General features: G+C 48.6%; 36 protein-coding genes and 1 tRNA gene (1 of these 37 running past the window's edge). 8 read left to right on the top strand and 29 right to left on the bottom strand.

The annotated features are described in order from the left end of the window. Window positions 1-812: 812 nt before the first annotated feature. The 4 genes from ACL9RG_RS19785 to trmB form a co-directional block, all read right to left on the bottom strand. Window positions 813-1,544, bottom strand: a complete 732-nt coding sequence (locus ACL9RG_RS19785; protein ID WP_422794357.1) for a DUF2884 domain-containing protein — start codon at window positions 1,542-1,544, stop codon at window positions 813-815. 95 nt (window positions 1,545-1,639) lie between these two features. Next, window positions 1,640-2,566, bottom strand: a complete 927-nt coding sequence (glsB, locus tag ACL9RG_RS19780; RefSeq protein ID WP_422794356.1) for a glutaminase B — start codon at window positions 2,564-2,566, stop codon at window positions 1,640-1,642. Between the two features lie 206 nt (window positions 2,567-2,772). Next, complete coding sequence (locus ACL9RG_RS19775; RefSeq protein ID WP_422794355.1) at window positions 2,773-3,099, bottom strand: YggL family protein; 327 nt, start codon at window positions 3,097-3,099, stop codon at window positions 2,773-2,775. Beyond that, entirely contained in the window at window positions 3,099-3,818 is a 720-nt protein-coding gene (trmB, locus tag ACL9RG_RS19770) for a tRNA (guanosine(46)-N7)-methyltransferase TrmB (RefSeq protein ID WP_422794354.1), read from the bottom strand. The genes ACL9RG_RS19775 and trmB overlap by 1 nt, the downstream gene beginning before the upstream one ends. A gap of 346 nt (window positions 3,819-4,164) precedes the next feature. Between trmB and mutY the strand changes: the two genes are divergently transcribed. The 3 genes from mutY to mltC all read left to right on the top strand — a co-directional run bounded on the left by mutY (window position 4,165) and on the right by mltC (window position 6,689). Then, entirely contained in the window at window positions 4,165-5,268 is a 1,104-nt protein-coding gene (gene mutY, locus ACL9RG_RS19765; protein ID WP_422794353.1) for an A/G-specific adenine glycosylase, read from the top strand. Beyond that, window positions 5,265-5,537 (top strand): oxidative damage protection protein, encoded by a 273-nt coding sequence (locus ACL9RG_RS19760; RefSeq protein WP_422794352.1) that lies wholly within the window; start codon window positions 5,265-5,267, stop codon window positions 5,535-5,537. The genes mutY and ACL9RG_RS19760 overlap by 4 nt, the downstream gene beginning before the upstream one ends. Window positions 5,538-5,609: 72 nt before the next feature. Continuing rightward, complete coding sequence (mltC, locus tag ACL9RG_RS19755) at window positions 5,610-6,689, top strand: membrane-bound lytic murein transglycosylase MltC (protein ID WP_422794351.1); 1,080 nt, start codon at window positions 5,610-5,612, stop codon at window positions 6,687-6,689. A gap of 161 nt (window positions 6,690-6,850) precedes the next feature. On the opposite strand, the gene speF is transcribed toward mltC, so the two are convergent. Next, on the bottom strand, window positions 6,851-9,013 hold the full coding sequence (gene speF / locus ACL9RG_RS19750; protein ID WP_422794350.1) for an ornithine decarboxylase SpeF: 2,163 nt from the start codon (window positions 9,011-9,013) through the stop codon (window positions 6,851-6,853). Window positions 9,014-9,832: 819 nt separating this feature from the next. On the opposite strand from speF, the gene ACL9RG_RS19745 reads away from it, so the two are divergent. Further along, window positions 9,833-9,908 (top strand) — tRNA-Phe (locus ACL9RG_RS19745). Between the two features lie 259 nt (window positions 9,909-10,167). Here ACL9RG_RS19745 and ACL9RG_RS19740 read toward each other — a convergent pair. Beyond that, on the bottom strand, window positions 10,168-11,178 hold the full coding sequence (locus ACL9RG_RS19740; protein ID WP_422794349.1) for an MBL fold metallo-hydrolase: 1,011 nt from the start codon (window positions 11,176-11,178) through the stop codon (window positions 10,168-10,170). Between the two features lie 437 nt (window positions 11,179-11,615). On the opposite strand from ACL9RG_RS19740, the gene ACL9RG_RS19735 reads away from it, so the two are divergent. After that, complete coding sequence (locus ACL9RG_RS19735) at window positions 11,616-12,287, top strand: HAD family hydrolase (RefSeq protein WP_422794348.1); 672 nt, start codon at window positions 11,616-11,618, stop codon at window positions 12,285-12,287. An 86-nt stretch (window positions 12,288-12,373) separates the two neighbouring features. Here ACL9RG_RS19735 and ACL9RG_RS19730 read toward each other — a convergent pair whose 3' ends face one another. The 22 genes from ACL9RG_RS19730 to tssB form a co-directional block, all read right to left on the bottom strand. After that, complete coding sequence (locus ACL9RG_RS19730) at window positions 12,374-13,642, bottom strand: VasL domain-containing protein (RefSeq protein WP_422794347.1); 1,269 nt, start codon at window positions 13,640-13,642, stop codon at window positions 12,374-12,376. Window positions 13,643-13,666: 24 nt separating this feature from the next. Continuing rightward, window positions 13,667-14,110, bottom strand: a complete 444-nt coding sequence (gene tssE, locus ACL9RG_RS19725; RefSeq protein ID WP_422794346.1) for a type VI secretion system baseplate subunit TssE — start codon at window positions 14,108-14,110, stop codon at window positions 13,667-13,669. Between the two features lies 1 nt (window position 14,111). Continuing rightward, complete coding sequence (gene tssJ, locus ACL9RG_RS19720; RefSeq protein WP_422794345.1) at window positions 14,112-14,648, bottom strand: type VI secretion system lipoprotein TssJ; 537 nt, start codon at window positions 14,646-14,648, stop codon at window positions 14,112-14,114. After that, on the bottom strand, window positions 14,629-15,723 hold the full coding sequence (gene tssG, locus ACL9RG_RS19715) for a type VI secretion system baseplate subunit TssG (RefSeq protein ID WP_422794344.1): 1,095 nt from the start codon (window positions 15,721-15,723) through the stop codon (window positions 14,629-14,631). Before tssG ends, tssJ begins: the two co-directional genes overlap by 20 nt. Beyond that, complete coding sequence (gene tssF / locus ACL9RG_RS19710) at window positions 15,687-17,450, bottom strand: type VI secretion system baseplate subunit TssF (protein ID WP_422794343.1); 1,764 nt, start codon at window positions 17,448-17,450, stop codon at window positions 15,687-15,689. Before tssF ends, tssG begins: the two co-directional genes overlap by 37 nt. 32 nt (window positions 17,451-17,482) lie before the next feature. Further along, window positions 17,483-19,078: a type VI secretion system protein TssA gene (gene tssA / locus ACL9RG_RS19705; protein ID WP_422794342.1), complete on the bottom strand. Its 1,596-nt coding sequence runs from the start codon at window positions 19,076-19,078 to the stop codon at window positions 17,483-17,485. Continuing rightward, on the bottom strand, window positions 19,078-22,299 hold the full coding sequence (locus ACL9RG_RS19700) for an ImcF-related family protein (RefSeq protein ID WP_422794341.1): 3,222 nt from the start codon (window positions 22,297-22,299) through the stop codon (window positions 19,078-19,080). Before ACL9RG_RS19700 ends, tssA begins: the two co-directional genes overlap by 1 nt. Before the next feature lie 194 nt (window positions 22,300-22,493). Next, complete coding sequence (locus ACL9RG_RS19695) at window positions 22,494-23,624, bottom strand: hypothetical protein (protein WP_422794340.1); 1,131 nt, start codon at window positions 23,622-23,624, stop codon at window positions 22,494-22,496. Window positions 23,625-23,626: 2 nt separating this feature from the next. Next, window positions 23,627-23,893, bottom strand: coding sequence for a PAAR domain-containing protein (locus ACL9RG_RS19690; RefSeq protein ID WP_422794339.1), 267 nt, complete (start codon window positions 23,891-23,893; stop codon window positions 23,627-23,629). A gap of 229 nt (window positions 23,894-24,122) precedes the next feature. Then, window positions 24,123-25,211, bottom strand: coding sequence for a T6SS immunity protein Tli4 family protein (locus tag ACL9RG_RS19685; RefSeq protein ID WP_422794338.1), 1,089 nt, complete (start codon window positions 25,209-25,211; stop codon window positions 24,123-24,125). 28 nt (window positions 25,212-25,239) lie between these two features. Continuing rightward, complete coding sequence (locus ACL9RG_RS19680; RefSeq protein WP_422794337.1) at window positions 25,240-26,328, bottom strand: T6SS immunity protein Tli4 family protein; 1,089 nt, start codon at window positions 26,326-26,328, stop codon at window positions 25,240-25,242. Beyond that, entirely contained in the window at window positions 26,325-27,914 is a 1,590-nt protein-coding gene (locus ACL9RG_RS19675) for a lipase/acyltransferase domain-containing protein (protein ID WP_422794336.1), read from the bottom strand. Before ACL9RG_RS19675 ends, ACL9RG_RS19680 begins: the two co-directional genes overlap by 4 nt. After that, complete coding sequence (locus ACL9RG_RS19670) at window positions 27,914-30,448, bottom strand: type VI secretion system Vgr family protein (RefSeq protein WP_422794335.1); 2,535 nt, start codon at window positions 30,446-30,448, stop codon at window positions 27,914-27,916. Before ACL9RG_RS19670 ends, ACL9RG_RS19675 begins: the two co-directional genes overlap by 1 nt. Before the next feature lie 232 nt (window positions 30,449-30,680). Continuing rightward, window positions 30,681-31,037, bottom strand: coding sequence for a putative T6SS immunity periplasmic lipoprotein (locus ACL9RG_RS19665; protein ID WP_422794334.1), 357 nt, complete (start codon window positions 31,035-31,037; stop codon window positions 30,681-30,683). Further along, window positions 31,034-31,579 (bottom strand): type IV secretion protein Rhs, encoded by a 546-nt coding sequence (locus tag ACL9RG_RS19660; protein WP_422794333.1) that lies wholly within the window; start codon window positions 31,577-31,579, stop codon window positions 31,034-31,036. Before ACL9RG_RS19660 ends, ACL9RG_RS19665 begins: the two co-directional genes overlap by 4 nt. A gap of 94 nt (window positions 31,580-31,673) precedes the next feature. Then, the gene (gene tssH, locus ACL9RG_RS19655) at window positions 31,674-34,322 is read right to left on the bottom strand and encodes a type VI secretion system ATPase TssH (protein ID WP_422794332.1); all 2,649 of its coding nucleotides are present in this window, start codon (window positions 34,320-34,322) and stop codon (window positions 31,674-31,676) included. Between the two features lie 185 nt (window positions 34,323-34,507). Beyond that, window positions 34,508-34,999, bottom strand: coding sequence for an Hcp family type VI secretion system effector (locus tag ACL9RG_RS19650; protein ID WP_422794331.1), 492 nt, complete (start codon window positions 34,997-34,999; stop codon window positions 34,508-34,510). Between the two features lie 3 nt (window positions 35,000-35,002). Beyond that, entirely contained in the window at window positions 35,003-36,736 is a 1,734-nt protein-coding gene (locus ACL9RG_RS19645; protein WP_422794330.1) for an OmpA family protein, read from the bottom strand. A gap of 3 nt (window positions 36,737-36,739) precedes the next feature. Next, window positions 36,740-37,393 (bottom strand): type VI secretion system protein TssL, short form, encoded by a 654-nt coding sequence (tssL, locus tag ACL9RG_RS19640; RefSeq protein WP_422794329.1) that lies wholly within the window; start codon window positions 37,391-37,393, stop codon window positions 36,740-36,742. Then, entirely contained in the window at window positions 37,390-38,727 is a 1,338-nt protein-coding gene (tssK, locus tag ACL9RG_RS19635) for a type VI secretion system baseplate subunit TssK (RefSeq protein ID WP_422794328.1), read from the bottom strand. Before tssK ends, tssL begins: the two co-directional genes overlap by 4 nt. A gap of 23 nt (window positions 38,728-38,750) precedes the next feature. Next, window positions 38,751-40,301, bottom strand: a complete 1,551-nt coding sequence (tssC, locus tag ACL9RG_RS19630) for a type VI secretion system contractile sheath large subunit (RefSeq protein ID WP_422794327.1) — start codon at window positions 40,299-40,301, stop codon at window positions 38,751-38,753. A gap of 31 nt (window positions 40,302-40,332) precedes the next feature. Then, complete coding sequence (gene tssB, locus ACL9RG_RS19625; RefSeq protein WP_422794326.1) at window positions 40,333-40,830, bottom strand: type VI secretion system contractile sheath small subunit; 498 nt, start codon at window positions 40,828-40,830, stop codon at window positions 40,333-40,335. Between the two features lie 551 nt (window positions 40,831-41,381). On the opposite strand from tssB, the gene ACL9RG_RS19620 reads away from it, so the two are divergent. Further along, window positions 41,382-42,155 (top strand): lysostaphin resistance A-like protein, encoded by a 774-nt coding sequence (locus ACL9RG_RS19620; RefSeq protein WP_422794325.1) that lies wholly within the window; start codon window positions 41,382-41,384, stop codon window positions 42,153-42,155. A gap of 178 nt (window positions 42,156-42,333) precedes the next feature. Here ACL9RG_RS19620 and ACL9RG_RS19615 read toward each other — a convergent pair whose 3' ends face one another. Beyond that, on the bottom strand, window positions 42,334-43,299 hold the full coding sequence (locus tag ACL9RG_RS19615) for a GlxA family transcriptional regulator (RefSeq protein WP_422794324.1): 966 nt from the start codon (window positions 43,297-43,299) through the stop codon (window positions 42,334-42,336). A gap of 111 nt (window positions 43,300-43,410) precedes the next feature. Between ACL9RG_RS19615 and ACL9RG_RS19610 the strand changes: the two genes are divergently transcribed. Together ACL9RG_RS19610 and ACL9RG_RS19605 are read left to right on the top strand one after the other, a co-directional pair. Then, on the top strand, window positions 43,411-43,704 hold the full coding sequence (locus tag ACL9RG_RS19610) for a hypothetical protein (protein WP_422794323.1): 294 nt from the start codon (window positions 43,411-43,413) through the stop codon (window positions 43,702-43,704). Window positions 43,705-44,166: 462 nt separating this feature from the next. Further along, window positions 44,167-45,708, top strand: the 5' portion of a protein-coding gene (locus tag ACL9RG_RS19605) for a hypothetical protein (RefSeq protein ID WP_422794322.1). The gene runs 651 nt beyond the window's last position; only the first 1,542 of its 2,193 coding nucleotides appear in the window; it begins with the start codon at window positions 44,167-44,169; the stop codon falls past the right edge of the window.

Genomic DNA, 45,708 nt, shown 5'->3' with positions numbered 1-45,708 from the left:
AATATCCAGCCCAGTGGAGGCCATGTTTCAGAAGCTTCCGTGATAGCGCAAATTTCATCCCTTCGGGATGCCCGGCTACGGATACGAGCCAACGATAAAGCCGTTGTCTCTTAATCACTTGCCGGTGAAATTTTGAGTGCGCTAGGTGGCGTTTGAATCAACGCTGGGATTTTTTAAAAATGGATTAGTGAATTTTTCGGCTTTTCAAATGCAGTGTTCAATGAGGCGTTGCAGCCTAAGCCGCCATAAGGGTAGCGCGCTACCCTTAAGAATCCCGCGCTTTTTTTGATACTTCAATATCCAGCCCAGTGGAGGCCATGTTTCAGAAGCTTCCGTGATAGCGCAAATTTCATCCCTTCGGGATGCCCGGCTGCGGATACGAGCCAACGATAAAGCCGTTGTCTCTTAATCACTTGCCGGTGAAATTTTGAGTGCGCTAGGTGGCATTTGAATCAAGTTCAAAGGCAATGGCTGTTTAGTTTTTGACGTAAAAAGCTTGATGGCGCACTCAAAATTTCACTGACGAGTTGATGGAGAGACGGCGAAGTCTTTTTGAGCTGGCTCGAATCCGAGGAAGGAATGGCGGAGCCATGAAATTTGCGCCTATCACTGTGGCACCTGAAACATGGCCTCCACTAGATCAAGGTTCTAATGAATCGAAAGGGCTGGAGATTCCAAAGAGGAAAGCCCAATTTCCTCTTTGGTCGGTTCGGTCAACAGAACCACATTAAACACCGGATTTGAAGAACCGAAATTTGCACTATTCTGCTATTCACAACATTCCGGCGGTTCTAAACCGCCCAAATCTCGCTCTAGTTTTTAATCTCTGCCAGTAATGATTTCCGCTGCGTTTCCAGCGACGTCACTCGCTTACAAACATCATTGCCGAAGCTTTGGAATTCGGTTTCATTCTTACGCCATTCGGCCTGTACGGCTTGCTGTAATCCACCTAGGTTGCTCATCATGGCTTGTAACGGGTTGCCGCCGGAGGTGGCTTGTTTGAGGCCCATTTCGTTCATGCTGTCTTGCATCACGCCACCCATGCTTTGCTCGACCAAACGGCGGCCGTCTTGTTCAACTTGCGCAATGGCCTGATGGTGGAAGGTTAATCCGTCGCTGCGATGTTCGATGATGCGGTTCATCTGCTGCTTGAGCAGTTCGTCGAGTTTGGTAAGACGGTTACGCACGTTGCTGTCAGCACCGAGCTGTTTAACAATCACACCGTCAATTGCCACTTTGGCTTTGTCCAGATGGGCTGATGCACCTTGGTCAATCCAAGGCAAGTCACGACGCAATGCGGCTTGGTAATCAATTGCCTGTTGGCGCGCTTTAGCGCTCAGATTTACCGCGCTGCCATTTTGCGATACATCACCATTCGGGCTAATCAGTAAGTTGCCGCTGGCACCGACGACCTGCACGCTTTGTGGTTTGATAACGATGTCGTCTTTAGGATTAGCGCTGCACTGATAATCAGCCTGCGCTTGCCAGGCCGTCAACGCTAATAACCCAAATAATCCGTACTTCAATCCAGCTTTTACTCGCATATTTTCTCCGTTAAACCAAAAGAGCCAAGAGTGATAACAGGCTCTTATTCAGGTTTTGACTCAGATCCTATCTCAACATTCGCTTCAGATAGGTCTTAAAAAATGGAACGGCCAATACGTTGCGCCAATAGCTCTAAGGCAGCGGTTCCGGCTAAAGAGTTCCCTGCCGGGTCTAATTCAGGTGACCAGACGGCGATACACATTTCGTTGGGTACAATTGCAATAATGCCGCCGCCTACGCCAGATTTACCCGGCATACCTACGCGATAGGCGAATTCACCCGCGCCGTCGTACATGCCGCTGGTGACCATTAATGAATTAATATGCCTTGTCTGGCGCGGGTCGATAAGGTATTCATCACTGCCCAACGGCCGGCCTTTGTTAGCTAAATACACAAAGGTACGCGCCAGTTCGACGCAGCTCATACGCAGCGCACAATAATGGAAATAGGTCTGTAAAACGGTAAGTACGTCGTTCTCAAAGTTGCCGAATGACTTCATCAGATAAGCGATAGCCGCATTGCGGTCTGAATGCTCAAACTCGGAACGAGCGACGTCGCGATCATATTGGATATCCGGTTCACCGGAAAGCTGGCGTACCACTTCTAACATGCGCTGTTTCGGCGCGCTCAGGCGTGTTTGTAGCAAGTCACAAACCACCAGCGCCCCAGCATTGATAAACGGGTTACGCGGTTTGCCCTTTTCCAACTCAAGCTGAACCAGCGAGTTAAAAGGCTGCCCAGAAGGTTCTTTGCCAACTCGCTGCCAGATGTCTGCCTCTTCATAGCGAGTCATCGCCAGGCTCAGGCTCAATACTTTGGAAATAGATTGAATTGAAAAGCGTTGCTCGGCATCGCCGGAAGAAAACTGCTGTCCATCAACAGTACATACCGCAATGCCGAGTCCCAACGGGCTGACATCCGCCAGCGCAGGAATATAGTCTGCAACTTTGCCCTTGCCGATTAATGGCCGCACTTGATGAAGGATCTCTTCCAACAAGCCGTTATCTAAATCAGTTGTCACTCTTGCTCCCTCAGAGAAGATATATACCCAAAACAATTGGCGTTGCATCAAGGCGGCAAGGGAGTTCATCCCGATGAGCTTACACGAGTAAGTGATCCGGGTGAGCTCGTGTAGTCAACACAGATGCGGCTTCAAGTATGACGGGTATAACTAAGGCGCCAAAAGGCGCCTTGTTCAGCAAAACACAGCGTGACGCGTGGTAGAGATCAATCCCACCAGATGTCGAACAGATCGCTGACTTCAACGTCTTGCATTTTATGGTCTTCCAACCATTTTTTAACTTGAGCACGGTGCTCATCAGTGCAATGACCGATTTCCTGCAGGCAAACCAAACCTTCCCATTGCAGGTAGCCGCTGCCATCAAAGGCCAGCTTGTTCGGCTCAATAACACCATCAATAAAGGCATCAAGTGCTGCATCGATAGCCTCAACTTCAGTGCCTTCAGCAAAACGCCATTTTACTGAGAAACCCAGTTCCTGAAACTCTTCAATGTGTAACTTCTTACGTAAACGACGACTGCGATTCGTAGCCATTATTGCTTCCTCTCAAACATCAGATCCCATACGCCGTGGCCTAAACGCTGGCCACGCATTTCGAACTTGGTTACCGGACGCGATTCCGGGCGCGGAACATAGTTGCCGTCCGCCGACAGGTTGCCATAAGCAGCAACGCCGGTCATGACTTCTAACATATGCTCGGCATAAGGCTCCCAGTCGGTCGCCATGTGGAATACACCACCCACTTTCAGTTTACGACGCACCAGCTCGACAAAAGTCGTTTGCACGATACGGCGTTTATTATGGCGTGCTTTGTGCCACGGGTCTGGGAAGAATAGCTGTACCATGTCCAATGAGCCATCTGGGATCATGGTTTCCAACACTTCTACCGCATCGTGACACATCACACGCAGGTTCTCGACGCCCTCTTCGTGCGCGGTCGCCAGACAAGCGCCTACGCCCGGTGAATGGACTTCGATACCAATAAAGTTTTGCTCGGGATGCTGCTTAGCCATCGTCACTAACGAGGTGCCCATCCCAAAACCAATCTCCAGCACGGTATGCGCCTGGCGACCAAACAAGGCTGAAATATCCAGCGGCTGAGCCTGATATTCAACGCCCATAATCGGCCAGTAATGATCTAATGCATGCTGCTGGCCTTTTGTCAGTCGGCCCTGACGACGGACGAAGCTGCGAATTCGACGCAGTGCGCGACCGTTTTCATCAAACTCTGGTGAAATAACGTCATTTTTCATAGTGCATTCTATCTTTTGGCTGGAGTTAAGTGTCTATTCGAAATCGCTATACCCAATAGCTATCCACAATCAATCTATACACAATCGTTAGCCAACGGCTGGCAACTGCATACGAACAATGACTCTAAAATGTGAAGTATCGCGGGTATATTTCGAATAGAGGCTAAAGAAAGCCGCATTATCCAAAGATAGCAAGCATAAGCAAGTACTCGTTTCGCCTTCCCCCCTTTATAATAGCGCCCACTAAGAGCGGAAAGTTCCGGTTTACACTCTAATAACTCTGTGCTGGAATCCCCAGCTGAGTTTTGAGTCTTCAATTTCTTCAATCGGGAATAAAAATACCCCTATGATGGACGCGCACAGCTTCGCGCCGCTGGTACTCGATTGGTATCAGCGCTTTGGCCGAAAAACCCTGCCGTGGCAACTGGAAAAGACACCTTATAAAGTTTGGTTGTCTGAGGTGATGCTGCAACAAACGCAGGTGACGACCGTTATTCCCTATTTTGAACGATTTATGCAGCGGTTCCCGACGGTGGCCGACCTGGCTGGCGCACCGCAAGATGAAGTTCTGCATTTATGGACCGGACTAGGCTATTACGCCCGTGCCCGCAATTTGCACAAAGCGGCGCAGCAAGTGGTGGACAAACACCAAGGCGTTTTCCCTACTTCATTTGAGGATGTAGCAGATTTGCCTGGGGTTGGGCGCTCAACCGCGGGTGCCGTACTCTCGCTATCACTAGGCCTGCACTTCCCCATTCTTGATGGCAACGTCAAGCGCGTGCTGGCACGTTGCTATGCTATCGACGGTTGGCCGGGTGAGAAAAAAGTCGAAAATCGCCTGTGGAAAATCAGTGAAGAGGTGACGCCAGCCAAAGGCGTTGAGCAGTTTAATCAGGCGATGATGGATTTAGGTGCGATGGTGTGTACTCGTTCTAAGCCTAAATGTGAGCTTTGCCCTCTTAATACCCGCTGCCTGGCTTATGCGCACCATAGCTGGCAGAAATATCCTGGTAAAAAGCCAAAAAAAACGCTGCCAGAGAAAACCGCCTTTATGTTGATGATCCAACATGGCGACCGCGTGTGGCTGGAACAGCGTCCTTCGGTAGGTTTGTGGGGAGGATTGTTTTGTTTTCCACAGTTTAGTAGTGAACAAGAACTGGAAAATGGCGTCGCCAAATACGGTGTCAGCGTAGAGAAGCTAGAGCAGATGGTGGCGTTTCGTCATACATTTAGCCATTTCCACCTCGATATCGTCCCAATGTGGCTAAATATCGCCTCTGTATCCCGCGGTTGCATGGATGAAGGTGCCGGTCTCTGGTATAACTTAGCGCAACCGCAGTCGGTTGGATTGGCCGCGCCGGTCGCTAGCCTGTTGGCTCAACTGGCAAAATCATCCCCCCGCCAACAACGATTATTTGGCAACAGCGCCATAGACGAGGAATTAGCATGAGCAGAACCATTTTTTGTACCTTACTGCAAAAAGAAGCGGAAGGTCAGGATTTCCAGCTGTATCCAGGTGATGTGGGCAAGCGTATCTATAATGAGATCTCTAAAGAAGCTTGGGCGCAATGGCTGACTAAACAAACCATGATCATCAATGAAAAAAAACTCAGCATGATGAATCTCGATGACCGCAAACTGCTGGAACAAGAGATGATCAAGTTCCTGTTTGAAGGTCATGATGTGCAGGTTGACGGTTATACGCCGCCAGAAAAGTAAGATTATTAACCTTTTAAGGGCCATTCAAAACTTACATGGCCCGGCTTCTTTCATCAGGATATGGTTTGTAAGATGAAGAAAATTTTAGCGTTGTTGGTTATCGCGCCTTTGCTGATTTCCTGTTCGAGCAATAAAGGCGAACAGTTTAATGAAGCTTATGTCAAAGACACCAACGGCTTCGATATTTTGATGGGGCAGTTTGCCAATAACATCGAAAACATTTGGGGCATCAATGAAGTCCTGATTGCCGGCCCGAAAGACTACGTAAAATATAGCGATCAATACGAAACACGTAGCCACATCAACTTTGATGCCGGTACCATTACCATTGAAACGATTTCTGGCGTTGACCCGATGGCAAAATTACGCCAAGCGATTGTCAGCACCTTATTAGTCGGTGACGATGCGACTTCCGTCGATCTTTACTCCGACGCCAACGATATTCAAATCAGCAAAGAGCCTATGCTTTACGGCCAGGTGCTGGATAATACCGGTCAGCCGATCCGCTGGCAGGGTCGCGCCACTAACTTTGCCAACTATTTGATTCAAAACAAACTGCAAAGCCGCCAGTCCGGCATGCATTTGATTTACTCGATTACGATTCAGATGGTGCCAAACCACCTGGATAAGCGTGCGCACAAATATCTGCCGTTGGTACGTGCTGCCGCTGCGCGTTATGGCGTGGATTCCTCATTGATTCTGGCGATTATGCAGACCGAATCAGCATTCAACCCGTATGCGGTGAGTAATGCCGATGCGCTCGGCCTGATGCAGGTTGTTCAGCACTCCGCTGGCGTAGATGTATTTAAATCCGAAGGGCGTTGGGGTAAACCAAGCCGCAGCTATCTGTTTGATCCTGCTAATAACATCAATACCGGTACCGCCTATCTGGCGATACTGCAAGATTCTTATCTTGCCGGGATCAGTAACCCGACGTCGCGGCGTTATGCCGTCATCACCGCCTATAACGGTGGGGCAGGCAGCGTATTACGCGTGTTCAGCAGTGATAAAAACAGAGCCTTTAACATCATCAACAGCATGTCGCCAGATGATGTTTACCAGACACTGACCACCAAACACCCATCGGGTGAATCACGTCGCTATCTGTACAAAGTCACCAAAACGCAGAAAAGCTATCGACGTGCCGGCTAAGTAAGCCGACAACAGGTTGAAAGGTGTTCTTGCGGCAAAACAACTCGCGGGGCTTAATAGCCCCGCAAGTTGTTAGTACAGATGAAAAAACAGCCCTTCAGTTTTTTACCTTCAATCCCTTGGCCTTCCATCTGTTGACCTTCAATAGCGCATCTTGTCGGCTAAGCGGCAATAACGTAGCCAAGAATACGTTTCCACCCGACAGGTTTCTTCTCCACATAAACCCCCTGCAACTCCGGCGAGAATCCCGGTAATTTGTTGATCCCCTCTTCCAGCGCCAGAAAATACTGCTGCACCGCCCCGCCCCACACTTCGCCCGGCACCACGCAAAGCACGCCCGGAGGATACGGCAGCGCGCCTTCGGCGGCGATGCGCCCTTGTGCATCAGCAATAGCGACCAGCTCAACGTTATCGCGGATAAACTCGCTGTGCGCATCTTGTGGATTCATCACCACCTGCGGGAAGCTGGCTTCGCGGAACATCTCTTTTTGCAGTTCCTTCACATCAAAGCTGACGTAAAGGTTGTGCATCTCTTGGCATAGCTGGCGAATGGTGTAATCACGGTAACGATCTTCATTTTTGCGATATACCGTTGGCAGCACTTCGCTTAATGGCGCATCGTCGGCGATATACTGCTCAAAGCGCGCGATTTCATCGACCAAATGCTGCATTTTTCCGGCGGTTTCCGCAGGCGTCAGCAGGAACAGAATCGAGTTAAGGTCACACTTCTCCGGCACGATGCCGTTTTCACGCAAGTAGTTAGCCAAAATAGTCGCCGGGATACCAAACTCGGTATATTTCCCGCTGCTGGCATCAATACCCGGCGTGGTCAGCAGCAGTTTGCATGGGTCAACAAAGTATTGTTTCTCGGCATAGCCAGAGAAGGCGTGCCAGCGCTCACCCGGGACAAAGTCGAAGAAGCGCACATCGTTTGCCATCAGTTCAGTATCGTGTTCCTGCCAGGCTTTGCCATCGACTACCGGCGGCACAAATGGCTGGATCATCGAGCAACGCTCAAGTAGCAGTTTTCGGGTGTCGATCCCCAGCTTCACGCACTCCATCCACATATTTTTACCGCTGCCACCGGCGTGCATACGGGCATTAACATCAAGTGCTGCAAACAGCGGATAGAACGGGCTGGTTGAGGCGTGCATCATAAAAGCGTTATTAAGTTTTTTATGGCTGCAATGGCGCTTTTGCCCTTTGATGTGGTTATCTTTTTTATGAATTTGCGAAGTCTGTGAGAAGCCAGCCTGCTGTTTATGTACCGATTGAGTCACGATAATGCCCGGATCGTTTTCGTGCAGATCCAGCAACAGCGGCGAGCACTCTTTCATCATCGGGATAAACTGCTCATAACCAACCCATGCTGAGTCAAACAGTATGTAGTCGCACAGATGGCCGATTTTATCCACCACCTGACGAGCGTTGTATACGGTGCCGTCGTAAGTCCCGAGCTGGATAATCGCCAAACGGAACGGGCGCGCGTCTTTGGCTCGCTGTGGCGCAACCTGCTGGATTTGTTGGCGCAGGTAGTCTTCCTCAAAGCACGCAGCATCAATGCCGCCGATAAAACCAAAAGGATTACGTGCCGTCTCCAAATAAACCGGCGTGGCTCCGGCCTGCAATAATGCACCGTGATGGTTGGATTTATGGTTGTTGCGGTCAAACAGCACCAGATCGCCGCGAGTCAGTAGCGCGTTGGTGACCACTTTGTTGGCCGCCGACGTGCCGTTGAGCACGAAGTAGGTTTTATCAGCGCTAAAGACTTTCGCCGCATGTTTCTGCGCATCTTTGGCCGACCCTTCGTGGATCAATAAATCACCGAGTTTGACGTCTGCATTACACATGTCTGAGCGGAAAATATTCTCGCCAAAGAACTCGAAGAACTGACGACCTGCCGGATGGCGACGGAAGAACTCCCCGCCCTGATGCCCCGGACAAGCAAAGGTAGAGTTTTCCATTTCGACATATTTTTTCAGCGTGTCAAAAAATGGCGGGAATAACCCTTGCTCGTATTCTGCGGCGGCCGCTTCTAACTGCGCCGCATAGGACGCCTGATTAGCATCTGCCAGACCAAATACGCCTTTTAATGCCGACAGGTAATCTGGAGATACCTGCTCCTCTCCTTGAACAGCAACAAACGCCGGAATACCAAACCCCAGGGCGGCGATAGCGGATAACACGCCGTTATTAAGATCATCGACACTTATCACGATAGCCGCAGTATCGGTGTAATCCGCGTTTTCAAGACTCACCACATCACGAGAAGTGTGAAGATGAGGGGCCACAGAGGCGCTTGCTACTATTTTTAACTGTTTCATGTTACGGCTCTCAAACGGTTAAGTAAGAGGGTGTGCCACTGGCACATCAATGAGCAAGATTGTTCTACGAGGAAATCCAACGCGACGCACCTGCCCGGCAGAGTAACGTTGAGTCAGCAGAAAGTCGGACGTGGTAATAACGATAAGGTTATGGTTTGGCACGACGGTTCGACTTTCAGGCTTTACAACGTCTGATAGACATCAGTAAAAGCAGAGTGGCGCTCTGTTTTTAATAATGCCTAACAGCGAGCAAAAGCTAGCCTTACCGCATGTTCACGAGAACAAAAGAAGAAAAACTGGAAGTGTCGCGATCGCCGCACCCAGGAGTCATCAGCATAGGCTTGCAATATGAGTAACTGGTCATAATTATGGAGCAACCTTCTTAAACGGTGCCGCAGCAATCGGAAGAAAATGGTGGTTTTAATCGCATATACCTAAAATAATTGGCGTTGCGTCAAGGCGGTGAGCGTGGCCTATCAACAGCGAAAATAGCCAGCCAGCACGGAGACAACGTCAAACATTAAAGGTTAGGATTTTGCCTAATAAAGCGGCGCAATCATTACACTTTTCATGCCCTGCTTCAAGCCTGTCACGCCGACAAATTGCAACGCAAATAGGCAAAAATCCAAGCATTTGATTTGCCATTACTTGTCGCGCAATTTATTGGCCAAGAGTAGCCAGGTGGGTATAAAAATAGTGCAAAAATCACGATGAAATGCGGGTAATTGCTGTAAAAAACGCCACTCACACCGTTCCACACCACAATCGATGAAAAAGCCGTTGACGAGTACCGGCCAATACGGTTTAATGCGCCCCGTTGCCCGGATAGCTCAGTCGGTAGAGCAGGGGATTGAAAATCCCCGTGTCCTTGGTTCGATTCCGAGTCCGGGCACCATATTTAAAGAAACCAGCTTAACAGCTGGTTTTTTGCTTTCTGAGATCTGGACTCTCCATCGAACTCCGTTCGATTATTCGTTTCATCCTGAAACTCACCCTTTCAGGGCCAGCGCAAGCGCTGTTCAAAGGTGCTAGCGCACCTTTGTCCGAGTCCGGGCACCATATTTAGAGAAACCAGCTTAACCGCTGGTTTTTTGCTTTCTGATATACGGACTCTCCACAGCAGAGCCAACGCGTAAAACCTACGTCAACTCGCTTTACTCAACGTCCTGAAACCACATATTCGTTTCAGTTCCGGCATCAAAAACTTGTCCCTGATAGGGGGTCAGTGGCTTCAGCCCCCTTGCCCGCATTTCAGGAACGCTTTTGAGAACAGGTTCATTCCAGGAATGAAATGCCATGCTGTATGCTCCCCAGTGAACGGGAACAATATGCTGTGCTTTCACGTCCATAGCAGCCTGAACGGTAAGATCAGGGGTCATATGATCATCAGGCCAACGCCGGTCATACTGACCATTTTCAATAAATGCTACGCTGATATTTGGAAAACGTCGGCCTATTTCAGCAAAATGCGGCCCGTAAGCGGTATCGCCGCTGTAATAAACCGTCTCGTCAGCATGCTGAACAATATATCCGCCCCAAAAACTTTTATTGCTGTCACGCAGGCTTCTTCCTGAATTATGCCAGGCAGGCACCAAGGTATAGCGCACACCTTCATGTTCGACAGTTTGCCACCAATCCAGCTCCTTGATATGCATGCTATCCACGCCCAGCGGTCTGAGGTACTCCGACATTCCTAACGGTACAATAAAGAGCGCTTTGGCCGCGGCGAGTTGCTTGAGAGTCTCTTTTTCAAAATGGTCGTAATGGTTGTGTGACAGCAGTACCACATTCACTTGCGGCCATGCGCTAACTGGCGCGGCAGGTTCTTGATAGCGGCGCATATTGATAAGCAAAGGTGAAACCGATGGACCAAGCACCGGATCGACGGCCACCGTCTGTTTAGCGATGCGCATTAATAAAGCAGAGTGACCAAACCAGATAAAACGGCTGGTATCATCATCTTTCAGAAACAAAGGCCACTCAGGTTGCATCATCGGGTATTTATTCTTTGGCGCATACTGGCTTTCGCCCTGCAGCATCTTCAATACCCCTGATGCCCCGTCACTAAAGGTTACGCTGCGCAACGCTTGCGGATTAGTAAACTTCCTTTTCTCAGTATCGTAATTTGGACTATCCGGGTAAGCCTGAAATGAACGAGGAAACATCTCACAACCTGCGATGATCCCAGTAAGAATCGCTGGAATAGCAATTATAAATTTTCTATTAAATTTCATTTTTATCATGGCTGAATGGAATGAGTATCTCTGCTAACGTCCATATTGAATGCGTCAGGATAACAAGCGAACAGAATAAATGAGTATGCACTCATTTATTATCGCGTCAAGTTTTGATACTTTTTTAATCAAGTACAGGGCAAATCAACTCATGCGTATTTACGGCAGGTCTCAACCTAAATGCTAAATCACGCTGCTAAAACGACAGGCCAAATACTGTCTTGTCAGAACAGCAAACTTTTCGCCAACACAAAACGACAGCGCCACCTTTCTAAATGAGGTTACAATAGAGAATTAAATTATAGAGATGCATGCTCTGGCGCCGTTTTAAGTGAGGTGCCAATACGAGGTAAGGAGTAAGGGACACGATGGTTATTAATGCTGTAAATACTGGCAATGCGCTGTCAGTTTTTGATTTCGATGGGACGCTCACTAAACATGATAGCTTCGTGCCCTTCCTGCGCTTTGCCTTCGGTAAGCGCGTGTTTATGCGCCGGTTGCTCAAATTAGCCATCCCCACGCTTAAATGTATCGGCCGTCGTGTCACTCGTGATGAGTTAAAAGAAATTCTGATCCGTACATTTCTTACTAATGTGAAAGCGCAGTGGGTAGATGAAAAAGCCGCAGAGTTTTGTGATAAATACTGGCAGCAGTTGATGCGCCCTGCCGGGCTGATTGCGGTTGCCGCACAGGTTAATTCTGGTGCCACGGTAACAATCTGTTCAGCCTCTCCTGCAATGGTACTCAAGCCCTTCGCTGACAAATTGGGCATCCGGCTGATAGGCACTAATCTGGAAGTGAAAGACGGCGTGTTGACCGGGCGAATTAGCGGCCACAATTGCCGCTGTGCTCAGAAGGTCGCAAGATTGGAAGCCGAATACGGCTCGCTATCTTCATACCATCTGCGGGCGTTCGGTGATACCCGCGGAGATTATGAGATGCTGGCCGCGGCTCAGGAACCCTATTGGCGTCCCTTCCACAGCGCCTGGGGGAAACGCAATCCTCCTATCGCTAAAATTAAGCAGCTACAAAACAAATAGCCAGCGACGACGGCATAAATAAGCCACAAAAAAGCCCCGATGTTTAAACAACGGGGCTATCAGATTCACTTCATCGAACCACAGGTTCACTTCCTGGGTTGTCCTGCCTGCTGTTTTATCAATATATAGCGATTGAGCAACTGGTTCAGATGCATATCCGTTTGCGCTACCAGCGCCGCTGGTAGCGGTGTGTCAGACGTTTGTTCACTTAGTAGATACAGTTGTTCTTCCAGTGGAACCGAGCGCGACATTGCCTGAGTGATAGAGAACACCATCGACTTCAGCTCGGAACCGGTCATGTATTTTCCCTTGCGACTATCTAATGCATTGAGTCGTTGGGTTAGTTCTTGCAGTTCGGCCATTCCCTGATGCCAGCCAGAGAGTGACTTCATAGGCAAGGCGTTGGCGGCAATATACTGTTGCCACTGCTTTGTCAGTGCGGCAGCTTCTGGCGGTTGTGCCTGAGCCACCAGCGCAAAGCCATACTCCTGCAGCCATAATGGCGGTAGCTGCTGTAATTGATTCAGCGATAGCTCATTTGCCAGTACCGGCAGCGTCTTTAGCGGATGAGTCGGTTGTAGCCATACTTGCATCCCCCAACACGACGCACCACCCACTACTAAGCTCGTCAGCACGCCCGCGATAAAACCTTTCCACTGGCGCTTTGGTTTTTCTGGCTGGGTTGTCACAACGCGCGGAGCAGTCGGCTCCTGACGTGCAACATAAACTAACGGCTGCGAAGTGCCGGCAGGCGCGAGACTCGGTTGAACGTTGGGCTGAGTACCCGAGATAGGCGTCAACACCACGGCAATGTCGTCACTGCCACGCGCATCGGCATTCTCCAAACGGGTCGCCGCATTATGCATAAAGGTGCAAAGATCCCCTATCTGACTGGCATTTTTCAGTTCCAGCCGCTGCAACACATCGCGTATTCCGTTCAAATGCTGTTCGGCCTGATAAATCAGCGACAGATCGTTATAGCGCAGACTCAATGTGCGCAGCATCGTCTGTAAACGTTGGCTTAGTCCGGCCAGGATTTCCATTCTGGCATGCACCGGCTGTGGCCACAGTGCGCCCCATTGATGGGTAATCAAGGCGTTAAGTATCCCCAATCCTTCGTTTAGCCCGTACATTCCCGCCTGATATGTGCGAGAGAGCGTATACCAGGATGCCGTTTGTAATTCGACGCCATTTTGGCGGAACAACGACAGGCTAAGTTGCTCAACGCGCTTCCAGTCAACATCCGGTCGTGCCGGATGGCTTAGCTTAGAAAGTTCGTCGCGAAGCGCGGCAAAATCTGCCAACGCACGCGGGTCACCGCCGGTTTTTAATACGCGTTCGGTATCAGTAGTCATAAGATTATCTTCCCTGAACAGAGGTTAAAAAGACTCGCTCGGATTGAGATAGTGCTGTTGTTTCAGATGACGCATCAACACCCGGCCCTCCGGCATAAATGCCGTGCCGTAACGTACCAACCCCAGCCCCTTTAGCTCCGCATCTATGGCATATTCCAGATGCCCCGGCGTAGTCTGAGGTAACAGAATGACCTGCAAACTTTTCAGCCGTGGCTCATATTTGAGTAACGTAGTAGAAAGCGTGGTCAACAACGAATGCGCCGATCCCGGCAAACCTTGCAAGATTTTGCTCATATCGGGCAGGCCATAATCGGGCAAGTGGCTAAGTGTCCCGGCCCGGCAATTCAGAATGCGCTGCATATTATCGAGCACGGATAAGATGACTTGGTTTTCTTCACTGATTTGATGGAGATCCAGGCCACCGGCGAAGTTGCCGAACAGGGTTTCGTAAAGCGAGGGCTGAGACATATTATTTGTCCTTTAAGGCTAATAACGTGAGCCCGTGATTATTCAGTTCAACCTGACGTGCCTTATCAGGATCGAGGTCTTCTCGACTTAACACCACTCTCCAAGTATTGTTAGTAATATCAGGTGCTAAAAACAATCCAACGACTGCCACATATTGCGCTTTCTTATCCAATGGCACATCGATGGTCACCGCAGCACCAGGACGAATACGGATATCTTTTTCTTCGAGCAAATCAGCCTTAATCGCTTGGCTATCCTCAGCAAACAAAGATGGATAATCCGTGCCATCAAACACTTTACGCTCTTTGAGCTGATAGATACGCACCACGGTGGCCAGCGGAGCCCCACTTGCATTATTGTTTATTGCCTCCCTTGCTTTGATATCCAGATGCAGCGTTTTCACCTGTTTATAAAAAATGGATTTGGTCACCGCAACGGTGCCATCACTCACAGTTTGTGTCAGCCCACATCCACTCAACATTGGAATGATGACCAACATCAGTAATGCAAAACGGTTTTTACCAGCGATAGTCGCCATATTCATCAGCCTCCCTTCGGTGAAGATTTTCCTGAACACGTTGGTAGCGGCCCAGATTAATAGTGATCATTTCCATTTTATTTTCTGTTGAAGCAGTCCGCTGTATCCGCATCACCGCCGTTCTTCCTAGCAAAACTCCCGTACTTTTTGGCTGGCAAGAGAGTTTTGCGTCGGGCAGTAACGAGCGCAACACGGATAACTGAAGGCGCACATGTAGCCGCGAGCCCAGATAAACCTGAAGTAACGCCAGCAAGTCAGTATGCAACTGCCCCCCGGGTAGCCACTCTTTCGCTTCATCCGGGTTATTCGTCTTCAGTCGCAGTAAAATCTGACAGTTAACATCCACAGCGTGACTGCCCATTACCGGGCTACTGCTCATACTCACGGGGTGGCGTGCGCTCATAGTTAAGGGATGGCGTAATGGGATACGGCAGCGATCGTGCGCGATTACCCGGGCTTGGGTGTCCGGTGCCAGCAGTTGAACTAGCGCAACAATACCTTCACTGGTCCGCGTGGGCAGTCGCATCATGCTAGTCAGCGCCAGAAATCGAGATACCGGCGTGGCAATGTTCTGCGCACATCCATCAATACCCAGACCGCACAGGCTCAGCAGATATTTGGAGGTTTTATCAGTCCCACCGGGCGCAAACGTCGCCGGATAAGAATACTTACGCCAGATACGATAGTACTGGGTGATCAACCGATGATTGAAGATATCCAGAAAGTTGCTGACCGCTTCATGGCCCTCCCTGCGCTGTGCAATATCGTCGATATACGAGGTAGGCAATGGCGATTCCACACCATACAACCCCATAAATGTCGTACGAATAGTAGGAGGAAGGTGCGAGTACTCAGGCATCTCTACCTGTTTAAACTCGCTGGCCGGAAACCCCATCCCCGGATGCGGACGAAAACGTACCGGGTCTTGTTTAACTTGCCAGTGGCTACCCAACGCTGGCGCGTCAGGCTGACTTTGTTCTAATAACTGGCAGAAGCGATAAAACTGGGTATAGGGCAATTTATGGCGCAGTTGTTCTATTAACCGGGCAGACGCTGATTGTGATTCTCTTTCCATCGAATGCATTTCCCTGCAGGCTGGACGATAACGGTGAGCTGATTAAACAAATGGATGTCAGCGTAAAGGGCAAAGAATCGATGAAGCATTTCACCGAATAAATGGATATCACCTTCACCGGTAAAACCGTTGCCATCTAGCGTCACTTCAATGTCGATCCCCCGCAATAAAAAGCCCTTTTCAAAGCGTTGGATCTGGTGGTGCCGTACCTCAAGAATGGCATCAAGACGACGGTTATTCAGCTCATCCCCCTGCCAGTTATATAACTCCAACGTGCCACGAAGTACTTTAGCGCTGCTCATAAGATTGAGGTAACTTGAACCAAGATGGCTGAGTACCCGCCACTGGAAATGGTCTTCCGCCGGGGGATAAGATGGCAACGTGGGTTTGCAGAGATTACGTACCTCAATTGGCGTTTGTAATAATGCTTCACAGCGATCCAGCAGCGTGCTCTGTAATGCTTTACGTGGGAGCTGGCCGTTAGTACCGGTAATTTTCAGCGATACGGCCTCACGCTCGAACTGTCTGTCAGACTCCCACTGCTGCCCCCCAAGGATCAACCAAGTATCATGCAATCCGGTCACCCCCCGCTTCACTCGAGTATGGAAGTAGCGCTCCGGCGCATGGCGTCTTTGCATCCCACCGCGATGACGAAAACTGGTAAAAGGCACATAAGTCGCATCGGATGTACGTTGCGACCCCGTCACCGTATCAACGGCGTAAATTTCGGTGTATCCGTCTTGCAAGCGGCGCGGACGCAACAGATATTCACTTTCCAGTCCGTTGATAATCAGTGGGTCAGCCTCCAGAGAAAATAGGTTGATCACCGGTACGCAGTGTAGGTGAAGCACATCGTCTGTTACCGGCAGATCACTTTGCCACTGACTGTTAAGTACCACCTCAAGATCAAGATGTGTAATACCGCTGGGTAATGTCACCGTTTCCAGCCCATTGAGGTGCACGAACATAAATTTCTCGCGGAAGGTGAAATACTCCAGCAGCAGCTGGTAGCCGCTGAAGGCACTTTCTCCTTTAGGCCACAGCAGATCCTCATCGGCAAAGCCACCGGGCGAAAACCAGCCGTCCAGCTTTATCCGGTCAGACTGATTGGGTAGGCGCAAATAGAGCGCAGCCTGACGGCGGGTTAGTGCCAAATGCAATGCACTGCTTAGTGGCGCATCGCCTGCCAAATAGAAGCACAGACGACTCAAGTCAGCCTGCGACCAATCGGCCTGCGTACTACATGCTAACCTGATGCGCAGTACCGAGCGCCCGTCCGGCTCCGTCGCCATCACCACTTTCGAGACTGCAAGCGGGTTAAGCACCATATCGCGAGTAGTGCGGTACTGGCAGACGGTATTTTTCGGCCCGACTGGTCGCGAATAGACTCCCATTCCCGCTGGCACAGTTTCTGCCATTTTCATTGCTGGAACATCCGGCGTCAGTGCCACCACCGAAAGCGACGGAATAGTCCGTAGGTAATGTGGCCACAACATACTGACCAGCCCTTCGGTAAACTCAGGCAAGTCGTCATCAATTTTTTCGCGCAGACGTCCTATAGAGAAGGCAAAGCCTTCAAACAGACGCTCAACATAAGGGTCCGGTATCCCGGGCTTATCCAGATCTAACATGGCCGCCCGGTCGGGATGAGTTTGTGCAAATTCTTTGGCTGCATCGCGCAGATAGCGCAATTCGGCATCGTAATAACGTAAGGTTTGGTCTTTCATCGTTTTCTTTTATCAGGAAGGGCAATTATTGATTAACCGCACAGTACTGCGGCACGCGCCGGGTCGAGAGCGATTAATCCGCCAAGGAGGGTTTCCATTTCGCTATGCAGGCGTGTTTTATCCGTGTCTGCGCGACTGACTTTCATCCGTAATAGCTTGAGACGACGGGCCTTCACTTCAAACAGCAGCTCGGGTTCCCATTGGGTGAGTGTCATGTGAGTCGCGTTACCCTCCAGTTCACCGAGCAGATGCAATGCCATATCGTTTTTGCCGTACTGTTCGGCAACGCGCGCCATCAGTAAGCGTAACAACCACAGATGGCGCGGTGTGCGAGGTCCCGGACGGTTTTGCAACCAGTTAAAGGCAGCGTCGACACCTTCGCTGTCGGCCTGTGCCAGCGCTTCTGACTCCAGTTGTAGAATGTCGTCGTCACCTGCGGTACTTGCCGATGCCGCTGGCTCGTTGCCCCAACTATCGGAGGAAGTCATCACTTGTTGGTTTATCCAGTTGAGTGTGACCTCATCCGCGAAGGGAACGCCGTCATTGAAAGCTAATCCTTCTAGCCCAGGCAGACGGGTCAGCAAACCATGCAGGTCTTGCTTGATAATCTCTGCCCACCGGTCATGAGGCGATCCTGCCTTGGTGAGTGCCTGATGGATATACCATTGCAAATCCAGCCACAGGTGATTAACACCTTGAGCAAACAGGCTGTCGGTCTGCTCGAGCAATTCCAGCCAACTTTGTTGTAGATACAGGCGTTTGAGCAGCGCACGGTTCTCTGGTTTGGGCGGGGCCAGGCGAGTACGCCCATCGGCTGCCAGCGGCGGCAGCTCATGTAACGTATCCAGACGAACACTTTTCATCAAATGATGACCCGATAACCAGCCGTCAGGTTGGTCGCGCAAAAAACTGGCCAGCAGTTTCGCCTGATCAAGTAAATCCCGTCCCGATGCCACCGGTTTCAACGCGGGTGAATCTACGGATGACGACGAGCTCATTGAGCTGCTGCTATTTTGTGGGATAACAGCATCAAGACCACCGGACTGCGCCAACCGACTTTCCAACGCCGCATAAAGGCTGCCAAACTGAGGACGGGCGGACTCATCCCAACCGGCAATACTTTCTTCTGTTAACGCCAGCGCTCCCACGATGCGCTCAAAGTCAGTTTTTGCCACTTCCGGGTAAAGCGACAGGCTATCAAGCACTCGGCTTCCCGCCAGCCATTCCAGCGCCAGCTTGCGGCTGTTGGCTCGTTGCGGATGAAGGTCATCGTTAAATTGTTGGATCAATCCGGCCAACAGGGCAAGCCCATCCGCCAGTCCAGATTCGCCATCCCTGTGCAGGCGGGCCCAAATGTAGTAAGTCGCTACGCGCACATCTTTGCATGAGGAAGTCAGCAACTTCTCTGCCAATTCACAGACCAAGGCCGTGTCAGCACCGGACAGTTTGTTGACCTCTTCGCGCATTTGTTGGAAGTCATCGTCATAACCGGGGTCATCACCTACTGATGAATGTGATGAGATAGGGGCCAGCCACTTTTCCCACAGTTGTATCTGCTGTTGTGCCTGTTGTGCGAGCGCCTGCTGATCGGCATGGCTGGCGTTCAGTAATGTGTGTAACGAGGCCATCAGTTTCCCTCTTCCTTTTGGGTGTCCGTTATCGGGGCGCGGTCACTCGCGCCAACGCTGAATATCTGTGTCGGTAAAGTGAAGTTTCGCAGTTTCAGTAATGCCAGCGGACCTTCTCCGGCTTCGGTACGCAGCGTGTAATTCAGGGGACTGCCATCGGAGGCTTTCCAGCTCAGAGTAAAGCTGCTGTTTATTCCCGGATACGGCGTCACATTAGCTTTATCGAGTAAACGGATTAACCCCCAGGCTCCAGGGAGATCGGCAAACTGTCGGGTACCTGCCTGAGTGCTTACCCAGCTCAAACTGGCGCCAGGTGCTTCAGTATCATTAGGCCAGGTGAATCGCTTCCAGGTAGGTAATTGATTGTAATAATTTAGCTTTTGGCTATCGATCACTAAATCCGTCTGCATCACATCTTTTGCCGTGCCAGGACGCAGCTCAAAGTGCAAGCCCGCTTCACCGTTGGCAAACACCACATCTGACAGCGCGCTCAGCGTATCCACGGCTTTCAAGAATACCGGGTTGAAGGTTAGCCCCTGTGCGTTAATGCTATCCGGCACCCAATGACTCCCTTCTTTATGCAGTACACCATTCAGACGGGTTTGTAGAAAACGGGCAATACGTCCGCTGTCACTGTTGAGATAACGCGCCAACAATGGGAGTGACACTTCGCTACTGGTGTTTTTTAAGGGATAACGACCGCCGAATGTGCTGTTCCAGTCATCGACAATCGCCGCCTGCCATTGGGCGTTCAGGCTTTGGGCGGCGGGCGTTAACACTTGCTGCCACGCCTGTTCCATCGGCTGAACAAATACCGTCTGTCCAAATCCGCTCCATTCCTGACCAAGGCTGGCGGCCACCAGACTGCCATAATCACGGGTTTCCGTTAAATCGATAGCTTTACCCTGAAATACCGTCTGCGCCAGAGTTTGCGTCATCGCCTGAGGATCGGCTGCATTCACCACCTGCTGAAGTTTAAGACGCACCTGAGTGACACGAGTCAGGAAGGTTTGCAGGCTGAGATTAGTATTGCCCTGACCTCCCACCTTGCTATCCATTAGTGCTAACACGGGGCCAAAAGTCGCATCCAACGGACCTTGAGCACCGGCCAGTTGATCTATAGCGGGTTGCTCGTCCCTGTTTAGCAGATTTTTGGCCGATCTCACCAGCGAGTCCGACAAGGCACCGCCGGTCTGCCCCGTTTTCCCCTGTATGCTCAACGTGTTCATTAACGCCACCAGAGGAGACTGTCGCACATCTGCCATCAATGCCAGTTGTTCAATGGCATCCGATAACGTCTGCGCTTGCTGCCAGTGTAAACCGTTAAGAAAATCCAGCCAGCTGGCGGAAAAATCGGCAAAATAACGCGCTTTCAAACGCGCCTGAAGTGCTTCTGGAGAGTCTTGTTGCAGCACGGCGTTTTTGCTATCACTCAGCACCCAGTCCATCTCTTCACGACGTCCGCTGACTACTTTTTCAATCGCCGGTTTAACGGCTTCATCCCATGCTTTACGAGTGAACATACCCGGTACAACGGCATCCGTTGTGAAGATACGCTCAGGATCGGTATCGCCGGTCATATCAACCAAACGCATATCGGCATACTGATGGGCGACTTGCAGTAACATCTTCTGATAAAGCGAAGACTCGCTGTTACGCGCCCCCATCTGACGAACTAGTAGAGTACGAACCTGATTAACGAGATCCTCATCCGGTTTAAGACGCCAGTCAGGATGATGAGAAAGGTTACGAGCATAAAAATCTAACAAAGCCGGACCACTGCCCTGCCAAATGCCGTCCGGCACGTCCTTACGCTGTGGCCAATCGCTTAATAGCATTTTACTGAATGCTGCCGCATCCATTTTATCCGGGCGTACCAACATAAGGTAGAGTTTCAATTGCTCATAGGCGGGTTTCACCAATTGTTCGCGATGCGGATCGTCAGGTGGCAGCTGCACCAAAGTATTAAGTTGTTCTTTTAGATGAAGGGCGGCCGCATCACGTAATAAAGGCAGCGCACTGGCTCCGTAGTGAGGCCACAATGCCGCCAGCAAGGCCTCATTCTGACTCAGCCCAAATCGACTGTACCAAGGCGCTCCTTGCTGCTGGCGATACTGCAACCGCTCCAGACTGTGTTGTAAATCCAATTGAGCCTGCAAACGTGCAGGAAGGGGCTGCTTAACGTTAGCCGCCAGCGCCAGCTGTGACTCACCATAATTAATTGCATCACGGTTCACCAGGAATGACACCAGCATGCCAGCTCCCCACAGTACCATCACGCATGCAGCTACTGTTGCCAGCATTTTACGCCAGGCGAAACCCAGCGGTTTCGCGGCAAGCCCCGCGGGTAGTGATGGCAGGGAATCGAGCAATATATCCCAGCGATTATCCTTGCCCCAGTGGTGTTTCAAGCTACGTTGTGTGTTTACCGACATCGGACTGAACATCACACCAGCAAGCGGTGATGGACGGTACGGATTCAGCAGCACGGTAAGCGGTGTCATCACAGAGTCAGGGCGATGCGCTAATTGATCGGCAAGTTGTAGCAAGAACTGATAATGGGTGCTAGCGCTAACCTGTTGTGTCCCCTGTGCAATTAACGTCGGTACAAGTCTGGTAAGTAGTGAATTCAGCTCATCAGGCTGACACTTAGCAGGCAGTAAACAGCCGACAGATTGTGTCACACGCTCATCCTTGGCATCTTCGACAGCATGCAACGACCAAACATACAGCGGTAACTGCCAGCCGAGCAGCGCATAACGCTCAGCGAATGCCTGCGCCACGTTATCCATCATATCGGCAGATAATGTTGTTTTAGCGTCTTTCTGGCCCAACGTGGTCTGGCAAGCTAAAGCAGAAGTTACCCACAGCACACCATCCAGCGGACGACGTCGTATTTTACGCAACGCAGACAGCCACGTGCTGTCTGCCGGTGCACCAAGGTCACCGCCCCACAACAACACCGTACCCTTGTCCTCCTGCCAATATTCTACGGTGAGTTTAGGCGCGAGTTGTTCCACATCGGCCACGTTGCCAGTAAGCAGCAGGATACGGACTTTACGGGGCCAGAAGCGGCCGTATTGTTTCTGCAAACTGGATTTAATATCAGCACTTACCTTGCCATTGGCAGATGCATTATTGGTGACTTTATCTTTTCCTGGTAACTTCGGTTTAAAAATAACTTGCCTAATGGCTTGTTTCCACCGCCACCAAAATGTCATTCCTACAAGCCCAATCAAAAGGGCTGAAAAAATCCCAGCCCATATTAACCAAGCAAAAGATACCAATATTCCGCTATTTTCCAATTGGCGTTGAAAAACTATCAAGAGTAGAGCACTCACTCCAGCCAAACCAATAATTAGAAGAAAATACCCCCAGGAACCATAACGCAGTGGTTGAGATCCTTTATCTTGGTTCATGAAAATAACTCCTTCGTAATTAAACACATCCAACCTGAAGATTGAGACTCTTGATAAATTATTAAGTGATTTTTAGAAGTCTTATCTACTGCTTCCACCATCATGCTCAAGGATAAACCGAAGGCGAGTTCTCCTGGTGGCCCGAAAGTAAGATCAATATAATGAAGTGGTTTCTTTTTAGGTAACATCCAATACCGAGAGTTAGCATATAACGCTATATTTGCTGAGGTATCCTCCGAATCACCTGATAACCAGACATGCTCTAATTCATTAAAATTTAATCTGTTGTAATCAAAAAGCATATCAAGATCATCAGGCAACTTTTCAGGAGTCAATGGCATTATTCGTCCTAATCCTGCGATCTTAGTAAATTGATGTGTAACAATAAACTCTGACGAACTGAGTAATTGAGCAGATATAAACTCACTGGATTGTTGTGGTATATCATTTGGCCAGGTTTGTAAGCATAAAATTAAAACCACACCATTTATTTCAGACTCAAGATTAAACTCATTAATATCTTCAATAGAAGAAAAAAACTCTGGGATAAGATCCCATTGTTTAAAAAAAGAGGATTTAACTCTTTCACGCTCACGATGTAATGCTGATGGATATAATACGTATATTGTATTTAAATAATGACGATAACCGACTGCTTGTTCTTCCAGTTTTGAATCAAGTTCACTTAACATTACTGATAATGGATGTTCCCCCCCCCAAAGAGGACGAGCCTTTTGAGGATACATAGGAATTTTTGCTGTCTCACCTAAAATGGAGGAAATGCCATCAACTTCAGGAGTTAATAAAACATTTCCTATTACAACAAGTTGTTTTCGACTCCATTGTTGCCATTGTGATTTGGTTTTTTGTGACTCCTCATGCCAAGAAAATGCAGATATTCCTGATTGCTCATAACGGTTAAGTATTACGCCAAAAATACAACACCATAAAAGCAATCCAGGTAATGCGCCATAGAGCAGTATTGGGATATAAGTTGAAAAATGGCCAATAAATAAAGCGCATAATGACCCCATTATCAACATTATTACCAAAAAAATTACCCATCGAACATAATGAGGTGGTGGCAATACTGATTGTTCTGGAATTTTAGGAATAGGCCAAGCCATAATTATCTCTCAATGCTGTTTTCAGGGTGAGAACTGATAACTCGACATCCACAGGCACACTGACAATTATTAACCACAACAGAGATACCTTCTTCCATTTCAGTTGGTGCGCCTTCAATAATTGGATTGACTCCATGCCCGGGGATAGGACACGAGACTAAATCACCAACTAGTGCAACCTGTACACCATTAATAAACATAGTAGAGGATGCGGTTATTACGTTTCCCCCATGTGTAGTAGCATCACCTAGGCAAACGATCCCAGCCATTCCTTTCTCCTTATCGTTACTATTATTAACTAGAAAAATAAACAATTATGTATTTAAATTATTTAAATTAAGTAATCATTCATGTAAGGAAATTATAAATTCGAATTCCACACATTAGCATTTTGGAATATTAGGATTGTAATCGATATATATCCCCTCCTCTGACGCGAGAAGTACCAGCGCCAGTTTTTTATATTTCATACAATCAGCTTGCATCCTTGGCCACGGGTTATTGACCAAATGCTCCAGGCCGTAACCTTATCGTATGGGTGATCTGCTCCCAGACACTAACCGCTTCATTTTCTGTTAGTTGATAATTACCCGTTTCTCCACGCTGCGTAAAGTCCATAAAAAATAGAGGTGTTTTGGGAGTATTTGTTTTTTCATTGATATGCAGGGAAAAACGTAAGCTTTTCTCTCCCTTATCCTTGCCTGTAAATAACCACTCTTCACTATACTGACCATTAATATTTCGTTTGCCTTTTTGGATAGTTCGCCCTGAGGCAGCTTTAATCATCAGGTCGAGTGGACCACTTCTTTCCAATAACGTACTGTCCTCATTCGTATAATTATCAGTGTCGAATTTAAATTTGGTTTTCGCATAGTCAGGGGAGGTAAAGATAATATTCAGACTTTCATTTTGGTTTTTGCTCCCGTCGGCAATAAACAAATCCGGCAGGCAGAGCCCAGCCTGTTGCGGGATCTCCGTATTACTTTGTCCTGACATTCTTTGTAGTAACTGCGTTAACGCTGCAAGTTTTTCAGGGACTGTATTACCGTAGATTTCGGGAGTATCCTCTCTGTCATCATCGTATCGGGAAGACAACCCATTCCTTGCTTTCATTTCGATTTCTACCGCGACTCCATTAGTATACAAATATGCTTCTAGAACACGGGACGCATCAGGGACTGAAAGTCCCTCATTCCTTTCAAATATCACCCCCTCCATCCCTGCTGGCAGGGGATAAACATGTTTTAAAAACGGTTTATCCTGTGGATTTAAGGGCTGTTTATTGCTCAGTTCGGCTTCCCGCAGGTGGATTTTTTGCTCAAAGGCCGGGCGATAAAGGCGCTTGGTTTTTATCGGTGCTCGATCAATAAAGGCCATAATATTGCCTTCCTTGATCAGAAAAGATCCCGGCATATCGACCAGATAACGGCCTATACAATGGGGTTTCATACCTTGTAAAAAAGTTTGCATCTGCGTGTTCTCCTCAGGAGTTAAATGACTATCAGGGCGGGAAGCAGCATACGCTCCATGCCCCATCAGTCCTGCCCCCAACGCGAGAAGTACCAGCGCCAGTTTTTTATATTTCATACAATCAGCTTGCATCCTTGGAAACGGGTTATTGACCAAATGCTCCAGGGCGCAACCTTATCGTACGGGTGATCTGCTCCCAGACACTGACCGCTTCATTTTCTGTTAGTTGATAATTACCCATTTCTCCACGTTGCGTAAAGTCCATAAAAAATAGAGGTGTTTTGGGAGTATTTGTTTTTTCATTGATATGCAGGGAAAAACGTAAGCTTTTCTCTCCCTTATCCTTACCTGTAAATAACCACTCTTCACTATACTGACCATTAATATTTCGTTTGCCTTTTTGGATAGTCCGCCCTGAGGCAGCTTTAATCATCAGGTCGAGTGGACCACTTCTTTCCAATAACGTACTGTCTTCATTCGTATAATTATCAGTGTCGAATTTAAATTGGGTTTTCGCATAGTCAGGGGAGGTAAAGATGATATTCAGACTTTCATTTTGGTTTTTGCTCCCGTCGGCAATAAACAAATCCGGCAGGCAGAGCCCAGCCTGTTGCGGGATCTCCGTATTACTTTGTCCTGACATCCTTTGTAGTAACTGCGTTAACGCCGTAAGTTTTTCAGGGACTGTATTACCGTAAAGTTCGGGGTGTTTATTACGTCTTTCTCTATAACGCTCTTCTGAGCCATTTCTCACCTTTATTTCTACCTCTATCGCCACACCATTGCTATATAGATGCGCCTCCAGAATACGTGCCACATCATGTATGGAATTACTTTGGTTTCTTTCAAATATCACCCCCTCCATCCCTGCTGGCAGGGGATAAACATGTTTTAAAAACGGTTTATCCTGTGTATTTAAGGGCTGTTTATTGCTCAGTTCGGCTTCCCGCAGGCGGATTTTTTGCTCAAAGGCCGGGCGATAAAGGCGCTTGGTTTTTATCGGTGCACGATCAATAAAGGCCATAATATTGCCTTCCTTGATCAAAAAAGATCCCGGCATATCGACCAGGTAGCGGCCTATACAATGGGGTTTCATACCTTGTAAAAAAGTTTGCATCTGCGTGTTCTCCTCAGGGGTTAAATGACTATCAGGGCGGGAAGCGCTATACAGACAACCGGCGGTTAAGCCCACAGCTAAAGCCAGTAATGTTATGGCCGTTTTTTTCATTTTCATAAGTCAGCCAATGTGGTGTGTTGAACCTGCTGGATAATTTTTACCAGCGCCCGCAATGTAAACTGTTGTGCATCTGAATTCTGATAAGCGGATTCATGATCTACCTCCACCTGATAACGCGCCTGTAGAAAATGGTCGGCTATTCTCCCCGAACGTAGTGGTACCGTGCCATCCCCTGGTTCTTCCGGTGCTTGTATCTCGTAAGTCTGCTTTACCCACTTCCCCGCTTCAGACGGAGTCGTGACGCCGCGTGTGGTACCGTTTTCGGTTTTGTCTAACGCCAATGCATCACCCGGCGTTAAATGCTGCTCTTGGCTCTTACCGAAGTTAAACCACGAGGTTTGGGCCTGCCAACATACCTCACCATAGGCAAGATGGGCTGCTGTAGCGCCGTAAAAGGCATAAGTGGTTGAGTGATACTTTCCTGCAAGGTTTTCTATAAAACTACTGACTTGGTCGTCTATTATCTCAGAAAATGATTGCCAATCATTGTCTCGCTGTTGTTGATCACCATTCTTCCCCGGATTGATAAACTGATCTTCACATAAGCCCCACCATTTATCGCGTTGCAGATAAATTTCTTCATAAGGATCTGCCGTTGGGTAAGCCGTAACGTGCTGGCCATCAAGAATTCTTAACCAATAATTGCCGTACTCCTTCCCAGGCAATAACTGCAATGGCCCCGCCGATTGTGCCAGTACCGCCGTCATGGCAGCAGTATCGCCCCCCAATACCTTAGAAGTGAGCCATCCGGTAAGGCTCCACGACGCATATTCAGTTCCAGCTTTCATTCTGCGGTAAGCTGCCGCGGCCCCGAGTGCTGGCAGCACACCGTGCAGCACCCCTAGGACATGCTGCTCTCCTTCCAGCACCTGGGTATAATGCCGTGCGACCAGCCCGCCCATCGAGTGAGTGACTAATATCACTTTTTCGCATTGACGATTTTTGCTCTGATAAAAGTTGATAATATCGGTGATTTTATCTGCCAGATACTGGGCTGAATCTGCGTTGGACTGTAGCCAGTTATAGCCGACGGCAAACACCGGGAAGATATAGCCATAGGTTAGCGCTACCTCAGCCGGTTGTACTGACACATCCCCCGCTTCCACGTCCAGTTGACTCTTTAGCAGACGGATACGTTCGCCGTGTTCCATGTTATCGAAATCGTTTAACGTATCCTGCAACCAGTTCAAAAAAGAAGAGTAACTGGTATAAGCCACACTCCCCCAACCCCGTTCACGCCGTGTTTGCAGTAAAAACAGTTCATCCTTATCATCTACTTTTCCGCCATCATCCACCTCTGTACTTACTGGGTTGAGTTTTTCCTTACGTTTTTGTGGCCCCGCGGTGATCCAGCTACTCAAGATGCTCCAAGTACTATCCAGGTTCCAAACACTCTCATATTCATCATTTTGATTGCTTTTCAGATTGCTTCCCATGACGCCGGGAACAAAGATTACAGGAATTACTTTCTCTGGATACACAATGCACTGCTGGGTTGAGCCACAGTCTTTTGGCTGGCTCACCAATTGATAATTGGCTCTGCCTGCCTGATCAAAAGTTGGATAAATTTTGGTGATTCCCATCACTTGCTATCCTTATTCAACGTGAGATTTACGCCCTTCACCACCTCATAACTCTGTGTAGATAGACGCCCTTCCATCGTGGTACTGCCTTGTGTTTTCCCTGTGTCACTGTTAAGTTCAGCATGCTGGTTTTTTAATGCTTTCTCTGTTCCTGCCAAAACCATTTGTGGCTGAAGCTCATAATTTCCCTGTTGATACTGATTCAGCATTTCGCTGGCACTTTTCCCACCAAACTTCTGCCATACCGCGCCACGCTCAATGATTTTATCCGGTGCTGCACACTCCACTGTCCCGTCCGCTATACGGATATAGCCTCCACCGCTGGTCAGGATGATTTCCTTTTTAGCGCTGATAATGATTTTTCCTTCACTGCTGCTGATACGGATATCTTTCAGCGCGTCCAGAGTCATTTCATCACCCTGTGCCTGAATCTCAATTTTCCCTTTACTGGCGAACAGTTTGATACCTAACCTCTGGGCATACAGGCTGATTCGCTCCCCGGCTGCCACGGTCATTTTTTTCAGGATGCTGAAATCGGTATTGCCGCCACTTGTCGCGGTGATGTTTTCTCCAGCGGAGAATTGCAGTGATTTCGGCGTCACCTGGGCTATCCCTTCCGGGGCAGACAGTAACAGCGCGGATTTTTTGAGTTCAGTCAACGCCTCGCTTAATAAGGCTTTCTGCGTTTGCAAGTCGGCAAGCTCTGCTTTTGCGACTTCAGCGGCGCTACTTAAAGACTCCGCTAAATTCTGCGCCTGTTGTAACTGACTCAGGGCTGCGGACATCTCCAACATTTGCCCATTGGCTGAAGGTTGTTTATCTGCGGTGATAAATACGCCAGCCCCACCACGCACACTTACCCATTTATCCGTACGCAGCTCTGCCCCTTCTCCACGCAATACGCGAGCGTAATCAACATTGTGACCCAGATTAAGCTGCGTCTTGCCGCCGTACTCGGTGCTGAGCTTAATATGTTCTTCGCCGCGCTTGTCTTCAAAGCGCAGTTTGTTATTGGCCGGGGTGCGGATGACGTTGCGGGTGTTGTTTTTCTCGGTGACATGGTCAACGTGGCGCGAGTCATGCAGCGCATGGGCGATATAAGGCCGGTCCGGGTCGCCGTCGTGGAAGGCTATCGCTACTTCAGTGCCCTGTATCAGCGGAAAGTGAATACCGTAAACATCACCGCCGTAGGGTTTCGCCAGACGCAGCGGCATGCTTTCTTGCCCCGGCTTTCGGTCGTCCTGGTCGGCATCAAATTTCACCCGGTACAGGCCCAACGCATCCTGCCAGGCGTAGATATCATGAGTTTTGGCGCTGGTCACACGCGCCATCAGCGTGCCGCTGACCTTAGGACGAGGCAGCAGCGCCGGACGCCAGCACAGGATTTCGCTATAGGGAACAGCACTAAAATTTACCAGCAGTGATGTCGCGCGACTGGCGGTGAAACGCAGTCCGATAACCACCACTGGTTCTTGCCACACCGCCGGCAGCCTGGATACCAGCGTATTGTCTGTGACGGTCAATACCTGGAGTAACGCTAAGGAGGCATCCGTACTGCTCCCCTGTAACTCGGTTTGTGAGGCCAGATACCGTTCATGTTCGAGACGTGCCCAGAAATTACCGCTTTCCGGGGCGGGTGTTATTGCATCACCACGTACTAGATGCCGAGGCTGATACTGATAAACATCCCCATAAGTTATGCCATCGCCATCTCCTCGGGTCATATCAGCCCGCGCGGAGAGCAGTATATTTTGAGCTTCACGGTGGTTGTAATCTTTAGCCTGAACAGAAGCCTCGACAACCTGATGACGCAAAGATAATCCCCAAACCGACTCAACGCCGTTATCATTCATCCCCGCAGGATTGCCTAATGGCAGCGTCTTACCAAACTGATAACAGCTTTGTTTATCCCCAAATAAGAGAACCTCTGTTTGGGTATCTTCATGTAGTTTGAAGGTGTAGAAAATCCCGACTTCAGCCAATAAGCGTTCAATAAACGCCCGATCACTTTCGTCTATCTGGTTGATCTGTTCGCGTTTCGGATAGCTATGTTTTAAACCAAACTCAAATTCCCAGCCTTTGAAGTTATGTTCACGAAGGATTTGCTCCACGACTTCCGGTACAGTTTTATTGAGAAAGAAACGGTGAGAGCGTTTCTGGTTACCCAGTAGCGCAAAAAACGGCTCAAGCGTTATCTGATAGTGTGCTTCGTCTACGGAACCAGACAGTCGGGTGAAATTAGTCACCACACCATGAACCACTTTTTGCACCTGAGTTGCGGAAATACCCGGAATTAAATCGCCGACTGTTTGCATCGTAAGCGTGGTGCTACGACGTAACATAGCCTGCGCACTGATATCCTTATCAGTACTGGTAAAATCAATCCGGTAACGATACCCAGAACTCACCCCTTCCTGGCCAGAAAAAGACTCTACGTCCAAATACGCATCACAATCCTGCACATCAAGGCGATAACGATTCAGGCTCCCGGAAAGTGATTTTGCTGCATCGGCTAATATATTGGTGATACTCATTATGCATCCCCCTGCACTGTATTACTCTACGTCAGCAAGTTATGCCCCAGTAATACATGTCCTTTGAGTGAATTACTTTAAGAAGTAAATATAATTAACGGGTATATACCCAAAATAATTGGAGTTGCCTCAAGGCGGCAAGGGAATGCATCCCGATGAGCTTACTCAAGTAAGTGATTCGGGTAAGTGAGCGTAGCCAACGCAGAAGCAACTTGAAGTATGACGGGTATATTTAATTAACAGATGAGTATTTATCTATAAACCTCACAGCATAAACTTTTCTTTTTCCGCTATTAGCATCAACAACAGAAAAACTAACGTTATATTCATTATTAGTGATAAATTTATATCCCATCATGGGTAAGCATTTATTTTTAGCATATTTTCGCCCGGTAACATCAGCAATAAACTCTTTTGACTCACCCGCTTTCTGTATCTTTACACGTTCATAGATAAAGCCTTCATCTATTCCTGGCGCATACACGCAGACAGCCCCTTCAGACTGTTTCACTTTGGCTATATCCCAAGGGATTTTATCTCCCAAGCACCCAGTTAGCAGAAAAACAAGAACGAGAGAAATGCTTTTCATAACTCCTCCGGCGAAGGGAAAGAACCTAATACTTTTTCATACATTCGTAAAAGCTCGACATTATTATAATAATAGTCTTTATTAATAAAATTATTCCCCCAAAGCCCTTGCCACACGCTATATCCGAAGTCTCGCAAAATGTAATAGTCAGAAACAATCGAGGCCTGCTGTTCCATCGAATAACAGGAAAGACGTGTTTTAGCCAAGTCGTAGTGATAATCAACCGCCCAGCTAAATAAACCACGAAGTTTAACCATCATCCCATGCTGATATTGCCATACATGGCATAGTTCATGTAAAAATATATGTTTACTGTCGATGCTCACATTATCCGCTGAAAAATCAGCGTAATAATAACCTTCCCGAAAATAGACCTCGCCATTTGGCGTCATCGCAACATTTTTCGCCTGTAACCCTAAAGGAAGGTAACTGTCGCAATGTATCCAGACTTTTGAGTAAGCGATTTGATTGCTATACAGGGTTTGAGTCAAAGCAATCTCCCCCGATGTCATTCTTCTGAGTTGTCCCTCTCCATCCGGCATAAACCTTTCCTTTGTATGAGTCAAAATTACACTACAGAATGAGTCCTACGTATGGACTGAGTAATCAACGTAGGCTCAGACAGCATTGCTCTCTTTATCGCTCAAACTCCAGCGTGATCCCTTCCTCTTCATCCCAGCCCAACGTTAGCGACGTCGTGCGTTGCTGTTCTGACATACGGCTCAATAATTGCTGGCTGAGTACCGGCAAAATCTGCTGGTTGAGCAGGCTATCGATGTTACGCGCGCCGGTATCCGGCAGCAGGCAGGCGGCAACTAAGGTGTCGTATAAGCTCTCTTCGATGGTGCAATGCAGGCCGTAATGCTTATTCAGACGTTTGGCAACCTGCGCCAGCTTCATTTCGACAATGGTGCGCAGAGCTACGGCATCCAGCGGACGGTAGATTAATGTCTGGAAACGGGCTAACAACGCAGGTTGGAAGTGGTCGCGCAATATCGGGCGCAATAGTTCTTGTAAATCACCGTTGCTGGCTTCCGGTTGATCGTCCAGCAACTGCATTAGTTCGTCGCTGCCGAGGTTGGCAGTCATTAATATCACCGTATTACGGAAGTCGATTTCGCGCCCTTCGCCGTCACGCATGATCCCTCGGTCAAATACCTGATAGAACAGGTTGATCACATCGCGGTGGGCTTTTTCTACTTCATCGAGCAGAACCACGCTGTACGGACGTTTACGTACCGCTTCGGTCAAAATACCGCCCTGACCGTAACCGACATAACCTGGAGGAGAGCCTTTCAATTGGGAAACAGTATGGGCTTCCTGGTACTCCGACATATTGATGGTGATCAGCGATTTTTCACCGCCAAACAGGGTATCGGCCAGCGACAGCGCCGTCTCGGTTTTACCTACACCGCTTGGCCCCACCAGCAGGAAGACGCCCAACGGGCCGTTCTCGGAAGTCAGGCCCGTTTTGGCGGCGCGCAGACGCTGCGCCATATCGATTAGCGCCGTATCCTGCCCGACCACGCGAGTGGCCAGATGCTGTTCCATCTGTAATAGATCGGTCTGTTCGTCTTTCAGCAAGCTGCTGAGCGGCACGCCGGTCCAGTCGGCAATAACTGTCGCCACAGTGCGAGCATCAACATCGAGAGACAACTGAGGTGAACTGCCCTGTATGTCGCTTAACTGCTGCTGTAAATCAGCAAGATGGCTGGCGTCGGCCCCCTTCTGACGCGCTTCGACAATCAGTGCCGTCAGGCGTTTTTCTTCCTGGTACTGCTGCTCGATTTTTTGCTGATCAGCGGCCAGTTCGGCACGGCGTAGTTCAATTTCACTCAAACGAGTTGTGACCATATTCGGCAACAGCGCGCGATCTTCGTCGATCGCCTGTTGCTCCATCGCCAACGCGGCCAGCTCGGCGTTGATCTCCATCAGCGCCTCCGGCAGTGTGTCGATACTCATGCGCACACGAGCACCGGCAGTATCTAGCAAATCAACGGCTTTATCCGGCAACTGGCGTCCGGTGAGATAGCGACGGGACAGCGTGACAGCGGCTGTGATCGCACCATCAAGAATATGTACGCCGTGATGTTGTGCATAACGGCCTTTTAAGCCACGCAGCATCAAATTGGCTTTAGCATCATCCGGCTCGTCAACTTTCACCATCTGAAAACGACGCTCCAACGCCGCATCCCGCTCAAAATACTGTTTGTACTCAGACCAGGTAGTCGCCGCTATCGTGCGCAGTTCACCACGCGCCAACGCAGGCTTAAGCAAGTTGGCAGCATCCGCGCCCCCGGCCTGATTACCCGCGCCAATGATAGTGTGCGCTTCGTCGATAAACAGCAGCACCGGCGTTGGCGATTGCTGAACGGCTTCAATCACGTTTTTCAGACGTTGTTCAAATTCACCTTTGACACCTGCACCGGCCTGCAACAAGCCAAGATCCAGAGTACGCAGACTGACAGTTTTCAGGCTGTCCGGCACGTTGCCTTCGGCGATACGCAATGCTAACCCTTCCACCAGCGCCGTTTTACCAACGCCTGGTTCACCGACCAGGATCGGGTTGTTTTTACGACGGCGCGACAGGATGTCGATCATCTGGCGGATCTCGGTATCACGGCCAAAGATCGGGTCGATCTGTTGTGCTTTGGCTTTAGCAGTCACATCCAGAGTGAATTTATCCAGTGCCGCTTGCAATGCTTCGCTCAAGGCCTGACCGGACAGGTTGGTAGGCGCGGGTTTATTTTGCTGTGTAGATTCATTGAATGAAGAAACCGGCATATTCAGGCTGGCCTGCTGTTGCAGTTCTGGCCTCTCATCAGACTGCGCATCCAGTAGCGGTTTGAGGCGAGAGATCTGCGTGGTGCTCAGACTGCACAGCGGCCAGGCACCTTCGCAGCGCAGCATATTGGGTTGAGCGGTTAACGCTTCGAGTAGATGGACGCTGCGCACTCTGTCGCTATTGTCCTGTAAAGAGGCAGCTAGCCAAGCAGATTGCATCAGAGCGCTCAACGCATCTGAGAGCACTGGTCGAGTATGTATCGAGCGCGGCAAGGTATCGAGATGTGCCAGCAGGCTTTGCCACAACCCATCCAGATCCCATTCATAGCGGCGAGCCAACACGGTGATATCACCCTCACCCATCTCAAGTAATTTAAGCAGCCAGTGTTCAATGGTGATCTCGCTGTGAGCGCGGGTCTGGCATAACGTAGCGGCGGCTTCCAATGCCTGTGCGCAATACGGGTTTAAACGACGAAGTAGTACAGCTGACTGGTTTTCCATGTGGCAATCCTTTTTAGGTACGCTACCGCCCCTAGCCGCTTCCTATTCTGGTGATGCAGGAAACCGAGGCCCATAAGGTCGAGGTATAACAAGTGATGAAGTAGTGTTTGTTAAATCAATGCGTGCGAAGTGGCTTAACAAACAGCACAAAGAACAGCAGACGGCGAACCGTCTGCTGTGAGGGATTACGCAGTAGTACGTTCGTTCCAAGAATCGGAATGAATGATGTTGCCGTCTTTGTAAGTCCAGGTGATTTTTTCGTAACGTAGTTCAATCGCTTCCAGGTGGTTGTGTTTCTCTTTGGAAGGATCTTTGATGTCGTGCATTTTCGGCGCGACTTTCACCAGCTTGACGTTTTCTAGTTTGGTATTGAAATACTCTACTTCCTGGCCTGCATCGTTGATTTTGTACCATTTGAACTCAGCAGATTTCAGGGTCTGACCGGTGGTCACTGCCTTGTACAAATACGGGCTAGAAGAGTCGATTTCTTTGGTAAACAGGAATGGGGTATGAATACGAGTACCTGTCAATTTGCCGGTATTGTTATCCGTTGGGATGTACAGGTTGTGTTCCTGTGCAACCACTTCGATGCTACCTTCACGGTCTTTAACATCAACAGAACCTTTGATGTCCGCACCGCCATCGTCCTTGAGCCACAAATAAACTGGAATTGCCATGGTTTACTTCTCCTTGCTTGTTGTTAACCCTTCATCACTACCTGACGAAGGTTGAGAGTCTGCTGCCAGACAGGCGTTAGCCTGCGGCACCAGGCTGATTTCTACCCGGCGGTTCAAGGCCCGCCCCTCGGGGGTATCATTGGTGGCAATCGGGCGCGTTGCGCCATAGCCTTGTACGGCGAAGCAGGTCGGCGATACATCGCTGGTAGAAAGCATCCAGTCGCGTAACGCTTCCGCGCGTTTGAGTGACAATGTTTGGTTAGCCTGCGCATTGCCGGTAATGTCGGTGTGCCCAGCAACCACAATCAGCCAGCCCGGCTTGGCTTTAATACCAATGAGTGTATTGACCAACATTTTGGTGCTGCCAGGTTTAAGCTGAAATTTACCTACGTCAAACAGCGACAAGCTATCTAAGCGGATAGTTTTCGGTCCCTGAACAACGTGATTCACTATCTGAGGCGTTGGCGATGGCTGCGTCGGGAGCGTCCAGCTATTGATGGCACTTTCGAGCGGTGCAATCAGCCGCATGCCCTGATAGAAGCCCAACGATAGACGCATCGGCGTACCGCTTCGCCGCCACTCATCCAGCAGGCTGGCATCTTTACGCAGTTGCTGTTGAGCAAGGATTTTAGGTGCGGTGGGCGTACCGGTAAGTCGGTTATACAACGACAGATGATCGCCAACGCTTTGGACCATGCGCTGGTTATTGATAAACGACGCCAGCATGGCAAGCAGCAAAAATACGCCACACAAAAATCCAGCCTTCTGCCAGTCCTGCATCATGCGAGAAACACCACGACGACGAGGCAAATTGGCTAGCAATACATCCGGGAGCGGCAGACAATCCTGCATCGTGACCATTGCTGGCATCAACGTAGTGATTCCGGCAATATGTCTCTGCCACAGGTTTCCAGGGCTTCCAGCAACAGACGTAAAGCAGCTCCCCCATGCACAAGGTGCTAAAGCAGGGACGTCACCTTGCCGTTCGCTCAAAATGCTCCAGACGTGAATCTCAAGCCAAGAGAGAAGACTCTCTATCCAAAATACAGATCCCAATCTTTCCCGTTCGTTTTGGGCATTCTGCTGCTGGCTCCATGCAGCCAATGGTATGACGCCTGAGCCTATCTCTTGAACTTGGACGCCTTTCTGGCCAGGCGTAGCGGTGTACCAACGCTCAGCTTCTACTGGTGAGGTTGCTGGTGGTGCAACCCAAGTTCCCACGAATAAAGGAGGGATCCCCACCAAATAGTCTTTACACTGCGCAATGGCCCGATGCCAAACGCGTAAAGATTGTGTGAAATCATCCAACTCCTGATGCTTTTCCGGCACGATAGACAACAGCACAGAGATCTGAGAAATCAGTGCAGGACGCTCCGCAGACAGGTGTTGCGCGAGCATCGGCAGTTGTTCTGGCATACTCACTGGCAGATACCAGCCTTGGATAGTTTCTCGAAAAGGTGCTGATACCGAGAACAAAGGCTCACTGTCACCACAAACCAGCACAACAGCCCCTTGAAAATCCTCGGGTGGCAGGATGGCATCGACAATGTGTTGATGGACGATTTTATTGTGATTTTGTTTGTGCCACTGAACATAACCCGTTGCACTGCTAAAGATGACAACCAGCACACTCAGCGCGACACGACTGCTTACCGTCAGCGGCCAAAAACCATTAATAAGCCACAACGCCAAGCATGTGCCCAGAAGCAGCAAAAGTAATTGCGTTAATCCGCGCATCCTCTAATGGATCCCTGTCAGTGTGGACACCATATGCGTCAGCGTGGTCGAAAGCGTGAACCAGAGCACCGCCAGTACCACCGCGCCAGCAATCCAAGAGAACCAATATGTCTTCAGTCCTGAGCGCAAGCGCGTTGAGCGTGAGACTACCGGCGTATCTTGTGAAGAGGAAAAAGGAGGGACTATTTGGCTCAATTTACGTACAACATCTTCCCGACGCTCATCCCCTTGCTCGCGATAGCGGCCAGAAAACCCCAGTGTCAGCGCTCGATAAAAACAGGTCAGTACTGCGATATCAGGCGCAGGCTCTTGCAATACAGTACGAATACGCTCCCACAGTTCTTCACCAGCGTTAAGAGTATTGAAGTAGCGTGCTTGAAGCGGATCTTTCAGCCATTTTGTATAGCCACTATCCTGCTTCTGACGATTCAACACGCTTTCATCTAATAATGCGCACTGGGTGTAGAGCATATGTTCACAACTTATTTCACTGAAACCAGCACGAGACAAAGCCTCTCGAGCTCCGTCAATCCACTCACAGGCACGGCGATACAGTGCTTCCCCATCTTCGATTTCTTGACCGTTACGTAACTGACTGACCATCAGCCAGCAGGGATAAAAGACAGAATCAACAATGGACTCATTTATTTTGCTCATGAGCGCAGCACCGCAAACAGTTCAAGTTTGACATCACCCAGTGAACCAGGAATGTAGAAAGCACAATTGCCAGCATCCAACATGGCCTGTGCAGCCGGGCTATTAAGATCCAAGGCAAAATATTGATTTTCCAGACGCAGAGGGATCGCTGCAGGAACGTGGGACAATGCTTTCATGGCTACGCCATTTAGCGCTACGTTGACCACATCTGATACATCCTCGAAACAGCCTGCTTTACACAGCAACGGAAACTGGGTTTGCAACATATGGTTAGAAATGGAAGATCGAACAGAAAGATAGAAATCAGCCCCTTCACGCAGGCGGGCATCGAGTAGAGAACCAGTCCAGAATTGCCCGTCGAGCTTCAGCTCAATGGCGAGCATGCGGGAAGGCAAGCTAGCTTCTAGCAGTTTATCGAGCAAAGAGAACAGCGGAGGGAACACCTGTTCTGGTGCGCTGTGCTGGTAAGAGGGAATATCTTCTGCTTTGTGTTCCAGAGAGAATGTCAGCAGGCTACCGGCAAGACGTACCAGTTCTCGATAGAATAACTCAGGGTGGCGTGAAGGCGTCTGATAAAGTTCCACCAATACTGGTTCAGCACTATTCAATGCATTAAGCAGCCAGAATAGTGACACATCGGCCACGGCAAAATCTGCCATTCGTTCGTTACTTTCACGACGCATAGCCATCAAGCGACGGCGACGTGCCTGCAAACGGTGGATTAAATCCCCTAGCTCAGTCAATAACACCGAGCTTGCAGCTAGTGACAACATTGGCGGGATAAAATGACTATCCTGCATCCACTGCCCCTGAGCATTACGTACCAACCGCACAACCGCACAGGTTAGATAAGCGCTGTTTTCCTGATGAGCAAAACGTAAAGTAACCGCGTGACGCATTACCGCCAGCTCAGTCCGCTCGTGCCCGGCAAGTTCCTGCACAGTTATCCATTCTTGCTGCCAGCGGCGAGGGCGCTCACTATCCTGCCCATCGTCCAAATTTCCGCCATTAGCCGAAAGTAACGGCAGCGCCAACACCACATCCACGCTGTCACGGTCCGCCACCATAGATAAGTCACAGGCAGCAGGAAGGTTATCCGCCAGCTCTGTATCAATCAATGTTCCATCGGGAAAACGAACCACCAAACGAAGTGCATTCAGACGGGAAAGGGCCAACGCTCCGCTATCAAATGCCGCATCAATGCCCCCCCAAGGATGAGCTAATACCATATGTGAAACGGTATCAGCTATATACGCATCCCAGCGTGCCTGTTGTTGGAACTGTTGTGGGGCCAAAAAGGCCCCATCGTTCCACAAAGGACGATAAATCTTCATCGGAACTCCCTTGTGTCCTGTGCTTACGCTTTCGCCTTAGGCATCTGAGAAACCAATGACAGGTTCACATCCATGCCTTCCACCTGGAAGTGTGGAATAGCAAAGAGTTTCACGCGGAAGAAGCCCGGGTTATCTTCGATATCTTCAACGATTACTTTGGCATCACGCAGCGGGTGAGAGGCTTGCAGATCATCGCCAGGATCGGTCATTTCAGTTACCAAGCCACGCACCCAAGTGTTCAGCTCAAGCTCCAACAAACGACGATCTTTGGTCGTACCGATGTTTTCACGCTGAATAAGCTTCAGGTAATGGGCGATGCGCGATAGCAAGAAAATGTACGGCAGGCGAGCATTGATGCGGCTGTTAGCCGTGGCATCAGCGGTATCATATAGCGCAGGTTTCTGTGCGGAGTTAGCAGAGAAGAAGCATGAGTAGTCGCGGTTTTTATAGTACGACAGCGGTATAAAGCCCAGGTTAGCAAACTCGAATTCGCGAGTTTCCGGGATCATCACCTCTGATGGAATTTTCACCTGATTGCCGGTGCCTAAATCATACAAGTGGATGGGTAAATCAGTGACCGCGCCGCCAGCCTGTGGGCCACGGATCTGTACACACCAACCATTTTTGATAAAGCTTTTCACCATATTGGCGGCAAAGGCAAACGTCGCGTTGGTCCACAGGTATTTCTCGTGATCCGGGCCTTTTACTTCTTCAACATAGTTGAAGCTGCGCACCGGTACAGTATCAGGGCCATATGGCAGGCGACCCAATACACGCGGCATGGTCAAACCGATGTAGCGGGAGTCATCAGAATCGCGGAAGGATTTCCATTTGATGTATTCAGCGCGGTCAAAGTAGTTGCCAATATCTTTGATGGCAGCGACTTCTTCCATCGAGTTTTTGAAGAAGAATTTAGGACCAACAGAGCCAACAAACGGCATGTGTGCCGCAGCAGAAACTTTAGAAATATTGCGCAGCAGAGCGATATCTTGCGGGCCTGCGTCAAACTCGTAGTTAGAGATAACTGAACCTATCGGCTCGCCACCTGGGGTGTCATATTCTTGAATGTAGGTATGACGATACAGGCCGCTCTGAATAATTTCAGGGCAATCTTCAAAGTCCTGACGCAGGTCATCTTTGGAGACATCCAGCAGCTCAATTTTAACGTTTTGACGGAAATCAGTGCGGTCAATCAGGAATTTAAGACCACGCCAACCGGATTCAACACGCTGGAAATCAGGATGGTGCATCACTACGTCCAACTGGCGGCTAATTTGCTCATCCAGTGTCGCAATATGGTTATCCAACAGAGTTTTATCCAAGCGTTCGACTTTCTGTCCAGACTGTTTTAAACGCTCAAGAAATACTTGAACAGCAGCTGTCACACGTTCATCAGTCGTGACATCAGACATTGCCTGATTGTCCTGGAAGATATTGACATCCCCCAATGACGATACTGGCTTAAGATTAATTTTTTCAAATAGTGACGCATATACACTTCCTGCGTCGGCATGTTCCAGCACCGTGGTTTGGCTAGAGGAAGAGGAATTTTCAGTATTGACAGACATGAGCATTATCTCGCGTTAATCCATTTAATCGGGAGGTTTACGCTTCTTTCGGCGCAAGCGCATTCAGTTCACCGCGCAATTCTTCGCTTAGTGAAGGGTCCTTAAGAATATTTTCGAGCTCTTTTCGGAAAGTTGAGTTATCTAGTAAATTAGATTTTAGGTCGCGTAATAAATTACGCATCGCAAGCATCGCCCGTAATTGAGGAATTTGTCTGGCGACCTGCTCTGGTTCAAAATCTTTCATTTCTTTGAAAGTCAAAGCGACACTTTCTTCGCTGTTATCTCCCGCCAGAGTATTTTCCACGGTAAGTTTAAGAGAAGGACTAAAATCAGCCAGCACGCTATTAAAGTTATTTTTATTGATATTAACTTTCTCACGCTCTGATAATGGACGTTGTTCCTTACCATTGCTGTAATCGCCCATCACCATTAATTTTAAAGGCAATTCTATCTTTTTTTGCGCTCCACCGGTATGCAGATCAAGTTTGATATTAACGCGGGCTTTTGGGATTTCATTCTGAAATGAATCGCTCATGGACACTCCTTGTGAACATGGATCCTAAATGGCGTACAAAAATGTACGGTGATGTGAATTCGCATCAATATAGAATAAATATAAGTAAAGAATCAATAACGAGGATAAGTACATTAGGAATATATTTCATTTAAGTCAAAAATATAACCACAAATAGTTATATATTTTCAACTTTTAAAAAAATATCACAATGCAACATTACCCATGTAAATTATCACTGAGAAATAGCAGGTTAAAATCAAATAAATAACTAACAACGTAGAGTTATATAAATAAAAGCATCATTTAAAATTACAATAAAAAACGTTTCTTACATATACCAAGGAGTCAAGCGACGATGATGAAATTTGTGATCACGATTTTATTGTAAAAAAATAACCATTTATAGTTTACTCGTAAAGAAAGCCTATTAATCATAGATGACACAATCTTGATATCCCCACACTTCTCCTTATACCGCGCTATCAATTCTCTCTCGCACACTTGGAAATATATAAGATAATTCCGATGCACTATAAACGTTTAAAACTCAATAAGGATTAATCATTGCAATGACTTATAAAACTGAAATCTCGCCCTCGCTACGAGTGAGGCCAACGCTGTGGCTTGGGGTACTAATCTATCTTATCTATATGGCTGTATTTTATGTTGCCTTCATTTTAGTCGACGTAGAATACGCCCGCGTTGGGGAAAATACTGACACATTACTCAACTGGCTTCTCCCTCCGACACTCGCCGGATGTGTGGTAGCACTGAGCTTCGTATCATTATTTGGCTGGTGGCGTCCTGCACTGTCTGAGCGGAAAAAACTGCCGCGATGGGCGATGTTCGTTCCTGTTCTCACCGCTGCGGTCGCGTTTGGCAATATGCTATTTGGCGATTACACCACCGTAACATCACAGATGTGGGTCTATTTAATTGGCGGCTGTCTGGTCGTCGGCTTCAATGAAGAGATGGTCAATCGTGGCACACTTATCGTTGCACTTCGCAGCCGATTTGGTGAGCACGCAGTATGGCTTATCTCTACCACAATGTTCGCGGTGTTCCACCTGCCAAATATCTACTTCGGTATCGGTGCATTGGCTATTGCGCAGGTGATCATCGCATTTGGTATGGGATCTATATTTTATCTTGCCCGCCGCACAACAGGATCACTGATTGCAGCGATGCTATTACATGCATTATGGGATCTATCAGCTTTCGCCTCCCATGTGCCGTACAGTGGATTGCTGTCGCCTCTGCTCGGTATTATTGCTGTGACTGTCACGCTCATCGTACTGGCTCGCGAACGGAATCAGGATGCCTTAAATCGGCTTAAAGCATAAAGAACCGTTTCGATAGGACAGTTACAGAACGAGATTCATTTTATTAGAAAACAGTAAGCCTATTCTCCGCAGGGAGAATAGGCTTACAAATAGTGTAGCGATACTGTAATCGACGTTTCTGTTATCAGTCACCCATGAACACGCTGAATGCTTCAATCAAGTACATACCTAGCTAACCTCAACGTAAATCATCACGCAATTCACGCACGCCCCTGCCAAGACGTTGGCGTAATAAAGTGCGCAGTGTTGCCCCATCAACGTAACCCACTTCTGCTGCAATAGTTTCGAGATCAAGACCGCTACCTTGCAGTAAAGAGCGCGCATGTTCGACACGTAGATCTTGGAAATAAGAAAGCGGTGATTTTCCTAATACTGCTTCACAGCGGCGTTGTAATGTACGAGGGCTGGTTGCCAGTACTTTGGCGACCTCCTGTAAAGAAAAGCCATACTTAAGATGATCGCGTGCCCAACGTTCAAAGCGTAGGATCAGCGGATCTGCCTGCGCTAAATGATTAGGAATAATATAAGGTGCTTGCGCGGATCGAATATCGGCAAGTAGATAACGCGAAACCACCGTGGACAGTTCTGGGCTGGCCTGGCGTATTAGCCACAGGGCAAGATCAAGATGCCCCATTGCCGCACCTGCGGTAACTAGCGAACCCGATGGCACTAACATACGAGTTTCATCGAGATAAACATCGGGATAACGCTGACGAAACAATGGTGCCAGCCACCACGTAGTAGTGGCTTGATGTCCACTAAGTAGCCCAGCATCGGCCAAAATAAATGAACCAATACACGAAGCGGCAATATGCACACCTTCAGCGTGCCATTTTCGCAATTGGCTCTTCACATCGCGAATATCTCTGCGTTCAAGAGCGGGAATTAGCGTTTCGGGGGTACTGGTCGTTAGTGCTGGTACGACTACCCAATCAGGTTTTAATGACGGCGTTACTTTCTCAACAGGTATACCAAAACCTTGAGCCGAAAGAACTTTTTTCCGCACGCCAACAATTGAGACATCAAACAGCGGCGCCCCACCGGTCATGCGCGTAGAAAACTTGTTAGCAATGGCTAACGCATCCAGCGTTACCGTCAGTCCGGTATCGAATAAATCATCATAGGCAAGAAGAGCAATTTTCATGGCGTAAATGACCTTAAAGTTGTCGTTTACGACTATACAGAATTGTAATCCCGATCGTTAAGCTAATTCTGACTAACGCTCTTGTTAGCGCTCAAAAAAAGGAATCACCCTATGAAAGTTTTCGCTATCGGTTCAGGCAAAAACCCTCTTACTCCTGAACAAAAACAACAATATATGCCAAGTGAAGTGCCGGCAACGCTCAAACTATATCTCGACGGGAAAATTGAACAACATTGGTTCCGTTTGGATCCAAATGCTCCTGGCGTTATTTTTCTGATGAATGTAGATTCTCTTGATGAAGCCAAGAAATTGCTGGGATCGCTGCCGCTTAGCGTTGCCAATATTTTGAGCTTTGAGTTAATCGAAGTCGGGCCATTACTGCCGCTTGGCTTGCTAATCCAATAAACATCCCTCTGAATAATAAAAACAGCAACTTAACAACATTTATGTTGCTGTTTTATCACGAATACCTGCTATTAACCTTTTCTAACTATACCAAAAAGACTTCGAGATTCAGCCAGGCGGCAATCGAGAGACAATCCGCCAACACCCCCTGCAATTTGAAGTATGACGGGTATATACACCCTGCCATTTCAATGCCCCCACTCTACTAGGAATAATGACCGCGATGCTTCCATCAACCTAAGCTGTTATTCAAATAATGGCAGGGATATATAAAGTTGATATTACGAGTAAGGATGAAAACACAACAGAAACGTGGTGGGATTTTAAAATAAGCAGGTCATTTTTTTATATTTGTACTAGCATAACGGATATTTTCATCATCGCTAAGAAGACAAGAATAAGCGCTACACCTTCGCGGTAATTATTGGTAACTCATTTATTTTAATATGGAAATTATCGTTAATGAAAATTAAAAACCTCATTTTGACCCTCGCTGCCTCAGCAGCTTATTGCGCTAGCCCGCAAGCCTTCGCTTCTTTTGATGACATCAGTTGTAGTTGGAACAGCAATTGCCCGATGAGTGGGGTTCCTTACCTGGCTGCCGATAATGATACCCGTATTAATTTGTTGATGCTGACCGCCGCGCAAAAGAAGTTTCCTTTACTTTTATCTTCTACCGGAAAAGATTTAAGTCGCAATCGAGACTATGATTTTTCTCTTTATCGCAACCAAACTTCAAATGAAGATGAGCTGCAAGGCCAGGCAACCTCAGCAGATACATCGGGCCAACAAGCGAACAACTCCCTCAAGATATTAGCATCTAGCCTCGGTATTGATTCGGCAACATTAAGTAACGCTACGCCGGAAAATGAGGGCCGTAAGGTGTCTAACAACTTGGATTCATTAAGCCAGTTCTTCACTGCGTTACAGGCCGATCGGCAATTAACACCAGAGAATCGCCACCTGCTGGCTTCTTGGCGTAGCCAAATTTATTTGAATGAAGAAGGAGCGGCACAATTTTTACCCCAGTTGCAAAATACCCCCTCTGATTCCTCCGTAAGTGCTTTTAGAGATTATCTGGCCAATGCTGAGCTGTTTTATCAGGGCAAATTTTCTCAGGCCGAAGCGGGGTTTAGCACTCTGCTATCATCACAACAAAAGTGGGTGGCGCAAACCGCAGACTATATGCTTTTCCGTATCGCGCTAAATCAAATCACCGTTAATGCCATCGACGAATACGGCATGTTTGATCCACAGCGAGTCAATAAAGATGCAGGAGCCGCAGCATTACAACGCGCACAGGCTTATTTAACAACATATCCAGATGGACTATATGCCGCTTCAGTCCGTGGGTTTCATCGGCGGATCTATTGGTACTTGTCCGACTGGTTGCAGTTAGCCTCACTGTATGAAAGCAATATATCTACCTCAAGCGATATCAATACACTTGGCACGATGATTGATGAAAGCGATCGTATATTACTCAGCCGAGAGATCCCTTATCAAAGTAAAGAGCAACCTTTTATTAGCGCTGCTGGTACTCCCTTACTCACCTTTACCCAGAATATGAAATGGTTGCGAAAGTACAATCTGGAAAAAGAGTCTGTACCAAAACTGACGGAAGAGGCATTACAGAGTGAACGACCAATGTTTACTGACGCTCACCAGCTACCACTCTGGGAATACATGCACAATGCCTGGTTGTTCTACCAGCAAAAAGATTACGCCGCATTAGTTGCCGCCATTACGCCAGCGGCGATGCTTTCACCCGATGATATCCTCGCCTTCAGCCAGCAAATTATCTATGGCAACGCATTAGCCATGCTTAATAAATGGCAAGAGGCCCAATCCCATTGGCGTCACTTGCTTAGCTTGCCGCTGAATGAGTATCAACAGCAATATGTCCAATTGATGCTGACAACCACCTTAGTTCAGCAGAATAAAACGTCAGAGATTTACGCGGCAGAAAGCCCAATCAATAATTTACGTTATCGCTCCTTGGTA

Origin of the sequence: Rouxiella sp. Mn2063, assembly GCF_049319665.1 — a bacterium.
Classification (GTDB): domain Bacteria; phylum Pseudomonadota; class Gammaproteobacteria; order Enterobacterales; family Enterobacteriaceae; genus JBMOUD01.
Note: the sequence above shows the minus strand (reverse complement) of the source record. Positions and strands in the feature narration are given on the sequence as shown.

Excerpts from the sequence above, each read along its gene's own strand:
- tssA (WP_422794342.1), bottom strand. The coding sequence starts at position 19,078 with ATGGCCTCGTTACACACATTACTGAACGCCAGCCATGCCGATCAGCAG.
- ACL9RG_RS19700 (WP_422794341.1), bottom strand. The coding sequence starts at position 22,299 with ATGACATTTTGGTGGCGGTGGAAACAAGCCATTAGGCAAGTTATTTTT.
- tssB (WP_422794326.1), bottom strand. The coding sequence starts at position 40,830 with ATGAGCGATTCATTTCAGAATGAAATCCCAAAAGCCCGCGTTAATATC.
- ACL9RG_RS19695 (WP_422794340.1), bottom strand. The coding sequence starts at position 23,624 with ATGGCTTGGCCTATTCCTAAAATTCCAGAACAATCAGTATTGCCACCA.
- ACL9RG_RS19740 (WP_422794349.1), bottom strand. The coding sequence starts at position 11,178 with ATGTTTCCTCGTTCATTTCAGGCTTACCCGGATAGTCCAAATTACGAT.
- ACL9RG_RS19650 (WP_422794331.1), bottom strand. The coding sequence starts at position 34,999 with ATGGCAATTCCAGTTTATTTGTGGCTCAAGGACGATGGCGGTGCGGAC.
- ACL9RG_RS19785 (WP_422794357.1), bottom strand. The coding sequence starts at position 1,544 with ATGCGAGTAAAAGCTGGATTGAAGTACGGATTATTTGGGTTATTAGCG.
- ACL9RG_RS19775 (WP_422794355.1), bottom strand. The coding sequence starts at position 3,099 with ATGGCTACGAATCGCAGTCGTCGTTTACGTAAGAAGTTACACATTGAA.
- ACL9RG_RS19610 (WP_422794323.1), top strand. The coding sequence starts at position 43,411 with ATGAAAGTTTTCGCTATCGGTTCAGGCAAAAACCCTCTTACTCCTGAA.
- mltC (WP_422794351.1), top strand. The coding sequence starts at position 5,610 with ATGAAGAAAATTTTAGCGTTGTTGGTTATCGCGCCTTTGCTGATTTCC.
- tssF (WP_422794343.1), bottom strand. The coding sequence starts at position 17,450 with ATGAAAGACCAAACCTTACGTTATTACGATGCCGAATTGCGCTATCTG.
- tssJ (WP_422794345.1), bottom strand. The coding sequence starts at position 14,648 with ATGGCGACTATCGCTGGTAAAAACCGTTTTGCATTACTGATGTTGGTC.
- mutY (WP_422794353.1), top strand. The coding sequence starts at position 4,165 with ATGATGGACGCGCACAGCTTCGCGCCGCTGGTACTCGATTGGTATCAG.
- tssK (WP_422794328.1), bottom strand. The coding sequence starts at position 38,727 with ATGAAGATTTATCGTCCTTTGTGGAACGATGGGGCCTTTTTGGCCCCA.
- ACL9RG_RS19670 (WP_422794335.1), bottom strand. The coding sequence starts at position 30,448 with ATGAGTATCACCAATATATTAGCCGATGCAGCAAAATCACTTTCCGGG.
- ACL9RG_RS19685 (WP_422794338.1), bottom strand. The coding sequence starts at position 25,211 with ATGAAATATAAAAAACTGGCGCTGGTACTTCTCGCGTTGGGGGCAGGA.
- ACL9RG_RS19680 (WP_422794337.1), bottom strand. The coding sequence starts at position 26,328 with ATGAAAATGAAAAAAACGGCCATAACATTACTGGCTTTAGCTGTGGGC.
- tssC (WP_422794327.1), bottom strand. The coding sequence starts at position 40,301 with ATGCTCATGTCTGTCAATACTGAAAATTCCTCTTCCTCTAGCCAAACC.
- tssE (WP_422794346.1), bottom strand. The coding sequence starts at position 14,110 with ATGTCTCAGCCCTCGCTTTACGAAACCCTGTTCGGCAACTTCGCCGGT.
- ACL9RG_RS19735 (WP_422794348.1), top strand. The coding sequence starts at position 11,616 with ATGGTTATTAATGCTGTAAATACTGGCAATGCGCTGTCAGTTTTTGAT.
- ACL9RG_RS19675 (WP_422794336.1), bottom strand. The coding sequence starts at position 27,914 with ATGGGAATCACCAAAATTTATCCAACTTTTGATCAGGCAGGCAGAGCC.
- ACL9RG_RS19660 (WP_422794333.1), bottom strand. The coding sequence starts at position 31,579 with ATGCCGGATGGAGAGGGACAACTCAGAAGAATGACATCGGGGGAGATT.
- ACL9RG_RS19730 (WP_422794347.1), bottom strand. The coding sequence starts at position 13,642 with ATGACTACTGATACCGAACGCGTATTAAAAACCGGCGGTGACCCGCGT.
- ACL9RG_RS19665 (WP_422794334.1), bottom strand. The coding sequence starts at position 31,037 with ATGAAAAGCATTTCTCTCGTTCTTGTTTTTCTGCTAACTGGGTGCTTG.
- ACL9RG_RS19690 (WP_422794339.1), bottom strand. The coding sequence starts at position 23,893 with ATGGCTGGGATCGTTTGCCTAGGTGATGCTACTACACATGGGGGAAAC.
- ACL9RG_RS19620 (WP_422794325.1), top strand. The coding sequence starts at position 41,382 with ATGACTTATAAAACTGAAATCTCGCCCTCGCTACGAGTGAGGCCAACG.
- ACL9RG_RS19645 (WP_422794330.1), bottom strand. The coding sequence starts at position 36,736 with ATGCGCGGATTAACGCAATTACTTTTGCTGCTTCTGGGCACATGCTTG.
- speF (WP_422794350.1), bottom strand. The coding sequence starts at position 9,013 with ATGAAACAGTTAAAAATAGTAGCAAGCGCCTCTGTGGCCCCTCATCTT.
- trmB (WP_422794354.1), bottom strand. The coding sequence starts at position 3,818 with ATGAAAAATGACGTTATTTCACCAGAGTTTGATGAAAACGGTCGCGCA.
- tssH (WP_422794332.1), bottom strand. The coding sequence starts at position 34,322 with ATGGAAAACCAGTCAGCTGTACTACTTCGTCGTTTAAACCCGTATTGC.
- ACL9RG_RS19760 (WP_422794352.1), top strand. The coding sequence starts at position 5,265 with ATGAGCAGAACCATTTTTTGTACCTTACTGCAAAAAGAAGCGGAAGGT.
- tssL (WP_422794329.1), bottom strand. The coding sequence starts at position 37,393 with ATGAGCAAAATAAATGAGTCCATTGTTGATTCTGTCTTTTATCCCTGC.
- tssG (WP_422794344.1), bottom strand. The coding sequence starts at position 15,723 with ATGGAAAGAGAATCACAATCAGCGTCTGCCCGGTTAATAGAACAACTG.
- ACL9RG_RS19615 (WP_422794324.1), bottom strand. The coding sequence starts at position 43,299 with ATGAAAATTGCTCTTCTTGCCTATGATGATTTATTCGATACCGGACTG.